Genomic DNA, 57,337 nt, shown 5'->3' on the forward strand with positions numbered 1-57,337 from the left:
CGGGCGCGCACCTCGAAGGTCCAGGACGCCACGTCCGCGGCCAGGTGCAGGAAGCGGCGGTGACCCAGGTCGAGCAGGTGCCGGGCGACCTGGCGGACGCCGTCGGCGATGTCGAGGTTCACCGTGGCCGCGCCGGGGCCGGCCTCCGGATCGCTGTCCAGCATCACCAGGGGCAGCTGGTCGCCCCGGATCGCGCTGAGGGCGTCGGCGGCCATGGAGGAGGCGATGACGCCGTCCAGGGCCGCCTGTGCGGACGCGAACGGGTCGCGGGCCGGCCCGATGCCCTCGGGGGAGGGGTAGAGGACCACGCCGAAGCCGTGCTGCCCGGCGACCCGTGCGGCGCCCGTGTAGACCCCGGCGAAGAACTCCGTGGTGAGGGCCGGCACCACCAGCAGGACGGTGCGGGTGCGCCCCAGGCGCAGATTGCGGGCGGCCAGGTTGGGCCGGTAACCGAGGTCGTGCGCGGCGTCGCGGACCCGCTGGGCGGTGGCCTCCGAGACCCGTCCGCGCCACTTGTCGCCGAGCACCAGGGAGACGGCGGCCTGGGAGACACCGGCGGCGCGGGCGACGTCCCGGCTGGTGGGTCGGGTGCTGGCTCGGGCCACCGCGGACCGCTCCTTCGTCTGGACTGGCGAACAGCCGACATGGTACGTATGGATGCGGACGTTATACGTACAACCCCCCTGTCCGGAGCAGTCCGGCTGGTGAGTGGAGGGCTCGGCATGGCCACGGGATACCTGGAGATCCTCCGGGTGCGGCACGCCGCCCGGCTGCTCGCCGGCACGCTGGTGGGACGCCTGCCCAACGCGACCGCGGCCATCGCGATCGTGCTGTTCGTCCGCGCCGAGGGCGGCTCCTACAGCCTGGCCGGGGCGCTCGCCGCGGTCTACGGGGTCTCCAACGCCGTCGGCCAGCCCGTGCTGGGGCGGCTGGTGGACCTGAAGGGACAGCCCCGCGTCCAGCTGCCCGCCGCCGTGCTGTCCGCCCTCGCCATGGCCGTCTTCGCCTTCGCCGGCATCGGCCCGCTGCCGCTGGCCTGCGCCGCCGTGGCCGCCGCCGGCCTGTTCACGCCCCCGCTGGAGGGCGGACTGCGCGCGCTGTGGGCCACGGTGCTGCCCAAGGAGGACCACGTGCACCGGGCGTACGCCCTGGACGCCGTGGCCCAGGAGATCCTGTTCACCGTCGGGCCGCTGCTGGTGACGGTGTGCGCCGCCCTCTGGTCGGCCCAGGCCGCCCTGCTCGTGCTGAACGTCATCGGGGTGCTCGGCGCCCTGTCCGTGGTCGTCTCCCGGCCGTCCCGCGCCTGGCGCTCCGCCCCGCGCGAGGCGCACTGGCTCGGCGCGCTGCGCTCACCGGGACTCCTCGCCCTGCTGGCCGCCTTCCTGTTCGTCGGCATGGCCCTCGGCTCCATCACCGTGGCGGCCGTCTCCTACGCCGACGACCGCGGCGGCGACGTGGTGTACGGCTGGCTGATGGCGGGCCTCGGGTTCGGCGCCCTGGTCGGCGGTCTGGTGTACGGGGCGCGCGGGTGGCGGGGCGAACCGGCGCGGCGACTGCGGGTGCTGGTGGCGCTTCTGGCGGTGTGTTACCTGCCGCTGATGCTGATGCCGGGCCCGGTCGCCATGACGCTGCTCGCCGTCCTCGCCGGGGTGTTCCTCGCACCGGCCATCGCCTGTGCCTTCGTCCTGGTCGACCACCACGCGCCGCGCGGGACGGTCACCGAGGCGTTCTCCTGGCTGGTGACCACCTTCACCGTCGGCGCCTCGGCCGGAACGGGCGTGGCGGGGCCGGTCGTCGAGGCGGGCGGCGCGCTGTGGGGTTTCGCGGTGCCCGGGGTGGCGGGCGGCGTGTCCCTGCTGGTTTTGATCGCGACAGGAAGGGTAATGGCAGTTCCGGTGGGAGGGGCGGTAGTTGCGGCCCGCTCCGAAAATGATCCGAACCGTGCCCTCGAACCCCGTTTCAGTTCAGGGAAACGGGCGTAATGTTCAGTCATGGACCGCCGCATTTTCGGGCTGGAGAACGAGTACGGCGTCACGTGCACGTTCAGGGGACAGCGGCGCCTGTCTCCTGACGAGGTGGCGCGGTACCTCTTCCGCCGTGTCGTGTCATGGGGCCGAAGCAGCAACGTCTTTCTGCGCAACGGTGCCCGCCTTTATCTCGACGTGGGATCGCATCCGGAATACGCCACACCCGAATGCGACAACGTGACCGAACTGGTCACCCACGACAAGGCCGGCGAGCGCATTCTCGAAGGACTCCTGGTGGACGCCGAACGACGCCTGCACGAGGAGGGAATCGCGGGCGACGTCTACCTCTTCAAGAACAACACCGACTCCGCGGGAAACTCCTACGGGTGCCACGAGAACTATCTCGTCGCCCGGCACGGGGAGTTCTCCCGGCTCGCGGACATCCTCATCCCCTTCCTGGTGACCCGCCAACTGCTGTGCGGTGCGGGCAAGGTACTGCAGACACCGCGCGGAGCCGTGTACTGCGTCAGCCAGCGGGCCGAGCACATCTGGGAGGGCGTCTCCTCGGCGACCACCCGGTCCCGGCCGATCATCAACACCCGGGACGAGCCGCACGCCGACGCCGAGCGCTACCGCCGGCTGCACGTCATCGTGGGCGACTCCAACATGTCGGAGACGACCATGCTGCTCAAGGTCGGCGCCACCGACCTGGTGCTGCGCATGATCGAGGCGGGCACCGTCATGCGGGACCTCACGCTGGAGAACCCGATCCGGGCGATCCGCGAGGTCAGCCACGACATCACCGGCCGGCGCAAGGTGCGCCTGGCCAGCGGTCGCGAGGCGTCCGCGCTGGAGGTGCAGCGCGAGTACTACGAGAAGGCACTGGACTTCTGCGAACGCCGCGGCATGCGCACCGGCACCGTGGAGCAGGTGCTGGAGCTGTGGGGCCGCACCCTGGACGCCATCGAGGAGGAGGACCTCGACCGCATCGGCACCGAGATCGACTGGGTCATGAAGTACAAGCTCATCGAGCGGTACCGGGCCAAGCACAACATGACCATGTCGCACCCGCGGGTCGCGCAGATAGACCTCGCCTACCACGACATCCACCGCCGCCGGGGTCTCTACTACCTGCTCGAGAAGAGGGGGCAGGCCGCCCGGATCTGCAACGACCTCAAGATCTTCGAGGGCAAGTCGGTCCCGCCGCAGACCACCCGGGCACGGCTGCGCGGCGACTTCATCCGCCGGGCCCAGGAGCAGCGCCGGGACTTCACCGTCGACTGGGTCCACCTCAAGCTGAACGACCAGGCGCAGCGCACCGTGCTGTGCAAGGACCCGTTCCGTTCGGTGGACGAACGGGTGGAGAAGCTGATCGCCGGCATGTGACCGCGCCGGCGGGCCGCCCCGCCGCAGCAGGACGCGCAGGACGCCCGAGGCTCCCCGGGACCCGTTCCCGGGGAGCCTCGGGCGTTCCGGTGCGCGGTGCGTCTCTTTCGCGGGAGGCGTCGGCCGATACTCGTGGTCCACGGGGTCACAGGTCGTAGAGTGGCCGGATCGCCCCCACGCCCCCGATTCCCAGTTGGACTGATGAACCAGAACACGTACCGGCGCCTCGCGGCGCTGCTGGCCGTCCCCGCCCTGCTGTTCACCGCCGCCTGCGGCGGTGACGACGACAAGAACAGCGACTCCGCGGACGGCGTCGCCCGGATCGAGGGGAAGTTCGGCCAGAAGCCCGAGATCTCCGACCCGAAGGACACCGAGCCGACCGAGAAGACCGTGGTCGAGACGGTGTCGGCGGGCAAGGGGAAGACCGTCGAGGCGTCCGACTTCGTCCGGCTCGACTGGTCCCTCGTGAAGTGGGGCGAGGAGCAGGAGCTCGGCGGCACCTGGGCCACCGCGGCGGGCAAGAACCCCCGGCCGCAGTCCGTGGCCCAGCTGGGCAAGGAGGGCGGGCAGCTGCCCCCCAAGGTCCTGGACGCCCTGAAGGGCAAGAAGGTCGGCAGCCGCACCCTCGTGCAGGGCACCGCGGGCGACCTGATCGGGCCCGGGCTGAACCCCGCCTCCGGTGTCACCGAGAAGGACGTCCTGGTCTGGGTGGTCGACACCGTCGCCGCCGCCCCCGTCGACGCCAAGGCCGAGGCCGAGGGTGAGCAGGCGGCCGTCGAGGACGGGCTGCCCGAGGTGAAGGCGCCGTCACAGAAGGCCGCCACCATCACCGTCCCGAAGGGCGTCAAGGCCCCGAAGGAGCTCCAGGACCAGGTCCTGATCAAGGGTGACGGCAAGAAGGTCGAGGCCGGTCAGGGCCTCATCGCCCAGTACACCGGCGTCAAGTGGGAGGACGGCAAGAAGTTCGACTCCTCCTGGGACCACGGCGGCGCCACCGCCTTCCAGATCGGCACCGGCTCGGTCGTGGCCGGCTGGGACCAGGGCCTGGTCGGCAAGAACGTCGGCGACCGGGTGCTGCTGGTGATCCCGCCGTCCCTCGGCTACGGCGCCAACCCGAGCAGCGAGCTGGCGAAGAACACGCTGGTCTTCGTCGTCGACATCCTGGGCACCGTCTGACCCGCGCGTCTGTGAAACTGTCAGGGTCCGCAGGTCACGCAACAAGGAGAAATGTAGTGAGCATCGACAAGCCCGAGATCGACTTCCCGGGCGGCGAGCCCCCGGCGGACCTCGAGATCAAGGACATCTGGGAGGGCGACGGACCGGTGGCCGAGGCGGGCCAGACCGTCACCGTGCACTACGTCGGTGTCGCCTTCAGCACCGGCGAGGAGTTCGACGCCAGCTGGAACCGCGGCACCCCGTTCCGCTTCCCGCTGGGCGGCGGCCGGGTCATCAAGGGCTGGGACCAGGGCGTGCAGGGCATGAAGGTCGGCGGCCGGCGCCAGCTGACCATCCCCGCCCACCTCGCCTACGGCAACCAGAGCCCCACGCCGGCCATCAAGCCCGGCGAGACGCTGATCTTCGTGGTCGACCTGCTCGGCGTCTGACCGTCGCACCGCCGGCCGGCGCGCGGCGATCGAGATGATCGCCGTACCGTCGGTTCGTCGTACGACGTCCGGTCGGAAACCGATCGGAGCCGATCATTCGGGGTCCATGCCCGTCCGGGCATGGACCCTCGGCTTTTGCCGCGCCACCACGGAGCGGTACGGTCATCGGTCGTAAGCACCAGAGGGAGGCGAAGGGCGTCGATGGCCATTGCCAAGGCCGAGCGGCTGATGAACCTGGCGCTGTGTCTGCTCGGGACGCGCCGGCCGCTCAGCAAGCGCGAGCTGCGTGAGTCCATCGAGGCCTACCTGGAGGCGGGCTCCACCGACTCCTTCAACCGCATGTTCGAGCGCGACAAGGACGACCTGCGCGAACTCGGACTGGTCATCGAGACCGTCGAGAACCTCGACGGCGAGACCGGCTACCTCGCCCGCCGCGACAGCAACCGGCTGCCGCCCATCACCCTGGACGCCGAGGAGGCCGCGGCGCTCGGACTCGCCGCCAAGGTCTGGCAGCAGGCCCGGCTGGCCGGGGCCGCCAGCGGCGCCCTGCAGAAGCTGCGCGCCGCCGGACTCCCCGACGACGTCGACCCGCACGGCACCCACAGCGCCCTCGAACCCCGCATCCCGGTGCACGAGGCCGCCTTCGAACCGCTGATGCTGGCCTGCCGCGACCGCCGTCCGGTCGTCTTCGACTACCGCAAGGCCACCGCCGTCCAGCCCGAACAGCGACACGTCGAGCCGTGGGCGCTGGAGTGCTGGCGCGGCCACTGGTACCTGGCCGGCTGGGACCGCGACCGGGGCGCCGAACGCGTCTTCCGCCTGTCCCGGATCACCGGTAGGGTCCGCTCACGCACCGGCCGGTTCACCGCCCCCGTGCCGGACGTCGTCACCGTGCGGGAGACCGTGGCGAGCTGGGCGGGGGAGACCGCCGACCGCACGGCCCGCATCCGGCTGCGCGCCGGCGCCGGATACCCGCTGCGGGCCAGGGCCACGGCCGTGCGGGAACTCGGCGACGGCTGGGACGAGCTGGAGATCCCCTACGGGCACGGCCTGGACGCGTGGCTGGTGGAGTTCGGACCGGACGTGGTGGTCCTGGAGCCCGCGGAACTGCGGGCCGACGTGGTGGACCGGCTGCGCGCCGTCGCCAAGGGCTGAGGGGGAGCGGACAAGACGTGGCAGGCAAACCGGTCAGGCCCGTGAACGCCATCGACCAGACCCGGCGCATGCTCTCGCTGGTGACCTATCTGCGCGAGCGCCCCGGCGCCCGGGTCGAGGACGTGGCACGCGCCTTCGGCATCACCGAGGACGAACTGGTCTCCGACCTCGACGTGCTGCCCATGTGCGGCACCAGCTTCCGCGGCGGCGACCTGCTCGACATCGACACCGACGGCGAGCACATCTGGTGGCACAACCCCGCCGCCCTCGGCGCCGAGACCGCCGACCCGCTGCGCCTCGCCGCCGACGAGGCCACCGCCCTGCTGGTCGCCGCCCGCGCCGTGGCCACCCTGCCCGGCCTGCGCGAGAGCGACCGCCAGGCACTGCTGCGGGCCACCGCCAAGGTGGAGGCCGCCGCCGGCGAGGCCGCCGGGGCCAGCTCCCGGCTGTCGGTGACCTTCGAGTCCGAGGGCGGGGTGTTCGCCGACGTCGACCGCGCCATCGCCGAACGCCGTCGGCTGTGGATCCGGTACTACTCACCCGCGCGCGACGAGATCACCGAGCGCGAGATCGACCCCATCCGCCTGGTCAGCGTCGGCCACACCTACGTCGAGGCGTGGTGCCGCCGCTCCGAGGCGCGCCGCACCTTCCGGCTGGACCGGGTGGCCGAGATCAGGATCCTCGACGAGCCGTCGGCGCCCCCCGAGATCGAACTGCGGGACCTGTCCGAAGGACTGGTGCAGCCCGCCGCCGAGGACCCCGAGGTCGTCGTCGAGGTCGGACCGGGCGGACGCTGGGTCGCCGAGTACTACCCGCACGACAGCGCGGAGGAGCTCCCCGACGGCGGGCTGCGCATCACCCTGCGCACCCCCGACCCGGCCTCGCTGAGACGCCTGGCCCTGCGGCTCGGGCGCGACGGCCGCATCGTCGAGCCGCGCGGCCTCGCGGACAGTGCCCGGCAGGCCGCCCGGGAGGCGCTGGCGGCCTACGACGGGGTCGAGGCGGCCGGATGAGCGGGGCCCGCGCACGGCACGGGGCGCGGGACGGACAGGACGACAGGCAGGAGCGAGTGCTTTGAGCGAGTCGGCGACGTCTGGTGTGCGGGGGATGACGGTGGCGTCCGCGTTCGCCGGGATGAGAAGCGTGGCCCCGGTCGTGTTCCGGGCGGGCTGCCCGGACTGCCGGGGGCGGTTCGAACTCGCCGCGAGCGCGCTGCGTCTCGTGGTCGGCGCGAGCAGCCGCACCACCTTCTACTCGTTCACCTGCCCCGAGTGCGCGGCGGCGGTCCGCAAGCCGGCCGGGGAGCGCATCGTGGAACTGCTCACCGGCGGCGGCGTCAGCACCCTGCGGCTGCACTCCACCGTGTAGGTCCCCGGCCCGCCCGGCGCGGGCGCGGGGCGGGAGCCCGCCGCCCGCCGCGACGGTCTAGGCTCACCCCATGGTCTGGCCGATGTTCGCTGTTGCCGTGGGTTTCGTGGGTCTCGTCGTGCTCGGCGTGCTGGCCGTCCGGGTGTTCGTCGAGGCGGAACGCCTCGGCCGCCAGGTCACGGACTCCGCGCACCGCATCAGCCGCGCGGCCGAGGACCTGGAGCGGTCGGCCGCCGGCGCGGCCCGGTCCGCCGAAGCCCTCTGAGCGTCCACGCCGGGGCCGGCCGGGAGCCCTCACCCTGTCGGGTCCGTGGCACCGGCAGGTACGCTGCTGCTCGCGGCCGGAGAACGAGGCCCGGCCGCGGAAGGGGAGTACGCACGGGGATTGCCTCGCGTTCACCCCTGAGCGTTACGATCGCTGTCACGTACCATCGTCCGGATGTGTGTCCGGTCGGACAGCACCCCCGCAGCCTCGGTGAGAAGGTAAAGACTTATGTTCGGTGGCAAGATCGGCGCTCCCGAGATCATTCTCATCCTCGTCGTCGTCATCCTGTTGTTCGGCGCGAAGAAGCTGCCGGACATGGCGCGGTCGCTCGGCAAGTCGGCCCGCATCCTCAAGAGCGAGGCGAAGGCGATGAAGGAGGACAAGTCCTCCACCCCCGCCGACCCGCCGGCTCCCGGTGAGGAGTCCGCCGCACAGCGCACCATCCAGGCCGCACCCGGCGACGTGACCAGCTCCCGCCCGGTGGCGGAGCCCACGGACACGACCAAGCGCTGACGCAGGGCCGGTGGACTCCGGCCCGCTGCACGAGATGGGGAACGTGGGTTGCTGAAGTCTGCCCGCAAACAGGAGAAGGATCCGGAAGGGCGGATGCCCCTCGCGGAGCACCTGCGTGAGCTCCGCAACCGGCTCGCGAAGGCGCTGCTGGCCATCGTCCTGGTGACGGTCGTCGCGGCCTTCTTCTACACCGACATCATCAACTTCTTCACCAACCCGGTCCTCAGGTCGGTCGGCTGCGGCCGGTCCTTCGAGGAACTGGCGCGCACCACGCAGGACAAGGCGCACCCCTGCGCCATGATCACGATCAACGGCCTGCTCACGCCCTTCACGCTCGCGCTGAAGGTCTCGCTGATGGCCGGCATCGTGTTCGCCGCGCCGGTCTGGCTGTACCAGCTGTGGGCCTTCGTCGCCCCCGGCCTGCACCGGAGCGAGAAGAAGTACGCCTACGCGTTCGTCGCCACCGGCTTCCCGCTGTTCCTCGGCGGCGCCTACTTCGCGTACCGGGTGCTGCCCACCACCGCCGAGGTGCTCATCGGCTTCACGCCCAGCGACGTCGACAACCTGCTGCCGCTGGACGACCTGCTCAACCTCGTGACGCGCATGGTGATCGTCTTCGGGCTCTCCTTCGAGCTGCCGCTGCTGCTGATCATGCTCAACTTCACCGGGGTGCTGACCGGCAAGCGGATGCTCGGCTGGTGGCGGGGCATGATCATGGGCATCACGGTCTTCTCCGCCATCGCCACCCCCAGCACGGACCCGCTGACGATGATCGCGCTCGCCGGTCCCATCTGGCTCCTGTACTTCACCGCCGTCGCCGTGGCGCTGCTCAACGACCGGCGCAGGCGCCGCATCGAGGCCCTGGGACCCGCCGACGACGAAGCGTCCGAGCTGGACCTGACGCCCGAGGCCGTCGATCCGGCGGAACCCGTGGCGGCCCTCCCGGAGCAGACCTCCAAGGACCGGGTGAACGGTTACGACGACGTGACCTGAGACACCGGGACCACCTCGTAGGGTCGCTCCGTGACCAGCGAGATCACCCTCTTCGTCAACCCCACCGCAGGCCGCGGCCGGGGCGCCCGGGCGGCGCTCCCGGCCGCGGCCGCGCTGCGGGACGCCGGGTACACGGTGCGCACGCTCGTCGGCGATGACGCCGCGGACGCGCTCGTGCGGGCGCGGGCCGCCGTCGCGGAGGGCACCGGCGCGCTGGTCGCCGTGGGCGGCGACGGCATGGTGCACCTGGCGCTGCAGGCCGTCGCGGGCACCGGCACCCCCCTCGGCCTGATCCCGGCCGGCACCGGTAACGACTTCGCCCGTGCCCTCGGGCTCCCGCTGCGGGACCCCGCGGCGGCGGGCCGCACGGCCGCCGACGCCCTCACCCGCGGCCGGACGCGCGCACTCGACCTCGGACGGGCCGGCGACCGCTGGTTCGCCAACGTCCTGGCCTCGGGCTTCGACTCCCGGGTCAACGACCGCGGCAACCGGATGCGGCTGCCCGTGGGCCGGTTCAGATACGACCTGGCGATGCTCGCCGAGCTGGCCGCGCTGCGCCCGATCCCGTACCGGATCACCGTCGACGGCGGCGAGGTGCGGGAGGTCGAGGCGACGCTGGTGGCCGTCGGCAACGGGCCCTCCTACGGCGGCGGCATGAGGGTCTGTCACGGTGCGGACCTCGGTGACGGGCTGCTGGACGTCACCGTGGTGGGCGCGTGCACGCGCACCACCCTGCTGCGGGTGTTCCCGACGGTGTACCGGGGGACGCACCTCGGCCATCCGGTGGTGAGCGTCCTGCGGGCGACGCGCGTGGAGCTGGCGGCCGACGGCGTGACCGGCTACGCGGACGGCGAACCGGTGGGGCCGCTGCCCCTGACGGTGCGCTGCGTGCCCGCCGCCGTGCGTGTCCTGACCCCCTGAGCCGGGCCCGGTTCCCCGAGCCGGTCCGGGACCCCGCTCGCGCCGCGTGCGGTCCGGATAATGATCGTCCTGTTGTCGGTGCGGCCCGGTAGGCTCGAAAGCACGATGACAGAGGACCTCTCACCGGCCGAGCGGTACGCGGCAGCGCGCAGGCGCGCTGCCGAGCAGGCCACCGCGCTCGCCTCCTTCCGCGAGATGTACGACTTCGGCCTCGACCCGTTCCAGATCGAGGCCTGCCAGGCGCTCGAGGCGGGCAAGGGCGTGCTGGTGGCGGCGCCCACCGGCTCGGGCAAGACGATCGTCGGCGAGTTCGCCGTCCACCTCGCCCTGCAACAGGGCAAGAAGTGCTTCTACACGACGCCGATCAAGGCACTGTCGAACCAGAAGTACGCCGATCTCTGCCGGCGGTACGGCAGTGACAAGGTGGGCCTGCTCACCGGCGACAACAGCGTCAACTCCGACGCCCCGGTGGTCGTGATGACCACCGAGGTGCTGCGGAACATGCTGTACGCGGGCTCGCAGACCCTCCTGGGCCTGGGGTACGTGGTCATGGACGAGGTGCACTACCTCTCCGACCGCTTCCGCGGCGCCGTGTGGGAGGAAGTGATCATCCACCTCCCCGAGTCGGTGACCCTGGTCTCCCTCTCGGCGACGGTGTCGAACGCCGAGGAGTTCGGCGACTGGCTCGACACCGTGCGCGGCGACACCGAGGTGATCGTCTCCGAGCACCGGCCGGTGCCGCTGTTCCAGCACGTGCTCGCCGGGCGGCGGATCTACGACCTGTTCGAGGAGGGCGAGGGCCGCAAGAAGGCCGTCAACCCCGACCTGACGCGCATGGCCCGGCTGGAGGCGAGCCGTCCCCCGTGGGGCGACCGCCGCCGCGGGCGGGGGAACCTGCGCGAGGCCGACCGCGAGCGGGAGCGCAGACAGCGGTCGCGCGTGTGGACGCCGAGCCGGCCGGAGGTCATCGAACGGCTCGACGCCGAGGGCCTGCTGCCCGCCATCACGTTCATCTTCAGCCGGGCCGGCTGCGAGTCCGCGGTCCAGCAGTGCCTGTACGCGGGGCTGCGGCTCAACGACGACGAGGCGCGCGCCCGGGTGCGCGCCCTGGTCGAGGAACGCACCGCCTCCATCCCGGCCGAGGACCTGCACGTCCTGGGGTACTACGAGTGGCTCGAGGGCCTGGAGCGCGGCATCGCGGCCCATCACGCGGGCATGCTGCCGACGTTCAAGGAGGTCGTCGAGGAGCTGTTCGTCCGGGGGCTGGTCAAGGCCGTGTTCGCCACCGAGACCCTCGCGCTCGGCATCAACATGCCCGCCCGCTCGGTGGTGCTGGAGAAGCTGGTCAAGTGGAACGGTGAGCAGCACGCCGACATCACCCCCGGTGAGTACACCCAGCTGACCGGCCGGGCCGGCCGGCGCGGCATCGACGTCGAGGGTCACGCGGTCGTCCTGTGGCAGCGCGGCATGAACCCCGAGCACCTGGCGGGGCTGGCCGGCACCCGCACCTATCCGCTGCGCTCCAGCTTCAAGCCGTCGTACAACATGGCGGTCAACCTGGTCGAGCAGTTCGGGCGGCACCGCTCGCGGGAACTGCTGGAGACCTCGTTCGCCCAGTTCCAGGCGGACAAGTCGGTCGTCGGCATCTCCCGCCAGGTGCAGCGCAACGAGGAGGGCCTGGAAGGCTACAAGGCCTCCATGACGTGCCACCTCGGTGACTTCGAGGAGTACGCGCGGCTGCGCCGCGAGCTGAAGGACCGCGAGACGGAGCTGGCCCGGCAGGGCGCGGTGCAGCGCCGTGCGGAGGCCGCCGTCGCGCTGGAGAAGCTGAAGCCGGGCGACGTCATCCACGTGCCGACGGGCAAGTACGCGGGCCTGGCGCTGGTGCTGGACCCGGGGCTGCCCGCGGGCCGGTCCAACGGCCACCGGGGCTTCGACCACCACGACGGCCCGCGCCCGCTGGTGCTGACCGCCGAGCGGCAGGTCAAGCGGCTGGCGTCGATCGACTTCCCGGTGCCCGTCGAGGCGCTGGAGCGGATGCGGATCCCGAAGTCGTTCAACCCGCGTTCGCCGCAGTCCCGTCGGGACCTCGCCTCGGCGCTGCGTAGCAAGGCCGGGCACATCGCGCCCGAACGGCACCGCAAGCGGCGCTCGCAGGCGGCCGACGACCGGGAGATCGCCCGGCTGCGCAAGGAGATCCGGGCGCATCCCTGCCACGGCTGCGACGACCGGGAGGACCACGCCCGCTGGGCCGAGCGCTACCACCGGCTGCTGCGGGACACCTCGCAGCTGGAGCGGCGGATCGAGGGCCGGACGAACACCATCGCCCGCACCTTCGACCGCATCGTGGCGCTGCTGACCGAGATGGACTACCTGCGCGGCGACGAGGTCACCGAGCACGGCAGGCGGCTCGCCCGGCTCTACGGCGAACTCGACCTGCTGGCCAGCGAATGCCTGCGCGAAGGCGTCTGGGAGGGGCTGGCCCCGGCCGAACTCGCCGCCTGCGTCTCCGCGCTGGTCTTCGAGGCACGGGCCGCCGACGACGCGATGGCGCCGAAGCTGCCGTCCGGCAAGGCCAAGGCGGCCCTCGGCGACATGGTCCGGATCTGGGGCCGGCTGGACGCCCTGGAGGAGGACTTCCGGATCTCCCAGACGGAGGGCGTGGGCCAGCGCGAGCCGGACCTCGGCTTCGCCTGGGCCGCGTACATGTGGGCCTCCGGCAAGGGGCTCGACGAGGTGCTGCGCGAGGCGGAGATGCCGGCCGGCGACTTCGTGCGCTGGTGCAAGCAGGTCATCGACGTGCTCGGGCAGATCTCCGCCGCTGCCCCCGCCGTCGAGGGCTCCACGGTCGCGAAGAACGCCCGCAAGGCGGTGGACGGACTGCTGCGCGGGGTGGTGGCCTACTCCTCCGTCGGCTGAGCCCCCGCCCTCTCGGCACCCTCCGGAGCCCGGCGCGCCCCGTGCGCGCCGGGCTTCTGCATCCGGTGCGCCCCCTCGGCGGGCGTCGGACGCCGCTTCCGCGGGCAGGACTCGGCCGGACGCCGATCCGTCCGGGCCCCGGCGGGACACGGCACCGGTCCTCGTCCCGGCCGTTCTTCACTCGTGACGGTGAGTGAGATTCGCACGCCCGTACGCCGTTACGGTGAGCGTTCGAGTCGATGCGCGGTGTGTAAATGGATCCGAGCGTACCGCTGCACCGGGGGTCATTTCCGGCAGATGCTGAATATGACTCGGCGATGATCCGCTCGGACTAAGCTCGCCCGCAGCGCACCCAGTTGGGATGACATCGTGCGCCCCTTCCTCTTTGTGCGGAATGCCCGCAGTGACCGCACGGTCCGTTCCCCGCAGTGCACCCCGACCACCAGCCGATTCCTTCCAGAGGGCCCACATGGTGAGTGTCCAATCCCCGCCCGGACGACGTGAGTTGCCGTACGCGCGCGTCCTGCTGATCCCGGCGATACTGATGGCCGCGGCGACCGGAGCCGCCGTCGCCCTGGTGACGGAACCGGCCCGGTTCGCCGTCGCCGTCTGCGGCGCCGTCGCCACCGCGCTGGTGATCGCCTCCGCGGCGGAGGCGACCCGCCGCGGCCGCGCCCTGCGCACCGCCCGGGCCGAGTACGAGCGTCACCGTGCGTATCTGGAGGCGCGCATCGCCGCCCACGACACGGAGACACTGCACTTCGCGCAGGAGGTGACCCCCGGAGCGCTGGAGTACCTGCACCGCGGCAACACCCCCCACGAGGTGATCCGCGACCTGCCCAAGCTGAACCCGGCCTGGCGCGACCTGCCCGAGTACCAGATCAAGCTGCTGCGCATCATGCTGCGGATCATCGACGACGAGGAAGCCCTGCGCGACTCCTCCGCGCGCTCCTTCGTCAGCATCGCCCGCCGCGTGCAGGCCATCGTCCACCAGCAGGCCAAGGAACTGCGGGAGATGGAGGAGGACCACGGCCGCAACCCCGAGGTCTTCGACGACCTGCTGCGCATCGACCACGGCACCGCCCTGATCGGCCGCCTCGCCGACTCCATCTCCGTCCTCGGCGGGGGCCGGCCCGGACGCCAGTGGCCGCAGCCGGTCGCGCTCTACAGCGTGCTGCGCGGCGCCATGTCCCGCATCCTCGAGTACCGCCGCATCGACCTGAAGTCGATCGCCAAGGTCAACGTCAAGGGCATCTCGGTCGAGCCCGTCATCCACGCCGCCGCCGAACTCCTCGACAACGCCACCCGCTACTCGCCGCCCCAGACCAAGGTGCACGTCACCGCCGTCGAGGTGCAGACCGGTGTCGCCATCGAGATCGAGGACTCCGGGGTCAGCCTCGACGAGCAGGCCCGCGCCCGCATCGAGGGCATGCTGGACCGCGCCCAGCGCGGCGTCGACCTCCAGGACCTCGGCGAGAGCCCGCGCCTGGGCATCGCCGTCGTCGGCCGGCTCTGCGCCGCCTACAACATGCAGGTGTCGCTGCGGGCCTCCGCCTACGGAGGCGTCCGCGCCGTCCTCGTCGTCCCCAGCGACATGCTCACCGACCAGCCCGGCGTCGGCCTCGCCCACGGCATCGGGGCGACCGCCGTCCCCATGCAGGTCGACGCGCTCCCCGGCCCCGAGCGGGCCCCCAAGAAGCGCCGGCCCACCAGCCCGCGCATCCCGGCCACGGTCTCTATGGAGGACGAGGTCCCCGAGGTCACCGAGTGGACCGCCGGCGGCCTCCCGCAGCGCCGCAGCCGGGTCAAGACCTCCCTGACCCAGCGGTACGCCGAGCAGGCAGCCGCGCAGCGCGCCGAGCGGGAGGCCGCAGCGCGCGGCGAGACCACCCCCTGGACCCCCCCGCCCGCGCCCGAGCCGGAGCCGAAGGACGACCGCGAACCCGGCCTGTGGGTCGACGCGTTCTGGGACGGCCTGAAGAAGGACCTCGAACCGGGTGTCCACCCCACCGACTTCACCCGCAACCCGACCGCCTACCTGCATCTCATCAACGACCCGGCCCGAACCGAGGCCGACGACGAGGGGAACCTCAAGTGATCCAGCAGCGAGCCAACTTCGACTGGATGCTCAAGGAGCTCGCCGACGGTGTACCCGGCGTGGAGATGATCGTCGTCCTGTCGGCCGACGGTCTGCGCATCGCCCGCTACGGCGGCGAGCCGGACGCCGCCGACCGGGTGGCCGCCGCCTGCGCGGGCGTGCAGAGCCTGGCCGGCGCGGTCGCCCAGGAACTGCCGCGCAGCGACGGCGAGATGAAGATGGTGGTCATCGAGATCAACGGCGGCTACTTCTACCTGATGGCCGCCGGCGCCAACGCCTACCTCGCGGTCCTGTCCGACATGACGTGCGAACCGGGCCGGATGGGCGGCATGATGCGCGACCTCGTCGTCCGCATCGGCGCCCACCTCACGAGCCCGCCCCGACGGAACGGGCAGGCCGTATGACTCCTCCGCAACGCCAGAGGCGCAGCCCCCAGGAGAACGCCCCTCCCCGCCCCCCGGCCACCGGCAAGGACGGCGAGGGCGGCAACCCGGAACGGCTGTACGTGGTCGCCGGCGCGGACGGCGGCCGGGCGGACCTCGACCTCGTCACCCTCATCGTGGCGCGCGCCGAGGACCCCCCGCCGTCGGCCACCCCCGAGCAGGCGGCCGTGCTCCGGCTCTGCTCCGCACCCCTGTCCGTGGCCGAACTGTCGGCCTACCTCAGCCTGCCGTTCAGCGTCGTGACGGTGCTGCTCACCGAGATGCTGACGGCGGAACTGGTCCACGCGCGCGCCCCGATCGTGCGTCAGGCGCTCCCGGACCGTTCCCTTCTCGAAGCGGTGATGCATGGACTTCAACGGCTCTGACACCGTCCCCGGCCCTCGCACCGAGGACCAGTTGCCGCTCACGGCCCAGGCCGCGGCCAAGATCGTGATCGTCGGGGGATTCGGGGTCGGCAAGACGACCATGGTCGGTTCGGTCAGCGAGATCCGCCCGCTGACCACCGAGGAGACCATGACCCAGGCCGGGATCGGGGTCGACGACAACTTCGGCTCGGCGAGCAAGACGGCCACCACCGTGGCCATGGACTTCGGCCGCATCAAGATCACCGACCAGCTGGTGCTCTACCTGTTCGGCACCCCGGGACAGGAGCGCTTCTGGTTCCTGTGGAACGGACTGTTCGAGGGGGCGCTCGGCGCGGTCGTACTCGTCGACACCCGCCGGCTCGAAGTGAGCTTCGACGTGATGGGGCGGCTGGAGGAACGCGGGGTCCCCTTCGTCGTCGCCGTCAACTCCTTCCCCGACGCGCCCCGTTACCCGCTGGCGGACCTGCGCACCGCGCTCGACCTCTCCGAGGACGTCCCGATCATGGAGTGCGACGTGCGGCGGCGGGCCTCCAGCCGCGACGTGCTGATGACCCTCATGCGGTTCCTGCACTCGCTCGCCATGACCGGCTCGCTCACCTGACCCCGGCCCGCCACCCCCGACCCCTCGCGTTTCCCCAGTTTGCGGAGCGACCACAGTGACGCCTGAATCCCACGCCCCGACCACCCCGGACACCTCCCGGACCGGCCCGCCCCCCGGCTGCCCGGCACACGGCCTCGGCCCCGGGGGGCTGCGCCGGCTGCACGAGTCGGACGACCTGAGAAAGCTCTACGAGGAGCTGCGGGCCGAGCACGGCCCGGTGGCCCCCGCCCTGCTCCACGACGACGTGCCGGTGTGGGTGGTCCTCGGCCACGCCGAGAGCCTGCACATGGTGCGCACCCCGGCCCAGTTCAGCCGGGACAGCCGCATCTGGTCGCCGCTGCGCGAAGGGCTGGTCAAGCCCGACCACCCGCTCATGCCGCACATCGCCTGGCAGCCGATGTGCTCGCACGCCGAGGGCGACGAGCACAAGCGGCTGCGCGGCGCGCTCGACAGCGCCATGGCGACCATCGACTTCCGCACGCTGCGCCGCCAGATCAACCGCTACACCCAGCGCCTGGTCAACGGCTTCTGCGAGGAGGGCGAGGCCGAACTCGTCGGCCAGTACGCCGAGCACCTGCCGATGGCCGTCATGTGCCAGATCCTCGGCATGCCCGACGAGTACAACGACCGCATCGTCGAGGCCGCCCGCGACATGCTCAAGGGCACCGAGACGGCGATCGCCAGCAACGCCTACATCATGGACGCCCTGGCGCGGCTGACCGCCCGCCGCCGGGCCGACCCGCAGGACGACTTCGCCAGCCACCTCGTCACCCACCCGGCCGGGCTCACCGACGACGAGGTCAGGGAGCACCTGCGGGTGGTGCTCATCGCGGCCTACGAGACCACCGCCAACCTCCTCGCCAACGTGCTGCTCACCGTGCTGACGGACCCGCGCTTCCGCGCCCAGCTCAACGGCGGACAGATGACCGTGCCCGAGGCGGTGGAGCAACTGCTCTGGGACGAACCGCCGTTCAGTACCGTCTTCGCCTACTTCGCCAAGCAGGAGACCGAGCTGGGCGGCCAGCGCATCCGGCGCGGCGACGGCCTGCTGTTCGCCCCCGCCCCGGCCAACGTGGACCCCAGGGTGCGCCCCGACCCGACGGCAGGCATGCAGGGCAACCGCTCCCACGTGGCGTTCGGCGGCGGGCCGCACGAGTGCCCGGGCCAGGACATCGGCCGCGCCATCGCCGAGATCGGCGTCGACGCGCTGCTGATGCGGCTGCCGGACGTCGAACTCGACATGAGCGTCGACGAGTTGGAGTACACCGAGTCCATCGCGTCGCGGCACCTGGTGGCGCTGCCGGTGCGGTTCCTGCCGCGCGCGCCGCAGGACGTCAACCAGCGGCCGAACCACGACCAGGAGCCGCAGCGCCGCCCGTCCGCCTGGCACATCGGCGCCCCCGAACCGGAACCGGCCGTCGTGCCCCCGGCATCGTCCACCCCGGCCGAGCCGCTCGCCGGCACCCCGGCGCCGCCGCCTCCCGAGCCGCCGCGGCCGGGCGGGGACCCGGCCCGCCCGCAGGGCGCCTGGCAGCGCTTCCTGAACTGGTGGCGGGGCTACTGACCGGCGGCCCACTCCTCGGGTGAGTCCCAGGCCGCGAGCGTCCGGCCACTGCGGAAGCGGTGTTCCACACCCGTCACCGGATCGGTGAACTCCAGTGCCCGCGCCAGCAGTTGCAGCGGTCGCCGGAAGTCGCCGGCCGGGACGGGCGCGGTCACCTCCGGATACAGCGGGTCGCCGAGCAGGGGGACGCCGAGGGCGCTCATGTGGACCCGCAGCTGATGGGTCTGCCCGGTGCGGGGCACCAGCCGGTACCGGCCGAGGCCGTCCGCCCGGTGGCCGATGAGCTCGACGCGGGTCTCCGCGTTCGGCTCGCCCTCGACCTCCCGGGCGGCGAGGACACCGCGCTCCTTCAGGATCCGGCTGCGCACGGTCCGGGGGAGCGCCAGCCCGGGGTCGTGCGGGGCGACGGCCTCGTACTCCTTGTGCACCAGCCGGTCGCGGAACAGGGTCTGGTAGGCGCCGCGCACCTCCGGCCGCACGGTGAACAGCACCAGGCCCGCGGTGAGCCGGTCGAGCCGGTGCGCGGCGCCGAGTTCCGGGATGCCGAGGTCGCGGCGGAGGCGGGCCAGCGCCGTCTCGGCGACGTGGCTGCCGCGCGGGGTGGTGGCCAGGAAGTGCGGCTTGTCGGCGACGACGATGTTCTCGTCGCGGTGCACGACCTCCACCGCGAACGGCACCGGGACCTCGGCGGGCAGGTCCCGGTGGAACCACAGGTGCGTCCCGGCCGCGTACGGGGTGTCCGGGGGGACCGGCCGCCCGTCCGCGCCGACGATCCGTTCAGCGGCGAACAGGGCGTCGACGGCCTCGGGGCCGGCCGCCAGCCGCTCGGCCAGGTGGTCGCGCACCGTGGCCCACGATCCGCCGGCGGGCAGCCGGACCCGTACGGGGTCCACGCCGTCGCGCTGCGGCAGGGGAGGGGGCGGGGTCCGGCGTCTGCGTCTCACGGCGGCAAGCGTACGAGGACCGGCCCGGCACGTGCCGTCGGCCGCCCGCGCGCGGGGCCCGGGGACGCCACCGGGAGACCCGTCTGGGGAGGCCGGTCATACCGCGTGGGCCACCTCGTCGTCGGGGAGGCCGACGGGCCGCGTGGGCCACCGGGTCGTCGTGGTGGGGGATCAGGCCAGGGCGCTGCTCGCGGCGACATGACGGGGGCGGATCAGGCCGGGGGCAGGGGCGCCGCCCCGTCCTCCTGGCGGGCGGATCAGGCCCGGGTGCCGTCCCCGTCCTCGTGGCGGGCGGATCAGGCCCCGGTGCCGTCCCCGTCGTCGTGGCGGGCGGCCCGCTTCACCCGGGCCTCGACCTCGTTGCGCGGGGTGCCCTCGGTGCGGGCGAACTCGCTCACCGCCAGCTGCGCGTCGCGGGCCAGGTCGCGCCAGGCCCTCCAGGCGGTCTCCCAGGCGTTGGTCTGCTCGCCGCTCCACGGGGACCGGGTCGGCGGGCCGAAGGACTCCTGCAGGTGCCGCACGCGCACGTGGGCCTCGTCCGCCGCGCGCTGCTTGGCCACGAGCTCGTCGAAGGTGTGTGCCACGCGCCCGGATCCTGGGCCGACGGCCGCGCTCCGGGGTTCCGCCACGCCGCCCGGACCGGAGGGCGCGGCGGGACTTCACCCGACCAGGCTCGACCGGGGGCCGGCGCCTTCGGCCGGCCCGGCGGTCAGGCGGACGCCGGTGCCGGCTCCTGCTCCGCCTCGATCCGCGCGTTCCACTCCGGCTTCGACGCCTGCCAGCCGTCCTCGTTGTGGCCGCGGCGCCAGTACCCGGAGATCGACAGGTCCTCGCGGGCGATGGCACGCTCCACCCGCAGCAGGTGCCGCAGTTCCTTCACGAAGTGCGCCTCGCCGTGCACGAACGCGTGCACCCGGCCCTCTGGGAACTCCAGCCCGCGCACGGCCTCCACCAGGGCCTCGCCGACGGGACGGTCCCCCCGGTGCAGCCAGACCACCTCGACATCGGAGTCGATCTTCTGCTCCTCCTGCGGGCCGGCGACCTCCACGAACGCGTGCGCCCGCGCCCCGGCCGGCAGGGCCTCCAGGGCCCGCGCGATGGCCGGCAGCGCGCTCTCGTCGCCGGCCAGCAGGTGCCAGTCGGCCGTCGGGTCAGGGGCGTAGGCGCCGCCCGGCCCGACGAAGTGCACCGTCTCGCCCGGCCGGGCGCGCAGCGCCCACGGGCCGGCCAGCCCCTGGTCGCCGTGGACCACGAAGTCCAGGGTCAGCTCGCGCTGGACGGCGTCCCAGTACCGCACGGTGTACGTCCGGGTCACGGGCCACTGCTCGCGGGGGAACTCCGCCCGGATCCGCTCCACGTCGAAGGGCTCCGGGTAGGTCACGCCCTCGGCGGGGAACAGCACCTTCACGTAGTGGTCGGTGCAGGTGTCGGCGGCGAAGTCGGCCAGGCCGTCACCACCCAGGACCACGCGCTGCATGCCCGGGGTCAGACGCTCGGTGCGGACGACCTGCGCGGTGTGCGTCCTGCGCTGCCGACGGACCGGTCGCTCTGCCATGGGGCCTCCCTGCCGCTGGTTAGGTATACCTAAGTTAACACTTTTCACCGGCGGAGGGCCCGGGAATCCGGGCCGCACGGCGAGCCGTCCGGCCCGGACGCCACCCGGTTGCCGCCCGTCGCGTCGCGGGAGCCCCAGGAAGGCGTCAGCGCGAGAGCGTCGTCAGCAGCCGCTCCAGCGATCCGCCCAGTCCCCAGCGGTCCGCCAGCGCCCGGAGCCCGTCGGGGTCGCGCGGGGTGCGCGGCACCTCGGTGCCGACGTCCGGGAGCGGCACGTCGTCCGCGACCCGGACGACCTTCGGCGCGACCGCCAGGTACGGCCGCGCCTCGTCCAGGCGCTTGCGCTGCGACGGCGTGAGCTTCGCCTTCCGGTCGTCCACGGCCGCGAGGATCCCGGCCAGGTCGCCGAACTCCGTGAGCAGCTTGGCGGCCGTCTTCTCCCCGATGCCGGGCACGCCCGGGAGGCCGTCGCTCGGGTCGCCGCGCAGCAGCGCCAGATCCGCGTACCCCCGGCCGTCCACGCCATACTTCTCCCGCAGCGCGGCCTCGTCGGTGATCTGCAGGGTGCCGACCCCCTTGACCGGGTACAGCACCCGCACCCCGCGCGCGTCGTCCACCAGCTGGTAGAGGTCCCGGTCGCCGGTGACGATGTCCACCGGCCCCCGGGCCCGGGCGGTGAACGTGCCGATGACGTCGTCCGCCTCGTACCCGGCGACGCCGACGCGGGCGATGCCCACCGCGTCCAGGACCTCCTCGATCACCGGGACCTGCGGGGAGAGGGTGTCCGGCACCTCCTCCTCGTCCGGGCCCGTCTCCCGCTCCTCGGCCACCCGGTGCGCCTTGTAGGAGGGGATCAGGTCCACCCGCCACTGCGGGCGCCAGTCCGCGTCCATGCAGGCCACCAGGTGGTCGGGCCGGTGGTCCTTCACGAGGCGGTCGATGAAGTCCAGCAGGCCCCGCACGGCGTTCACCGGGGTGCCGTCCGGGGCGCGGACGGACTCCGGGACGCCGAAGTAGGCGCGGAAGTACAGGGAGGCGGTGTCGAGGAGCATCAGTCGTCCGGTCACGGACGGCATCATGCCGCACCCCGCCGACAGTGCCCCGGCGGCGACGCGGACGGAGCGGTCGCGCACCACGCAACGCGTTGCGCCGAGCGCGGACCCTGTGAAGCGCGCCACGAATGCGTTTCGCCCCGGTGAATCCGGGGAGGCGCGGGCCCGGAGCGATGCCGGTACCGGATTCAACTGTTTCGCAGGGTTGATTCCGTTCCGCGTGTCGCTCCCTTCCATGCCGTCGAGAGCTAGAGGTACGCGTGTCATCCAGGCTAGAGGCCGAGCACCTGTACAAGGTGTTCGGCAGACGACCTGACCAGGCGGTCGAGAGGCTGCGCCAGAACAAGGCCGACCGGGAGGAACTGCGCTCCGAGGGCGTCACGGCCGCCGTGGTCGACGCCTCCTTCACCGTCGAGCCGGGCGAGATCTTCGTCGTGATGGGCCTGTCCGGCTCCGGGAAGTCCACCCTGCTGCGCATGCTCAACGGACTGCTGGAGCCGACCGCCGGCCACGTGCGCTTCGACGGACAGGACCTCACGGCCCTGTCCGACCGGGAGCTGCGCCAGGTCCGCGCCCGGAAGATCAGCATGGTCTTCCAGCACTTCGCGCTCTTCCCGCACCGCAGCGTCCGTGAGAACGCCGCGTACGGCCTGGAAGTGCAGGGCGTGCCCCGCGCCGAGCGCGAACGCCGCGCCGACGAGGCGCTCGCCCTGTGTGGCCTGGCCGGCTGGGAGAAGTCCTGGCCCGACGAACTGTCCGGCGGCATGCAGCAGCGCGTCGGTCTGGCGCGCGCCCTGGCCACCGACGCCGACCTGCTGCTGATGGACGAGTCCTTCAGCGCGCTCGACCCGCTGATCCGCCGCGACATGCAGGACCAGCTGATCGAGCTGCAGAAGAAGCTGAAGAAGACGATCGTCTTCATCACCCACGACCTCAACGAGGCCATGCGCCTGGGCGACCGCATCGCCGTCATGCGGGACGGGCGCATCGTGCAGATCGGCACCGCGCAGGACATCCTGATCCGGCCGGCCAACGACTACGTGGCCTCCTTCACCCAGGACGTCGACCGCTCGCGCGTGCTCACCGCCGGCGCGGTGATGGAGCGCGACACCCGCGGCGACGAGGCCGACTGCGGCTGCGAGACCGCCACCCCGCAGACCCCGTTCAACGAGCTGTGCGCGATCAGCGCCCGCGTCCCCCACGCGGTGGCCGTCCTCGACGGCGACCGGGACCTGGTGGGCGTCGTGCCCCGCCAGCGCCTGATCGGCTTCCTCGGGGACGAGGCCGCCGACCCGGGCGTCTGCGACACCCCGCGCGACAAGGGCGGCAAGGTGATGGCCCGTGCCTAGGATTCCGCTCGGCGACTGGGTCAACTCGACCGTCGACTGGCTGCTGGACAACGTCACCTGGCTGTTCGACTTCTTCAAGGCCGTCTTCACCGGCGCCTACGACGGTGTCAACGCCGTCCTCCAGGCCCCGCACCCGCTGATCCTCTGCGGCATCTTCGCGGTGATCGCGTTCTGGCTGCGCGGCACCTTCGCCGGCCTCCTCACCTTCGTCGGCTTCGCCTTCCTCGACTCCATGGAGTTGTGGGAGGACTCGATGGTGACGCTGGCCCTGGTCGTCGTCGCCACCGTGATCGCGCTGGTCGTCGCGGTGCCCGTGGGCATCTGGGCGGCCCGCTCGGACCGGGTCAGCGCCGCGGTGCGGCCGGTCCTGGACTTCATGCAGACGCTGCCCGCGATGATCTACCTCATCCCGGCCATCCTGTTCTTCGGAACGGGCTCCGCACCCGGCATCGTCGCCACCCTGATCTTCGCGCTCGCCCCCGGCGTGCGCATGACCGAGCTGGGCATCCGGCAGGTCGACAAGGAACTCGTCGAGGCCGCCGAGGCCTTCGGCACCTCGCCCCGCAACACCCTGCTGCGCGTCCAGCTCCCGCTGGCCCTGCCCACGGTGATGGCGGGTGTCAACCAGGTCATCATGCTGGGCCTGTCCATGGCCGCCATCGCGGGCATGGTCGGTACCGGCGGCCTCGGCGGTGCCGTCATCGAGGCCATCGGCCAGCTCAACATCGGCCTCGGTGCCGAGTCGGGCCTCGCCATCGTGATCCTGGCGATCTACCTGGACCGCATGACCAGCGCGCTGGGCACCCAGGTCTCCCCGCTCGGCCGCCGGGCCGCCGCCCGCAGCCGGGCCACCGCCCAGGGCGCTCTGCGGATCTGGTCCTACCGTCCGCGTCCGCAGGTCGCGGTGGTCGGTGTCGTGGTCCTGGCCCTGGTGGCCGGCGGCATGAGCATCTTCGGGGGCAGCGGCGGCACCGCCCCGGCCGCCGACGCCAAGGAGGTCGGCGCCGGCAAGAAGATCAGCATCGGCTACATCCCCTGGGACGAGGGCGTCGCGTCCACGTTCCTGTGGAAGGAGATCCTCGAACGGCGCGGCTTCGAGGTCGAGGCCAAGCAGTTCGAGGCGGGTCCGCTGTACACCTCGCTCGCCCAGGGCACCATGGACTTCCAGACCGACGCCTGGCTGCCCACCACGCACGAGGCGTACTGGAAGAAGTACGGCGACCGCATGGAGGACCTCGGCACCTGGTACGAGGAGACCTCGCTGGAGCTGGCCGTCCCCGCGTACATGGACGGCATCGACTCCCTGGAGGACCTCAAGGGCGAGGCCGGCACCTTCGGCGGCAAGGTCACCGGCATCGAGTCCAGCGCCGGCATGATGGGCCTGCTCAAGGACAAGGTCCTCAAGGACTACGGCCTCGACAAGGAGTACGAGGTCGTCGACAGCTCCACGCCGGCGATGCTGGCCGAGCTGAAGCGCGCCTACAGCAAGAAGGAGCCCGTCCTCGTCACCCTCTGGTCCCCGCACTGGGCCTACAGCGACTACGACCTGAAGAAGCTCGAGGACCCCAAGGGCAGCTGGGGCAAGGGCGACGGCGTGCACACGGTGGCCCGCAAGGGCTTCGCCGACGACCACCCGGTGGTCGGGCAGTGGCTGCGCGACTTCTCCATGTCGGAGGAGGAGCTCACCGGCCTGGAGGCCGAGATCAACAAGGCCGGCAAGGGGCAGCAGCAGGAGGCCGTCCGGACCTGGCTGAAGGCCAACCCGGACATCGTCGACAAGCTGGCCCCGGTCTCCTCCGGCTCCGGCGACACCCCGGCCGAGGCGAAGCGGACGCTGGACGTGGCGTGGTTCCCCTGGGAGGAGGACGTCGCCATCACCTACCTGTGGAAGAACGTCCTCGAACGGCGCGGCTACAAGCTGAACCTCCAGCAGATGGACGTCGGCCCGGTCTACACCGGCCTCGCCTCCGGGGACCTCGACCTCAACTTCGACGCCTGGCTGCCGCACTCGCAGAAGAACTTCTACGAGCCGAACAAGGACAAGCTCACCGACCTCGGGACGTGGTACGAACCGGTCTCCCTGGAACTCTCCGTCCCGTCCTACGTCAAGGACGTGAAGTCGCTCGCCGACCTCAAGGGCAAGTCCGACCTGTTCGGCGGGCGGATCATCGGCATCGAGCCGGGCACCGGGCAGATGGACATCCTCAAGAACAAGGTCCTGCCCGCCTACGGCCTCGACAAGGAGTACAAGGTCGTCGACGGCTCCTCGCCCGCGATGCTGGCCGAGCTCAAGCGGGCCTACGCCAAGAAGAAGCCCGTCGCCGTCACCCTCTGGTCGCCGCACTGGTCCTACAGCGAGTACGAGCTGACCAAGCTGAAGGACCCGAAGCAGGCCTGGGGCCCGAGCAACACCATCCACACCATCGCGAGCAAGAAGTTCCCCGAGCAGTACCCCCAGCTCACGAAGTGGATCAAGGGCTTCACGATGAGTGAGGACGAGCTCGGCACCCTGGAGAAGGAGATCAAGGACCGGGGCCAGGGCAACGAGGAGGCGGCCGTCGCCGCCTGGCTCGAGGACCACCCGGACATCGTGGGCCGGATGACCCCCGGCTGACCTCCGCACCGACCGCTCCCCCCGGGGGGCGGGCCCGCACCGTGCCCCCCCGGGGCGCGGCGGGGCCCGCCCCCGACGCGTTCCCCGGCCCCCGCACGCGCTGCCCCGCCCCTCCCGCGGGGTCCTGCGGGGACCAGGCTGCCCGGACCGCCGCACAGCCGGACCACCGGCGCGGCCGCACGGAACGATTCCGGACGACCACGGACCGCGAGGCCCTCCCCGGACCTCCCCGTGACCTTCCGCCGCGGACAGGGAAGAATGGCGGGAACACCCCGTCGCACCCGCGCGGGGAACGCCGGCGGCCCGCCGATCCGCCGGCGCGATCCGTCGGGCCGGGCCCGGCCGCACGTGACGGTGACGTGGCAGGCGCGTGGATCGTTCTGCCGACCATGCGTAGGGTGCAGACACCTCGGCAGACGGGGTGCGCCGGAACCGCCGGAGCACCGGGCACGGGACGACGGCGAAGGAGGGAGCCGGAGCGATGGGCGACCACAAGGAACAGCCCCTGCGGGTGGGCGCCGCCGTGCGCCGCCGACGCCGCGCCCTGGACCTGACGCTCGCCGTCGTGGCGGAGCGCAGCGGCCTGTCCGTGCCGTTCCTCAGCCAGATCGAGAACGAGCGGGCGCGCCCCAGCCAGAGTTCCCTGGAGAAGGTCGCCGACGCCCTGCGCACCACGGCGGTGGAACTCCTCGCCGCCGCCGACCCCGCGTGCAGCGTCGACGTCGTCCGTGCCGAGGACACCGGCCCGCCCCTCGTGCCGAGGACCCGGTCCCTGGTGCGCGGCCACCACCAGATGCACGCCTCCGAGTTCACCGGCGACCACGACGCCGGACGTGAACTGCAGTTCCGCAACGACCAGTTGATGTACGTGGCGGACGGCGCCGTGGAGATCGAGGCGGAGGGCCGCGCCTACCGCCTCGGCCGCGGCGACACCCTGTACCTGACGGGGGGCGTCCGGCACCGCTGGCGGGCCACCGTCGCGGAGACCCGGCTCGTCGTCGTCGCCGTCGCCGAGCACATCGAGGCCCTCCACGACAGGCAGCAGCGCCCATGAGCACCCCCCGGATCGTCTCCCTCGTCCCGTCCCTCACCGAAGCGGTGGCACACTCCCTCCCCGGCGCCCTGGTGGGGGCCACCGACTGGTGCACCCATCCGGCGCCGCTGGACGTGGAACGGATCGGCGGCACCAAGAACCCCGCGGTGGAGCGCATCGTCGCCCTCGCGCCCGACCTGATCGTCGCCAACGAGGAGGAGAACCGCGAGCCGGACCTGTCCGCCCTGCGTGCCGCGGGCCTCGAGGTCCTGGTCACCGAGGTACGGACGCTGCCGCAGGCCGTCGCGGAACTGGACCGGGTGCTCACGGCCTGCGGACTGACCACGCGCCCGCGCTGGCTGGACGAGGCCGAGGCGGCCTGGAACGCCGTCCCCGCGCCCGAGCGCCGCCGCACGGCGGTGGTCCCGATCTGGCGGCGGCCCTGGATGGTCCTCGGCCGTGACACCTTCGCGGGCGACCTGCTCTCCCGCCTCGGCTACGACCACGTCCACGCCGCCCACCCGGAGCGCTATCCGCGCGTCCCGCTGGACGAGCTGCGCGCGGCGGCCCCGGACGTCGTGGTGCTGCCCGACGAGCCGTACCGCTTCTCCGCCGAGGACGGGCCCGACGCCTTCCCGGGCCTGCCCTGCGCGCCGGTCAGCGGCCGGCACCTCACCTGGTACGGGCCCTCCCTCGCCGAGGCACCCGCCGTCCTCACCGCCGCACTGCGGGCGGCGGCGCCGGGCTGACCGGCGGCACGGGCCGGGGGCCGGTGCCTGCCGTGCGCCGCCCGCCCCGCCGCCGGAGCCGTCCACCGGCGGCGGCATAAGCTGGGCTTATGAGCCCGACGGACGACGCCCACCCCACCGGTCCCGCCGCACACGCGCCGGGCGCGCTGGCCCACCGGGTGCCCGACCTGGGGGCGTTGCAGCTCCTGCTGGCCGTGGCCCGGCTGGGCAGCCTCGGCGGGGCGGCCCGCGAACTGGGCATCACCCAGCCCGCGGCCAGCAGCCGGATCCGCTCGATGGAACGGCAGCTCGGCGTGGCCCTGGTGGACCGCTCACCGCGCGGGTCCCGCCTCACGGACGCCGGTGCCCTGGTCACCGACTGGGCGCGACCCATCGTGGAGGCCGCCGAGGCCTTCGACGCGGGGGCGCAGGCGCTGCGCGACCGGCGCGATTCCCGCCTGCGCGTCGCGGCCAGCATGACCATCGCCGAGTACCTGCTGCCGGGCTGGCTGCTGGCGCTGCGCGCGGAACGGCCGGACACGGCGGTGTCCCTGCTCGCGGGCAACTCGGCGGCGGTCGCCGAACGGCTGCTCTCGGGGGACGCGGACGTGGGCTTCGTGGAGGGACTCACGGTGCCGTCGGGGCTGGAGTCGGCGGTCGTCGCCCACGACCGGCTGATCGTGGTGAGCGCCCCGTCCCATCCATGGGCCCGCCGCCGCGCCCCGCTGGCCGCGGCGGAACTGGCGACGACCCCGCTCATCCTCCGCGAGGAGGGCTCGGGGACCCGGCAGGTCCTGGAGGCCGCCCTGGGCGGCCTGGCCCGCCCGCTGATCGAACTGTCCTCGACGACCGCGGTGAAGGCCGCCGCGGTGAGCGGCGCCGGCCCTGCGGTGCTCAGCGAACTGGCCGTGGGGGACGAGCTGGCCCTGCGCCGGCTGATCCGGGTGCCGGTGAACGGCATGGCCCTGGCCCGGGACCTCCGCGCCGTCTGGCCCACGGGCCACCGCCCCACCGGTCCGGCCCGGGACCTGCTCGCCCTGACGAGGGCGTGAGCGGGGCGGCAGTCGCGGCGGCCCGGCCGGATCCCGTGGCCCCGTGACGTTCGCTCACCGATGGCCGGGGCGGGGGGCTCGCATCTCCGGTCGTGACGTTCGCTCACCGATGGCCGGGGCGGGGGGCTCGCATCTCCGGTCGTGACGTTCGCTCACCGACCGCCGAGGCGGGGCGTCCACATCTCCGGTCGTCGTTCGCTCACCCGACGGCCGAGGCGGGGCACCCGCATCCCCGGCTGTGACGTCCGCTCACCGACCGCCGGGGCGGGGCGGCCGTATCCCCGTCCCCGAGCGGCGGGCCCGCGCGGGGTTCACGTCGGGACGCCCTCCGCGGCCGCCCGCGTCAGCCCGCGCAGCACCCGCAGGTCCTCACCCATCTCCGGATGCCACTGCACGCCCAGGACCCACGCGGGGCCGGGCAGTTCGACCGCCTCCACGGTGCCGTCCGCCGCGTGGGCCGACGGGACCAGGCCCCGGCCGAGGCGGTCCACCGCCTGGTGGTGGAAGGACGGGACGGAGCTCGGTTCCGGCACCAGCCCGGCGTAGCGGGTGCCCGGCACGGGGGTCACCGGGTGGCGGCCGAAGGCGCCCGGTGCGCCCGCGTGTCCGTCGACGTGCTGGACCAGGGTGCCGCCGAGGGCGACGTTCAGCAGCTGCATGCCCCGGCAGATGCCCAGCAGCGGGGTCCGCCGGTCCAGGGCGGCCCGGATCAGCGCGAGTTCCCAGGCGTCCCGGGCCCGGGCGGGCGGCCCGGTGCGCGGGTCCGGCTCGGCCCCGTAGTGGACCGGCTCGACGTCCGGGCCGCCCGCGATCACCAGCCCGTCGACGCGGGAGACGGCCGCCGCCGCCCGCTCGGGCGCGTCCGGCGGGAGCATCGCCACGAGCCCGCCCGCCCGCTGGACCACCAGCGGGTACCCGGCCGGCAGCAGGGCGGCGTCGAGCTGCCACGCGCCCCAGCGCACCCCCGGCTCCGCGTACGTGCTGATGCCGATCAGCGGCGCCTCCGCCATGCTGCGTCCTTCCGTCCCGGTGCCGGCCCGGCCCGGGCCGGGCCGCTCGGTGTCCGTCCGTCCGGTACCACTCTGCCTCTGCCGCCGCCGGTGCCGCGAACTCCTCCTCCTCCGGTCTCCCGGAGGACACCCGGGTGCGGTGACGGAAGCACAGGGCCGGGCCATGGAGCGGGGCGGGGCAGACGATACGGGGTGGGGCAGACGCCGTGGCACGGGGCAGACGCCGTGGCGCGGGGCAGACGCTGTGGCACGGCGTAGGCAATGGAGCGGATCCAGACCTTTGTGGGTCCGTGCCGTCGAGGCGCGGACGCCGGGAGCGCAAGCCGGCCCCCTGCGTCAGCCGAGGTGAGCACCGTGTCGCGGGGCGCCGCGCCCCTCGTGTCCCCTCAGCACACAGGCCCCCGCACGGGTCCCGCAGGCCCCCTCACGCCAGGAAGCCCCGCAGCAGCGCGGCCGTCCCCGCGCAGTGCTCGCGCATCACTTCGCGCGCCCCGTCTGCGTCCCCCGCCAGCACCGCCTCGACCAGCGCGATGTGCTGCGCCTGCGAGTGCTCCAGGTTGCGCACCAGCAGCGGGATGCAGTCCAGCAGGTCGTTCACCGTGGCCCGCACGGCCGCGTACTGCGCCGTCAGCGTCGGCGAACCGGACAGGTCCGCCAGCGTCAGGTGGAACAGCGTGTCCAGGCGCCGGTACGCGGACAGCGGCGCCTCCCGCGTGCCGGCCAGGGCCTCGCGCAGCCGCGCCGCCCGCTCCCCGGTCAGCCCGTGCGCCGCGCACAGTCCCGCCGCCCCCACCTCCAGCACCTCGCGGAAGCGCAGCACGTCCTCGATGTCCACCCCGGCGATCCGCCGCCGCAGTTCCCCCGCGCCGGTGTCGGTCGGCCGGGGCAGCACGAACGTGCCGCCGTAGCGGCCCCGCCGGGACTCCACCAGGCCCTGGTCCTGGAGCACCTTCAGCACCTCGCGCAACGTCACCCGGCTGATGCCCAGCCGCTCCGCCAGCTCCCGCTCCGCCGGCAGCCGTTCCCCGCCCGCCACCAGGCCCAGGCGCACCACCTGCAGGATCTGCTCCAGCGCCTCCTCGAAGCCGTTGCCCGCGCGCACCGGCCGCAGCACCGGCGCCAGGCGGTCACCGACCGTTCCGGCCGACTCCTCCCGCATGCCGTCGCGCCCCCTACCCAAGCAATGGTTCCGGGCCATACCTTATTGGCTCCCGGCCCGCCGAAGCAGCCGAAGGAGCTCCCCCGTGGCAGACCGCACCCCACCCCTCGACGTCGAGGAGCTGCGCGCCCTCGTCGCGAGCGGTGAGATCGACACCGTCGTCCTGGCCTTTCCCGACATGCAGGGGCGGCTCCAGGGCAAGCGGTTCGCCGCCCGCTTCTTCCTCGACGAGGTGCTCCGGCACGGCACCGAGGGCTGCAACTACCTGCTCGCCGTCGACGCCGACATGAACACCGTCGACGGCTACGCCATGTCCTCCTGGGAGACCGGATACGGCGACTTCGCCATGTTCCCCGACCTGGACACCCTGCGCCGCCTGCCCTGGAACGCGGGCACCGCCCTGGCCGTCGCCGACCTGGCCTGGGCCGACGGCAGCCCGGTCGTCGCCGCCCCCCGGCAGATCCTGCGCCGCCAGCTCGACCGCCTCGCCGCGCTCGGCCACACCGCCCGGGTCGGCACCGAGCTGGAGTTCATCGTCTTCCGCGACACCTACGAACAGGCCTGGGACGCGGGCTACCGGGGGCTCACCCCGGCCAACCGGTACAACGTCGACTACTCGGTGCTCGGCACCGGCCGCATCGAACCCCTGCTGCGCCGCATCCGCAACGAGATGGCCGGGGCCGGACTCGTCGTCGAGTCCGCCAAGGGCGAGTGCAACCCCGGCCAGCACGAGATCGCCTTCCGCTACGACGAGGCCCTGGTCACCTGCGACCAGCACGCCGTCTACAAGACCGGGGCCAAGGAGATCGCCGCCCAGGAGGGCGTGTCGATCACCTTCATGGCCAAGTACAACGAGCGCGAGGGCAATTCCTGCCACATCCACCTCTCCCTCGCCGACGCCGACGGGCGCAGCGTGATGCCCGCCTCCGCCGAGGACCCCGAGGCCATGTCGGACGTCATGCGCCACTTCCTGGCGGGCCAACTGGTCGCCCTGCGCGAGTTCTCCCTCCTCTTCGCCCCGCACATCAACTCCTACAAGCGGTTCCAGCGGGGCTCCTTCGCCCCCACCGCCGTGGCCTGGGGGCGCGACAACCGCACCTGCGCGCTGCGGGTGGTCGGCCACGGCCCGTCCCTGCGCTTCGAGAACCGCCTCCCCGGCGGAGACGTCAACCCCCACCTCGCCGTGGCGGGCATGGTCGCCGCCGGACTGCACGGCATCGAACAGCGGCTGGAACTGCCCGAACCCTGCACCGGCAACGCCTACACCGCCGACCACGAACGCGTCCCCACCACCCTGCGCGAGGCCGCCGAACTGTGGGAGACCAGCGCCCTCGCCAAGGCCGCCTTCGGCGACGACGTCGTCGCCCACTACCTGAACATGGCCCGCGTCGAGGTGGACGCCTTCGACGCCGCGGTCACCGACTGGGAACTGCGCCGCTCCTTCGAACGCATGTGAGGCCGACCGTGTCCCACGACTCCACCGAGCTCCAGGTCGCCAATCCCGCCACCGAGGAGGTGATCGCCACCGTCGAAGCCGTCGGCCCCGCCGGTGTGGACGCCGCCGTGCGGCGCGCCGCGCGCGCCCAGACCGCCTGGGCCGCCCTCCCGCCCGGCGACCGGGCCCGGCTGCTGCGCCGGTTCGCCGCCACCGTCGACGCGCACGTCGAGGAACTGGCCCGGCTGGAGGTCCGCGAGGCCGGACACACCCTCGGCAACGCCCGCTGGGAGGCGGCCAACGTCCGCGACCTGCTCGACTACGCGGCCGGGGGAGTGGAGCGCCTGACAGGCCGTCAGATCCCGGTCGCCGGCGGCGTCGACGTCACCTTCCCCGAACCCCTCGGCGTCGTCGGCGTCATCGCCCCGTGGAACTTCCCCCTGCCCGTCGCGGCCTGGGGGACCGCCCCCGCGCTCGCCGCCGGCAACGCGGTCCTCCTCAAACCCGCCGAGGCCACCCCCCTCACCGCACTGCGGCTGGCCGGCCTCGCCCTGGAGGCGGGATTTCCCGAGGACCTCCTCCAGGTGCTGCCCGGACACGGTCCCGTCACCGGCAACGCCCTCGTGGAGCACCCCGGCGTCGCCAAGATCGTCTTCACCGGCTCGACCGACGTCGGCCGACGGGTGTGGGCCAGGGGAGCGGACCACCTCAAGCGCGTCACCCTCGAACTCGGCGGCAAGAGCCCCAACCTCGTCTTCGCCGACGCCGACCTGGAGGCCGCCGCGGCAGCCGCCCCCCTGTCCTTCCTCGACAACGCCGGACAGGACTGCTGCGCCCGCTCCCGCATCCTCGTCCAGCGCTCCGTGCACGACCGGTTCCTGGACCTCCTCGCCCCGCACATCGCGGCGGTCCGGGTGGGTGATCCGGCCGACGAGAGCGTGGACATGGGTCCGCTCATCTCGCGCGCCCAGCTGGACCGCGTCCGCGGGTACGCCCCCGACGACCTCGACGGCATCCGCGGGAAGGCCCCCGACGGCCCCGGCCACTGGTTCCCGCCCACCGTGCTCACCGGCGTCGCACCGGACGCACGGGTGGCCGTCGAGGAGGTCTTCGGCCCCGTGGCCGTCGTCCTGCCCTTCGACGACGAGGACGACGCCGTCCGCCTGGCCAACGCCACCGACTACGGGCTCGCCGGCTCGATCTGGACCCGCGACGTCGGCCGCGCCCTGCGCGTCTCCCGTGCCGTCCGCGCCGGCAACCTGTCCGTCAACTCCCACTCCAGCGTCCGCTACTGGACCCCCTTCGGCGGGTTCAAGCAGTCCGGCGTCGGGCGCGAACTGGGCCCGGACGCGCTGGCCGCCTTCACCGAGACCAAGAACGTCTTCATCAGCACGGAGGCCTGAGCGCACATGAGCGAAGAAGTCATCTGCCGCCGCCTCGTCGGCCGCACCGCCGTCGTCACCGGCGCCGGCAGCGGCATCGGCCGGGCCGCCGCCCGCCGGCTCGCCTCCGAGGGCGCGCACGTGGTCTGCGCCGACGTGGACGAGGCGCGCGGCAGGGCGGCCGCCGAGGAGACCGGCGGACTCCACGTCACCGTGGACGTCACCGACCCCGACCAGGTCGACGCCCTGTTCCGGACGGCCTACGACACCTACGGCAGCGTCGACGTGGCCTTCAACAACGCCGGCATCTCGCCACCGGACGACGACTCCATCCTGGAGACCGGCCTGGACGCCTGGAAGCGGGTCCAGGAGGTCAACCTCACCTCCGTCTACCTGTGCTGCAAGGCGGTCATCCCCCACATGCGCCGCCAGGGCCGGGGCTCCATCATCAACACCGCCTCCTTCGTGGCCCGGATGGGCGCGGCCACCAGCCAGATCTCCTACACCGCGTCCAAGGGCGGCGTGCTCGCCCTGTCCCGCGAACTCGGCGTGCAGTTCGCCCGCGAGGGCATCCGCGTCAACGCCCTGTGCCCCGGCCCCGTCAACACCCCGCTGCTGCGGGAGCTGTTCGCCGCGGACCCGGAACGCGCCGCCCGCCGCCTGGTGCACATCCCGCCGGGCCGGTTCGCCGAGGCCGAGGAGATCGCCGCCGCCGTCGCCTTCCTCGCCAGCGACGACTCCTCCTTCGTCAACGCCACCGACTTCCTGGTGGACGGCGGGATCTCGGGCGCGTACGTCACCCCGCTGTAGCGGGGCGCCCACGTCACCCCGCTGTAGCGGGCGTACGTCACACCCGCCGGGGTCCGGTCGTCACCGTCCCGCCGACCGCCCTACAGTGCCGGAATGAGCCTGACGCCCCCACCCGGCTGGTACCCCGACCCGCACACCCCGCACCTGGAACGCTGGTGGGACGGCACCGCCTGGACCGACCACCGGCGCACCCCCGGGGCGTCCGGGACGCCCGGGGCATCCGGTCCTCAGGCGGCACCGGGCGCCTTCGGACCGGCGGGCACGTTCGGGCCCGCGGGCACGTTCGGGCCCGCGGGCACGTTCGGGCCCGCGGGGAGCACCGGCGGCCCGGTGCCGCCGTCGCCCCCGGGCGTTCCCGGCGCGGAAGGCGCCCACGGCGCTCACGGCGCTCACGGTGTGCCCGGTACGTCCGGCGGTCCGGTGGGAGCGGGCGGCGCGGCCGCTCATGGCGGCGCGGGCGGGCCGGCCGGGACGTCCGGCCCGGGGCACCCGGTCGGGACGGGTGCTCCCGGCGGGCCCTCCGGGGGACCCGGCGGGCGGGGCCGCGCCAAGGCGGTCGCCGTCGTCACGGCAGCCGCCGTGCTCGTCACGGCGATCGTCACCGGAGTGGTGCTGCTGCGCGAGGACGACGGCCGGACCGAGGTCCGCACCGGGCCCACCGCCCCCACCGCCGCCACCCCGCCGAGCGGGCCCCCGCCGTCGGCGTCCCCCTCCGGCCCGGAGCCGTCCGCGGACGCCCCGGCCGTCGTCGAGGACCAGCTCAACGGCATCACGTTCCCGCTGCTCGACGGCTGGGTCCGCCCCCAGCACATCGCCCAGGACGACGTCGTCATGACCACCGACGGCACCTACGACTGCCCCGGCGAGGGCAGCGTCTGCCGCCACGGCCTCGTCATCTCCCGCACCGTGACCGGCAACGACGAGACCTCCCCCGAACGGCTCGCCAAGGACGACATCTCCGAGGCGGCCGACAACGCCTACGACCGCGACCTGATCGGCAACCGCCCCTACGGCGGCATCACGTCCCGCAGCACGGTGAAGTCCGGCCCCGTCGCGGTCGCGGGCCGCGCGGGCTACCTCGTGCGCTGGCGCGTGAAGACGGCCGAGGGCCCGGGCGGGTACGTGCAGTCGATGGTCTTCCCCTCCGGCGTCGGCACGGAGTCCCCGGTCCTCGTCCGGTACGTCATCGACGCGGGCGAGGACGCGCCGCCCCTGACGGACATGGACCGCATCACCCGCGGCATCCGCTCGACCGGCGGCAGCGGGTCCGGCGGCGGGGTGGGCAGCAGCATCGGCCCCGCGGACTGACCCGCGTCCCCCACCCGGCCCGACGGGATCGGGCGCTGCCGCCGTCCCTCGGGCGGTGGCGCGTCCCGGCGTCCGGGCCCGTCGTCCCTCGGGCGGTGGCGCGTCCCGGCGTCCGGGCCCGGGCGGTCAACCGCCCCGCCCTCACAGGAACGTCCGGCCCTCGCCCCGGTACGTCGGCACGGTGTCCGTCACGGTGTCGCCCTCGACCAGGTGCAGCGCGTCGAACCGCTCGCACAGCTCGCCCGCCTTGGCGTGCCGGAACCACACCGTGTCCCCGATCAGCAGATCGTCGGCCGGCGACCCCAGCAGCGGCGTCTGCACCTCGCCGGCGCCCTCCTGGGGGTCGTAGCGCAGCCCCGCCGGCAGATGCGGCACCGGCAGCCGGTCGGGGCCGGGCACGCCCGACGCCGGGTAGCCCCCGCCCAGCACGGTCACCGCACCGACCCCGGGCCGGCGCACGACGGGCAGCCCGAACAGCGCCGCCGGACGGCCGGTGAACGACGTGTAGTGGTCGAACAGCCGCGGCACGAACAGCCCCGACCCGGCCGCGACCTCGGTGACCGCGTCCTCGGCGGCCGTGTGCTGCACGCTGCCCGTGCCACCGCCGTTGACGAACTCCAGGTCCGGGACGACCTCCCGGACCGCCCGCACCACCGCCGCGCGCCGCTCGGCCAGCTCCCGCCGGGCCGCGGACTGCATCAGCCGTACCGCCCGGGACCGCAGCGGCCTGCCCGCCACCGCGTCACCGACCCCGGCGACATGTCCCTCGTACGCCATCAGGCCCACCACCCGGAACCCGGGGCGCCGCGCGACCGCCCGCGCCACCTCGGCGACCTCCGCGGGGGAGTGCAGCGGGGAACGCCGGGCGCCGACCCGCACCCGGCCGCCGAACAGCCGCAGCGACGTGTCGAGTTCCAGGCAGACCCGCACCACCTCGCTCCCGCCGGCGCGCGCCGCGTCGACGAGGTCCAGCTGGGCCGGGTCGTCCACCATCACGGTGACCGCCGAGGCCAGTTTCGGGTCGGCGGTCAGCTCGGCGTAACCGGCCCGGTCCGCCGAGGGGTAGGCGAGCAGCACGTCGTCGAAACCGGACCGGGCCAGCCACAGGGACTCGGCCAGGGTGAACGACATGACGCCCGCGAAACCCTCCCGGGCCAGCACCCGTTCGAGCAGGGCACGACAGCGCACCGACTTGGAGGCCACCCGGACCGGCTTGCCGCCCGCCCGGCGCACCAGGTCGTCGGCGTTGGCGTCGAAGGCGTCCAGGTCCACGATCGCCAGCGGGGCGTCGAGGTGGGCGGTGGCCCGGTCGTAACGGGCCCGGTCGGAGGCGCGCGCAGTCATGAACGCAGCCTGCCAGACAGGATTACCGCAGGGTAGGGGGACGTTCCGGGCAGATGCCGCGGCTGCGCGGACTGGTTCCCGCCCGACCCGGATCACGCCGTAGAGTGACGCGCACGCCCGGACGGAGGACACCGGGCCCGGGCCGCGCCGGGATGACACCTCACCCGTGCGGGTATCTCTGCCCGGGACGGCTCCGTGGCGGGTCCGGCAGCCGGACACCGGCCCGCGACGAGGACGCGAGCACGAGGAATCAGGGGGGTGCATGAGCACGGAAGCACCGCGCGCCTCCCACCCCCAGCGCCCCACGACCCCGCCGCCCGCTCCGGCGGCGCCCCCGCGCCCGTCCCACCCCCCTCGAACCGAGGAGGGCCGTACCGCACCCGGCGCGTCCGGTGACGCGGCACGGCCCGGCACCGGTGGCCGCGGCCTGACCTCGGGCGGCGCCGGCGCCTTCGCCCCCCGTCGCCCCGCCGGCCCCCCGGCCCGCCCGGCCGCCGCTCCGCCGGCCTCCGGCCCCGCGGACCGTCCGGCCCCCGGCGCGACCGCCCCCGCCCCGGCCGCGGCGACGGCCGGCTCCCCGGACGACCCGTCCGCCGGCGGCTCCTCCGCCCCCCGCACCCCCGGTGCACGGCCGACCGCCCCGGTGCCCGGCGGCACCGACACCGCCACGGATACCGCCTTCGCGGCGGACACACGCACCGGCTCCCGCACCCCGCACCCCGGCCCCGCAGCGCCGCCCGGCGGCGGTGTCCCCGCCGCACCGCCCCCGCCGCGCGCCTCCGCCCGCTTCCCGGACACTCCGCCGACCGTCGGCGGCGGTCTCCGCACCCCCGCGCCCCCCGCCCCCGGGCCGGACAGCGACGACGGCACCCGCCGGGCCGCCCGGGCCCCGTCCGCCGTCCCGCCCCAGCCGTCCCACCGCCCGGCGGAACCCGCCCACCGCCCGGCGCGACCTGCCCCCCGCCCGGCGGAACCCGCCCACCCCCCGGCGCAACCTGACGATCGCTCGGCGGAACCCGCCCACCGTCCAGCCGAACCCGCCCACCGCCCGGCGCCACCTGCCCACCGCCCGGCAGAACCTGCCCAGCGCCCGCAGCGGCCCGCCGACCGTGTGGGGGAGCGGCCCACCGGCTCCCGCCCCGGCGCCCCGGCCGAGACGCCCTCGGAGACGACCACCCGCCTGCGCCCCGTCCCCACCGGACCGCCCGCACCCGCCCCCCGGCCCGCAGGTCCCGGCACGCCTCGCACCGAGGGCCGCACGGACGCACCCCACCGCGCCCCCGGCCACCCGGACCCCCGCCCCGCCGGGCCGGACCGCACGTCGTACGGCTTCCCGGACCCGGCCCGGTCCTGGAGCGCCCCGACGCCCCCCGGCACCCCGCCCGCCGAACGGCCGGTCGTGTCGTTCGGGCAGCCGGAGGGCTACGACGGGCAGGCACGGCCCCGGCTCCTCGGACGACGGCCCCGGCCGCAGGTCGTGGCCGCCGCCGTCTGCCTCGTTCTCGGCGTCGGACTCATCGGCGGTGCCGCCACGGGCAGTTGGCTCACCGACGCCTCCGCCGACACCGACCGGGACGGCGGGTTCGCCTCCGCCGCCTCCCTCTGGCACAGCGTCCCGGTCGACGAACTGTTCCCGCCCACCCTCGAAGGCGAGGGAGCGGGCCCCGGCGACGCCGACCGCACCTGGACCCGGATCGCGGTGGCCCCCGACAGCGGCTGCAAAGGCGCCTTCGACCCGCTGCTGAGCAAGGTCCTCGGCCCCGTCGGCTGCGAACGCCTGCTGCGGGCCACCTACACCGACGCCACCCAGAGCCATGTCACCACGGTCGGGCTGCTGTTCACCACGGCCGACCCCGCGGGCATGACGTCCCTCGCCGCACGCTTCGACCAGGAGGACCTCGACCGCCGCGCCGACCTGATGCCCCTGCCGTACCCGGCGAAGGGCACCGCGGCCGAGGACTTCGGCGCCCGGCAGCGGGCGGCCTGGACGGTCTCCGTGCTCACCGACGCCCCCGTCGTCGTCTACGCCGTCTCCGGCTGGGCCGACGGCCGCACCGTCGCCGAACCGCAGTCCGCCGAGCAGGCCATGGAGTCCGGCGCCACCGGCGCGGTCGCCCAGGCCGGCCTCGGCCACGAGGCGAAGGGCCTCGCCGACCGCGTCGAACGCGGTCTGCGGGGGCACGTCCGCACGGCCACGGAGCGACCGTCATGAACCCGTTCACCGTTCCCCGGCGGAGCACCGCCGCCCTCGCCGTCCTGCTGACCACCGCCCTCACCCTGCTGACGGCCGCCCCGGCGCAGGCCGACGGCATCCGCGCCCGGCAGTGGGGCCTGGACGCGATGAACACCCAGCAGGCGTGGCAGACCACCAAGGGCGCCGGCGTCACCGTCGCCGTGCTGGACACCGGCGTGGACGCCGACCACCCCGACCTGGCCGGCAACGTCGCCCCCGGCAAGGACCTCGTCGGCTTCGGCGCCCGCCGCGGCGACCGCGCCTGGGCACGTCACGGCACCGCCATGGCCGGCATCATCGCCGGGCACGGCCACGGCCCCGGCAACACCGAGGGCGTCATGGGCATCGCGCCCGAGGCCCGCATCCTCCCCGTCCGCGTCATCCTGGAGGACGGCGACCCGTCCCGGTCCAAGGCCCGCAGCACCCGCGGCAGCGCCCTCGCCGAGGGCATCCGCTGGGCCGCCGACCGCGGGGCCGACGTCATCAACCTCTCCCTCGGCGACGACTCCGCCTCCGCGCACGCCGACTCCGGCGAGGACGAGGCCATCCAGTACGCCCTGCGCAAGGGCGTCGCCGTGGTCGCCTCGGCGGGCAACGGCGGGGAGAAGGGCGACCGGGTCTCCTACCCCGCCGCCTACCCCGGCGTGATCACCGCCACCGCCGTCGACCGCTACGGCACCCGCGCCGCCTTCTCCACCCGCCGCTGGTACGCCACGGTCAGCGCCCCCGGCGTCGACGTGATCATCGCCGACCCCGACCGCAAGTACTACGAGGGCTGGGGCACCAGCGCCGCCGCCGCCTTCGTCTCCGGCGCCGTCGCCCTGCTGCGCTCCGCCCACCCCGACCTGACCCCGGCTCAGCTCAAGACCCTCCTCGCGGACACCGCCCGCGACGCACCCTCCGGTGGCCGCGACGACTCCCGGGGCTTCGGCTTCGTCGACCCGGCCGCCGCGCTGCGGGCGGCGGAACGCCTCACACCGGAGGGGCTGAAGCCGGCGTCCCACGGTGAGCGGTACTTCGGCTCCGGCCCGGACGGCGCCGCCTCCGACGGGGGCGCCACCGCATGGGCGGCCCCCCTGGCCGGCGGCACGGGCGCGGTCCTCCTGGTGACCGCCGTCGTCCTCTGGCGCGGCCGCCGCCCGGACCCCGACGCCCGCATCCACTGAGCCGACCGGGGCATCCACGGAGCCGACCCGGACACCCAGGGAGCCGACCTGGCCACCCCGACCGGGCGGGTCCCCACCTGGCGGCGGGCCCGATCTGGCGGGGCCCCGGCCCACCGGTCGGCCGGCCCTCCGGCTTCCCGTCCGGCCCGACTGGACCCGGTCCCCGGGCCTCCTGGCCTCCCGGCCCCCGGCCCTCCCGTTCCCCGCCCCTCCCGGCCCTTGGACGTCAGAACGCCCAGCCGGTCCGCGCACACCGCCCGCGCACACCGCCGGGCTGACCGCCCCCTCGCTCCGCCCGCCCGCCCGGCCGGCGGCGGCTCACCGGCCGTCGGACGCGCGCCCGGCCTCGGCGCCCGCGGCCTTCTCCCGCCCGCCCGTCACAGTGTTCCGCAGGGCCGTCACCGCCGTGCGCGCCGCGGCCTCCACCCGGGCGACGCCCTCCGCCCTCGACGCGTTGCCGTCGGACAGCACCGCCAGCAGCACCTCGCGTCCCCCCGAGGTGACACGGCCGATGCTGTGCACCACCCACAGACCGGTCGCGTCCCGCGGCATCCAGCCGTTCTTCACCGCCCACGCGGATCCGTCCGCCACCACCGGCACCCCCCACGCCTGCTCGGGGACCACCTCCGCCATCAATCGGCGTGCACCGGCCCGCGCCTCCTCGTCCAGCAGGCCCCGTCCCGCCTCGCCGTCCCGCCCGAGCAACTCCCGCAGCAGGACCAGCCGGTCCGCCGCCGTCGTCCGGGTCAGCCCCCAGTACCCGTGGGCGCCGCCCACCGTCTCGGTGAGCCCCAGACGGGCGTTGGCCGCGTCCAGCCCGGCCGCCGAGCCGATCGCCCGCCACAGGGCCGACGCCGCCTCGTTGTCGCTGCGCCCGATCATCGCCGCCGCCCGGGCCCACTCGATGGCGGTGAGTCCACGTCCGGTGTCCCGCGCCCGCAGCAGCAGGGCCGCCAGGATGTCGGCCTTCACCACGCTCGCGGTGACGAACACCCCGTCCCCGGAGCACACGGCGTCCCCGGTCACCGGGTCCAGGGCGGCGACCGACACCCGCGCCGGACCCACCGCGTCCCGCCCGGCACCCACACCACCCGACGGGCCCTCGGTCACCCTCGGGGCAACCACCGACCGGGCGGCGTCCCCCGCCGCCGCCCGCTCCACCGCGCTCACAGCCCGCCCCGGTCGTCCGTCACGTCCGTCACGCTTCCCACCTGTCACCGGTTCCACCCGCACCACCGCACGGCACCGTGGCGCCGTGGCATCGTGGCGCCGTCGCGAGGGCCCGCCGGACCGCGCCGCCCGCCTCGGAGCCCGTCCCGCGCGGCCGATAAGGTCGGTGACCGTGGCGAACAAGAACATTCCCGACCCCGGCTACCGCGACGACGACGGCTCCGCCGACCCCCGGCTGAGCGCGGCACTCGCTGCCTGGGCCGAGGACCGCGAGGCCGTCGGCCCCGTCCTTCAGGCCCTCAAGGGCACCCGCCTGCTGGTGCCCGTCGTGGCCCTCCTCGGGGAGGTCGAGGAGGACGAGAACGGGCTGCGCCGCGAGAAGACCAGTGACATGGCGGTCCCCACCCTGAAGGCCGGGAACCGCACCGCGCTGCCCGCCTTCACCTCCACCGACTCGCTCGCCCTGTGGGACCCGGAGGCCCGCCCCGTCGCCGTCCCGCTGCACCAGGCGCTCCAGGCCGCCGCCCACGAGAAGGCCGACACCGTCGTCCTCGACGTGGCCGGGCCGGTGCCGTTCGAACTGACCGGCCACGCGCTGCTCGCGCTCGCCGAAGGGCGCACCACGACCGACCCGCTCGCCGACCCCGCCGTCACCGAGGCCGTCCGCGCGGCCGTCGCCGCCGAGCCCGCCGTCCTGCGCGCCCACCTCGGTCCCGGACAGGCGGACGGCACCCTCGCCCTCGTCCTCGACCCGGCCGCCTCCGTCGCCGAGGCCGCGCGTGAAGTGGCGCAGCGGCTCGCGGCGGACGAGACACTCAGGGCCCGCCTGGTGCGCGGCCTCGACCTGGCCGTGCTGCCGGCCGGGGCGACGCCGCCGGGCGAGCCCCTGTACGTCCGGGCCTGAGACGGGTCCGGACGGGCCCGACCCGAGACGGGCCCGGACCCGAGACGGGTCCCGGGGCCCGGGCAGGACCGGGCGGCGGACACGGGCCACGGGACACGGAGACGTATCGCGCAGGCCAGGGTCCCGGAATCGCGCGAACGCGCGCCGGAGCTCCCGCATCCGGGTACGGAAGCGGAAGCGGGAGCGGCGGACTGGAATCCGGCAGGACGGGTCCGGGCGGGTCCGGACAGCTCAGGACAGCTCCGGACCGCCCTGGACCGGACCGGACGGATCCAGGAGGAGCCGACCGGGTGGATGCGGCGGAAACCCGTAGCGGTGGAATGCCGTACCGACGGCCGGGGCCGGGGCCCCGGCGGCACGACCGGTGGCGGGAGGGTCAGCTGTAGAGCGGTCCCGTGTACTTCTCGCCCGGCCCCTTGCCCGGCTCGTCCGGCACGAGCGAGGCCTCGCGGAACGCCAGCTGCAGGGACTTCAGCCCGTCGCGCAGCGGGGCCGCGTGGAAGGAGCTGATCTCCGTGGTGGACGCGTCCAGCAGCCCGGCCAGGGCGTGGACCAGCTTGCGGGCCTCGTCCAGGTCCTTGTGCCGGTCGCCCTCCTCGGTCAGCCCCAGCTTCACGGCGGCGGCGCTCATCAGGTTCACGGCGACCGTCACGATCACCTCGACCGCCGGGACCTCGGCGATGTCGCGGGCCATGGCGTCGAAGTCCGGGTTGCCGTCCGGGCCGTCCGTGCTGTCCGGGCCGTCCGTGCTGTCCGGGCCGGCGGGGGTCTCGGGGGTGTCCGAGGCGGGGGTCTCACTCATGCCCTCACGATAGGCGCTGCCCCGGGACCGCCCGACGGCAGGAGCCGCTGCGGGAACCGGGGCAGTAGCCGGGGGCACGGTGGTTAGCACCAGGTTCCGGGAGCTGCTAGCCTTGTGTAACGACCGGTCGGACCCGTATGCCTCCAGGTGCACGAGCCCGGCCCACAAGTGGAGGCTTCGAACTCCCACCTTCCGCCCTCAGGGCGGCGGGTCACCGGTCAGGCGGTGCCGCTCCACGGCGAACCGCCCGAGAGTGCGCCCCGCGATCTCCGCGGCGGTGTTCCGGTAGTTCGAGGAACCCCGCCTGTGATCGTCCGGGGCATTTTTGTTGCTTCGGCGCGGTTAGGTCTTACGAGAACACAGACGTTACGCGGCTGTCCGCCAGACCGCCGTGTGGTGCTACCGAGGAGGATCCATCAGCGCCGAGCCCCGCATCAACGACCGGATTCGCGTTCCCGAGGTGCGACTTGTCGGTCCCAGTGGCGAGCAGGTGGGCATCGTCCCCCTGGCCAAGGCACTGGAGCTTGCGCAGGAGTACGACCTGGACCTGGTCGAGGTCGCGGCGAACGCCCGTCCGCCCGTGTGCAAGCTCATGGACTACGGGAAGTTCAAGTACGAGTCGGCCATGAAGGCCCGTGAGGCGCGCAAGAACCAGGCGCACACGGTCATCAAGGAGATGAAGCTCCGGCCGAAGATCGACCCGCACGACTACGACACCAAGAAGGGTCACGTCGTCCGGTTCCTCAAGCAGGGCGACAAGGTCAAGATCACGATCATGTTCCGTGGTCGCGAGCAGTCCCGGCCGGAACTCGGCTACCGGCTGCTGCAGCGTCTCGCGGAGGACGTGGCCGACCTCGGGTTCGTGGAGTCGAACCCGAAGCAGGACGGCCGCAACATGATCATGGTTCTCGGTCCGCACAAGAAGAAGACCGAGGCGATGGCCGAGGCCCGCCAGGCGCAGGAAGCCCGCAAGGCAGACGCGAAGGCCAACCCCGGCAAGTCGCAGAACGCCGCGGAGAACGAGGCCGCCCAGGCGGCCGAGGAGCCTGCCGAGGCGTGACTCCCCGGGGCGCGAGCCCCAGGAAGCAACCGAAACAAGAACGACGCTCCACCGTGCCCGGTTTTCGTGACCGGGCATCGGAGCGCCACCGACGAGGAGAGAACGGCGCTATGCCGAAGAACAAGTCGCACAGCGGTGCCAGCAAGCGCTTCAAGGTCACCGGCTCCGGCAAGGTGCTCCGCGAGCGCGCCGGCAAGCGCCACCTGCTCGAGCACAAGTCGTCCCGTGTGACGCGTCGCCTCACCGGCAACGCCGAGATGGCCCCGGGCGACGCCAAGAAGATCAAGAAGCTTCTCGGCAAGTGACGCGTCGGCGCCCCCGCAGGCGCCGTCCGACAGTCAGGACCGGGACCCAATCGATTTCGGGCCGTGTGAGCGACGACCACGGCCCCGCTACAAGGAGTTAACAAGTGGCACGCGTCAAGCGGGCAGTCAACGCCCACAAGAAGCGCCGGGCGATCCTCGAGCAGGCCTCCGGCTACCGCGGTCAGCGTTCGCGCCTGTACCGCAAGGCCAAGGAGCAGGTCACCCACTCGCTGGTCTACAACTACAACGACCGCAAGAAGCGCAAGGGTGACTTCCGCCAGCTGTGGATCCAGCGCATCAACGCCGCTGCCCGCGCCAACGGCATCACGTACAACCGCTTCATCCAGGGTCTGAAGGCCGCGAACATCGAGGTCGACCGCAAGATCCTGGCCGAGCTGGCCGTGAACGACGCGACGGCGTTCGCCGCTCTCGTCGAGGTCGCGCAGAAGGCCCTGCCCGCGGACGTGAACGCGCCCAAGGCCGCGTGACGCCGCGCCGGCCCTGAGCCGACGTGACCGCAGGACCCGCAGGCCGTACCGGCTTGCGGGTCCTGCTGTTGCACGACGCGGCCCGTTCCGGCAGCCCCGCCGCGCGCCCCGCCGGCAGCCGGCTCCGCGGAACCCGGCCCCCGGCCCCGCCCGGGGGTCGGGCCCGCACGACCCGCTCCCGGCGGACCTCCCGGGCCGGCCCCCCGCGCCCGCCTTCGGGCCGGACCGCCCCGCGGGGCCGACCGCGCCCCGCCCCCGCCTCGACCGCGCCCCGGTGTCGTGCCGGGGGCCGGGGGCCACGCGTGCGCGAGCGGGCCGCATAACCCGCGACCGAGACTCCACGAAGGTGACGAACGATGCCCTCCGTCAGCCCCGAGCTGATCTCCCCCCGCTCCTCCCGGGTCCTGGCCGCCCGGCGGCTGGCCAAACGGAACGTCCGGGGCAAGGAGCGGCTGTTTCTCGCCGAGGGCCCCCAGGCCGTACGGGAGGCCGCCGGACACCGCGCCGCGGACACCGCCGCCACCCTGGTCGAACTGTTCGCCACCCCCGAGGCCGCCGACCGCTACGCCGACATCATCGGCGCCGCCCGTGACGCCGGCGCCCGCGTCCACCTCGCCGCCGAGCAGGTCGTCGCCGACATCTCCACCACCGTCACCCCGCAGGGCCTGGTCGGCGTCTGCCGCTTCCTCGACACCCCCTTCGAGGAGATCCTCGCCGCGCGCCCCCGGCTCGTCGCCGTCCTCGCCCACGTGCGCGACCCCGGCAACGCCGGCACCGTCCTGCGCAGCGCGGACGCCGCCGGGGCCGAGGCCGTCGTCCTCACCGACGCCTCCGTCGACGTCTACAACCCCAAGGCCGTCCGCGCCTCCGTCGGCTCGCTGTTCCACCTGCCCGTCGCCGTCGGCGTGCCCGTCGAGCAGGCCGTGGGCGGGCTGCGGGCCGCCGGGATCCGGGTGCTCGCCGCCGACGGCGCCGGGGACCGCGACATCGACGACGAGCTCGACCGCGGCACCATGGGCGGCCCCACCGCCTGGGTCTTCGGCAACGAGGCGTGGGGGCTCCCCGAGGAGACCCGTGCCCTCACCGACGCCGCCGTCCGCGTCCCGATCCACGGAAAGGCCGAGAGTCTGAACCTCGCCACCGCCGCCGCCGTATGTCTCTATGCGTCGGCGCGTGCGCAGCGTGCCGCCGGAGGGTGCCGTTCCGTCACCGGGAACCAGTAGGGTGACCGGACTCGGAGAGCCCCTGAGCAAGTCGAGAGGCGGGGTACGGGGATGAGCGTCGGCACGGGCAGCGCACCGGGGGCACGACAGGTGGCGCGTCCGCCCGCCCCCCGGCCCGGTGGACTCCACGACCTCGGCATCGATCCCGACCAGCTGCCCGACGGACTCGTCGTCGCCGACGAACACGGACGGGTGATCTGCTTCAACCGGGCCGCCGTCCGCATCGCCGCCCTCCCCGCCGAACAGGCCCTCGGCCGGCGCATCGAGAGCGCGCTGCCCTTACAGGACCTCGAGGGCCGCCACTGGTGGCAGCTCACCGACCCGTACGGCGGCCTCGCCATCCGCAACGGCCAGCCCGAACGCAACCTGCTGCTGCCCGGCGGCCGGGAGGTCCTGGTCGCCGCCCGCTACGTCCGCACCCGGCCCACCGGACCGCTGCGCCGCCTCGTCGTGACCCTGCGCGACACCGAGGCCCGCCGCCGCACCGAGCGCAGCCACGCCGAGCTGATCGCCACCGTCGCCCACGAACTCCGCTCCCCGCTCACCTCCGTCAAGGGCTTCACCGCCACCCTGCTCAGGAAGTGGGAGCGGTTCACCGACGACCAGAAGCGGCTCATGCTGGAGACCGTCGACGCGGACGCCGACCGGGTCACCCGGCTCATCGCCGAACTGCTCGACATATCGCGCATCGACTCCGGCCGCCTGGAGGTGCGCCGCCAGCCCGTCGACATCGGCGCCGCCGTCGGCCGCCACATCCAGGCGTACGTGGCCGCAGGGCAGAGCGCCGACCGGTTCCTGCTGCGCGTCCAGCACCCGCTGCCCGACCTGTGGGCGGACCCGGACAAGATCGACCAGGTGCTGAGCAACCTGCTGGAAAATGCCGTGCGCCACGGCGAGGGAACCGTCACCATCGACATCACGCCCGCGCCGTCCCCGAGGGAACCGGAGGACGGCGAGCACGCGGCCACGTCGGTCACCGTGAGCGACGAGGGCCCCGGTATCCCGGAGGACTCCATGAACCGCGTCTTCACCCGCTTCTGGCGGGGCAGCAAACGCGGCGGCACCGGGCTCGGGCTGTACATCGTCAAGGGCATCGTCGAGGCCCACGGCGGCTCCATCACGGTCGGGCGGGCCCGCGCCGGCGGTGCCCAGTTCCGATTTACGTTGCCCGTGGGGGCCCCGGCCTTCGCCCGCGACCTGCCACGCGGCGCGCGGTAGTCGCGCAGGCGGGCCCGGGACCCCACGGGCGCATTCGTTCCTCCCCGCCCCGTTAGACTCGACCCTTGGCACCTTTGTGTCCCCGGGCCAGGACGTGTCGTGCACGAGCGGTGTCGGGGACCATCAGCCCCGGGGGCACCTCCCAGTGGCAACTGGGGGACAAATCGGAAGTACGGGAAGAGATGTCGGCACCGAATAAGTCGTACGACCCTGTCGAGGTCGAGGCGTTGAAACCGGAAGAGATCGAGCGCATGCGGGACGAGGCGCTCGCCGCCTTCGCCGCCGCGGACTCCCTGGACGCGCTCCACGAGGCCAAGGTCGCCCACACCGGCCCCGCCTCCCCGCTGGCCCTCGCCAACCGCGAGATCGGCGCCCTGCCCCCGCACGCCAAGGCCGAGGCCGGCAAGCGGGTGGGCCAGGCGCGCGGTGCCGTGAACAAGGGCCTCGCCGCCCGCCAGGCCGAGCTGGAGGCGGAGCGGGACGCCCGCGTGCTGGTCGAGGAGTCCGTGGACGTCACGCTGCCCCACGACCGGACGGCCCCGGGTGCCCGGCACCCGCTGACCACCCTGTCGGAGCGCATCGAGGACATCTTCACGGCCATGGGCTACGAGGTCGCCGAGGGCCCGCAGGTCGAGGCCGAGTGGTTCAACTTCGACGCCCTCAACATCGGCCCCGACCACCCCGCCCGCGGCGAGCACGACACCTTCTTCGTGCAGGGACCGCAGGGCGGCACCGAGTCCGGGGTCGTGCTGCGCACCCACACCTCGCCGGTGCAGATCCGCTCCCTGCTCGACCGCGAGCTGCCGGTGTACGTGATCTGCCCCGGCCGCGTCTACCGCACCGACGAACTGGACGCGACCCACACGCCCGTCTTCCACCAGGTGGAGCTGCTCGCCGTCGACGAGGGCCTCACCATGGCCGACCTCAAGGGCACGCTGGACCACATGGTGCAGTCCCTGTTCGGCGAGGGCATGAAGACCCGGCTGCGGCCGAACTTCTTCCCCTTCACCGAGCCGAGCGCCGAGATGGACATGCTCTGCTACGTCTGCAAGGGCGCGTCCGTCGGCAACCCCGACCGGCCCTGCCGCACCTGCTCCAGCGAGGGCTGGATCGAGCTGGGCGGCTGCGGCATGGTCAACCCGCGGGTGCTCACCGCCTGCGGCGTCGACCCGGAGAAGTACAGCGGCTTCGCCTTCGGGTTCGGCATCGAGCGGATGCTGATGTTCCGCCACAACGTCGAGGACATGCGAGACATGGTCGAGGGTGACGTCCGGTTCACCCGGCCGTTCGGGATGGAGATCTGATGCGGGTCCCGCTTTCCTGGCTGCGGGAGTACGTCGACCTGCCGGCCACCGAGACCGGCCGTGACGTACAGGCCAAGCTGATCGCCGCGGGCCTCGAGGTCGAGACCGTCGAGCACCTCGGCGCCGACCTCAAGGGCCCCCTCGTCGTCGGTCAGGTGCTGACCATCGAGGAGCTGGAGGGCTTCAAGAAGCCGATCCGCTTCTGCACCGTCGACGTCGGAACGGCCAACGGCACCGGTGAGCCGCAGGAGATCGTCTGCGGCGCCCGCAACTTCGCCGTCGGCGACAAGGTCGTCGTGGTCCTCCCCGGCGCCGTGCTGCCCGGCGGCTTCGCGATCTCCGCCCGCAAGACCTACGGCAAGGTCTCGCACGGCATGATCTGCTCCAGCGACGAGCTCGGCATGGGCGACGACGGCAGCAAGGGCATCATCGTGCTGCCGCCGGAGACGGAGGTCGGCAAGGACGCCATCGAGCTGCTCGAACTGGTCGACGAGGTCCTCGACATCGCCGTCACCCCGGACCGCGGCTACTGCCTGTCGCTGCGCGGCGTGGCCCGTGAGACGGCCACCGCCTACGGGCTGCCGCTGCGCGACCCGGCGCTGCTCGACGTGCCCGGCCCGAACGCCTTCGGCCACCCGGTCAAGGTCTCCGACCCGGCCGGCTGCGACCGCTTCACCGCCCGCACCGTGACCGGCCTGAGCCCCGAGGCGCGCTCCCCGATCTGGCTCCAGCGCCGCCTGCAGAAGGTCGGCATGCGCCCGATCTCGCTGGCCGTCGACATCACCAACTACGTGATGATGGAGCTGGGCCAGCCGCTGCACGCCTACGACCGCGCCCAGGTCCAGGGCACCATCGGGGTGCGCCGCGCCGAGCCGGGCGAGAAGCTCACCACCCTCGACGGCGTCGAGCGCACCCTCGACGCCGAGGACCTGGTCATCACCGACGACCGGGGGCCGATCGGCCTCGCCGGTGTCATGGGCGGCGCCGACACGGAGATCGCCGACGTCAACGGCGGCGCCGCCGGGTCGACCGACGTGGTCATCGAGGCCGCGCACTTCGACGCGGTGTCCGTCGCCCGCACCGCCCGGCGCCACCGGCTGTCCTCCGAGGCGTCCCGGCGCTTCGAGCGCGGCGTCGACCCGCAGGCCGCCGCCGCTGCCGCGCAGCGCACCGTCGACCTGCTGGTCCTGCTGGCCGGCGGCACCGCCGAGGCCGGCGTCACCGAGGTCGTCGCGCCCAGCGCGCCGCACACCATCACCCTCCCGGCCGACCACCCGGACAAGGTGGCGGGCGTCGCCTACGGGCGGGAGACGGTCGTCCGGCGGCTGCAGCAGGTCGGGTGCGACGTCTACGGCCAGGACGAGCTGATCGTGACCGTGCCGTCCTGGCGGCCCGACCTCACCGACCCCAACGACCTGGCCGAAGAGGTCATCCGGCTGGAGGGCTACGAGAACCTGCCCGCCACCCTGCCCCGTCCGCCCGCCGGCCGCGGCCTGAGCCCCCGCCAGCGCCTGCACCGGCGCGTCGGCCGGGCCCTGGCCGGCGCCGGGTACGTGGAGGCGCCCAACTACCCCTTCGTCAGCGAGCAGGTCTTCGACCAGCTGGGCCTGGCGGCCGACGACCCCGCCCGCCGGGTGGTGCGGCTGACCAACCCGCTCAACGACGAGGAGCCCGCCCTGCGGACGTCGCTGCTGCCGGGCCTGCTCGGCGCGCTGCGGCGCAACGACGGCCGCGGCACGCACGACCTGGCGCTGTTCGAGACCGGCCTGGTCTTCCACCCGCGGCCCGAGCAGCGGACCGCCGGCCGGCTGCCCGTGGACCGCCGACCCACCGACGAGGAACTCGCCGGACTCGACGCCGCACTGCCCGAGCAGCCGCGGCACGTCGCGGTCGTCCTCGCCGGTGCCCGTGAGCGGGACGGCTGGTGGGGCAAGGGCCGCCCGGCCGACTGGGCGGACGCCATCGAGGCCGCCCGGACCGTCGCCCGCGAGGCGGGGGCCGAGCTGATCATCCGCAAGGGCCAGTACGGGCCCTGGCACCCCGGCCGCTGCGCCGAGCTCGCGGTGGTCGTCGACGGCGCCGAGCGGGTCGTGGGCCACGCCGGTGAGCTGCACCCCGGTGTGCTCAAGACCCTGGGCCTGCCCGAGCGCACCTGCGCCGCGGAGCTGGACCTGGACGCCGTGGAACGGGCCGGCGAGGGCATCCCGCAGGCACCTGCCATCTCCACGTTCCCGGTCGCCACGCAGGACGTCGCGCTCGTCGTCGACGCGTTCGTGCCGGCCGCCGACGTGGAGGCCGCGCTGCGGGAGGGAGCCGGTGAACTGCTGGAGTCCATCCGCCTGTTCGACGTCTACGAGAACGCCGAGCAGCTGGGCGAGGGCCGCAAGTCCCTGGCCTACGCCCTGCGGTTCCGCGCGGCCGACCGGACGCTGACCGTCGACGAGGCGTCGGCGGCCAGGGAGACGGCCGTCGCGCTGGCGGGCGAGCGCACCGGCGCGGTCCTGCGCGCCTGACCGCGCGAGCGCAGAGCGCACACAGCGCGCAGGGGGCGCACGTCACCTCGGGATCCACCCCGGGGTGGCGTGCGCCCCCTGCCCTTCCCGCTCCTGTCCCTGCCGGTCACCTCACTCATTCGGGTGACGATTGCGGGTGATACGTCCGGATGCGGTGCAGCGGCGACAGAATCGGACCGGCCTCACGGGGCCGGTCCGCGCTGTCAGGGGCCTATCTTGGGGGGCCGGCTGCATGATCCGCTTCAAGGCTGGGGTCCCCCGACGGGGCCGGCCCCCGACCGTCTCACGGGCAGCCACCCCCTCGCCCCGCCTCCGTCTTCCCCGCCGGCCCACCCCGTTCGGCAACCCCGACCGGCCCCGGGGCAGCCGGCTGCGCGCGGTCGGCGTCCCCACGGCCTGGGCCGCCGCCGCACTGACCTACCGGCTGACCTGCCCGCTCGTCCGCGACGACCGGCCCGGCTCCCGGCTCGTCAACAGCGCCGTCCTGTGCGCGCTCGGCACCGGCATGATCCTGCACGTCCGCCACAGCCTGCTGCGGGAACTGCGCCAAGCCCGCCGGGAGACCCGGGCCGCGCACGGCATCCCACTGCGCCCGCCCCCGCCCCACGTCGACGGACTCGCCGTCGCGGCGATCCAGCTGTCCGCCGACACGTCGGCCCGCATCGGCGGCGACCTCTACGAGGTGGTCGCCACCGACCACGGCGTGCGCGCCGTCATCGGCGACGTGCGCGGCCACGGCCCGGACGCCGCCCAGGCCGCCGCGGCGGTCCTCGGCTGCTTCCGCGAGGCGGCGCACGACGAGAGCGAACTGGCCGGCGTACTGCGCCGGCTGGAGCGGGTCATGACCCGCCGGGCCCGAGTCCGCCGGGACACCACCCGCACCGGCGCCGCCGCCCCTCACGACCCCGCCACCCCCAGCACGCCGGACCACGGGGACGCGGCCGACGAGGACTTCGTCACCGTGCTCCTGCTGGAGATCCTCCCGGACGGCGCCACCCGCGCCCTGAACTGCGGACACCCCTGGCCCCACCTGCTCAGCGGCACGGGCGCCGAACCCCTCGCCACCGCCGACCCGCTGCCACCGCTCGGCCCGTTCCCCCTGCCGCCCGACCTGCCCGCCACCCCCTGCGCGCCGCTGCTGCCCGGAACCACCGTCGTGCTGCACACCGACGGAGCCGAGGACGCCCGGGACGCCGACGGCCGCTTCTTCCCACTGGCCCGCATCCTCGACGAAGCCGCCCGCGCCACCCCGCACACCCCGCGGGCCGTGCTGCACACGGTCCTCGCCGCACTGCTGCGGCACACCGACGCGCCTCCCCAGGACGACGTGGCCCTGCTCGTCCTCACCAACGAACGCCCCCCACCACCCGCCGTCGCCGGCCGCGCGCGCGAGCCGGCCACGCCCCGCCTCACCGTGGGCCCCCGCCCGCCGCCCCCGGAGCCGTCCGTGTCCCGGACCCGCCCCGGGCCGTGAGCGGCCCGGCGCCGCGCCGCCGAGCGCGGCCCCGGGCAGCCGTGCGCCGTCCGCCCCGCCACGACATGTCGGGCAGGCAGCTGGGCGGACGGCGCGGAGCGGGCCGTCGCACTGTACGAGGGGGAGCCGACGGCCCGGCCGGCCTCTTTCGAGGCACCTCAGTCAAGCGAAGGGAAACTCTCCGCGACAGCGCGCACACGCTGCGGATGCGCGCACTCGGTTCACACCCCGTGTGAACCGATTACCGCTACTCTGTCCGGCACTGAGCCACCGGGGGGCCGACATGCAGCCCAACACCTTGCTCGACGCGATCCTGGACGAGGCGGGCATCTCCCACGCGGGACTCGCCGCCCGCGTCAACCAGGCGGGCCGGGCGCGCGGACTGACCCTGCGGTACGAACACACCGCCGTGGCCCGCTGGTTGAAGGGCCAGCGCCCCCGCGGTCAGGTGCCCGACGTGATCTGTGAAGTGCTCGCCCGCCGGCTCCGGCGCCCCGTCACCCTCGACGACATCGGCCTTGGCGTCCCCGGCGAACCGTCCGCCCCGCACACCGGCTCCCTGTCCGGGTTCGTGGAGCGCGCCACCGCCCTGTGGCGGTCCGACCAGCAGCAGCGCCCCCACCTGATGGGCGCCCCCGCCGTCACCGGCACACCGGCGGTCATGCCCGTCTGGGAGTGGGAGAACCCGCCCGAGGACGTGGACGTCTCCCGCGGCGGACGACACCGCGTCACGGCGGGCGACCTGTCCATGCTGCGCGCCGCCCGCGCGCACTACGAGCAGCTGTACCGCAAGGCCGGGGGAGTGGCGACCCGCGCCCGCATCGTCGGCTTCCTCAACGCCGAGGCCGCGCCGCTGCTGCGCGGCAGCTACACCGACTCCACCGGCCGCCAACTGCACCGCGCCACCGGTGGACTGGTCGCCATCGCCGGCATCTGCGCCTACGACTCCGACGCCCACGGTCTCGCCCAGCGCTACTTCCACCAGGCGCTCCGGCTCGCCAAGGCCAGCGGGGACCGAGGACTCGGCGCTTACGTCATCGCCCTGCTCGTCAACCAGTCGCTGTTCATGCGGGAGTTCCGCCAGGCCGTCGCCTTCGCGGAGGCCGCGCTGCGCACCGCCGGGACCCACATCACGCCCGCGCTCGCCTCCGACCTGTACGCGATGCAGGCCAAGGCGTACGCCCACCTCGGCGACGGCACGGCCGCGCTGGCCTGCATCCGGCGCGCCGAACAGGCCGCCGAACGCATCCGGCGGGGCCACGAACCCGACGAGACCGGCTACGTCCAACCCGGCCTGGTCAACGTCCAGGTGGCGGAGGCCCTGCTCAGCCTCGGCGAGCTGGCGGCGGCCGGGGAGCACGCGGCGGCGGCCGTCGACACCCCCGCGCACGACCGGGGCCGCGTGCACCGGCTGGCCATCCTGAGCACCATCGAGCTGCGGCAGGGCAACGCCGACCGGGCGGTGGCCATCGCGGTGCAGATGGCCGAACAGGCGCGGGGCATGGAGTCGCAGCGCCTGCGCGACCGTCTGCGCGCGGTCCGCGACCACCTCGTGCGCAGCGGCGGCGCGGGCACGGACGAGGCGGCCGAACTCATCGACGGGGCGCTGCGCGTGCCGCTGTAGTCCGGCGGCCGGGGTGGCCGAAGGCCCCGACGGGACGCACGGCGGACGGCGGACGAGGGCCGCACTCCGTAGCCCGCGCCGCCGTTGTCCCTGCCGTTGTCCCTGCCGTTGTCCCTGCCGCTGCCGCTGCCGCTGCCGCTGCCGCTGCCGCTGCCGCTGCCGCTGCCGCTGCCGCTGCCGCTGCCGCGGGCCTCTGATCCGCCACGGGGGATCCGGCGCGCCCCGGCGACCGTGCGCCCCCGCACGTGCTTCCGCCGCGCGGTCGGCTGCTCCCGGGGCGGCCGATTGTGCGCCTGCCTGTAGGGCCGTTTCTGCTGCGATATTGCCCCTTACTCATCGGAAGGCGGCAAACCCGTGCAGTGGACGAAGCAGTACGAACAAACTGTGTATGCCAACCGCTGGTTCCAGGTGAACCTCGCGGACGTCGAGCTCCCGGACGGCCGTCGCCTCGACCACTTCCTCATACGACTGAGGCCCGTCGCCGTCGCCACCGTCGTCAACGAGGCCAACGAGGTCCTCCTGCTCTGGCGCCACCGCTTCATCACCGACAGCTGGGGGTGGGAACTGCCCGCGGGCGTCGTGGAGGACGGCGAGGACGTGGCCGGGGCCGCCGCCCGGGAGCTGGAGGAGGAGACGGGCTGGCGGCCCGGCCCGCTGCACCACCTGCTGACCGTGGAACCGTCCAACGGCCTCACCGACGCCCGGCATCACGTCTACTGGTCGGATGAGGGCGAGTACGTCGGCCATCCCGTCGACGCCTTCGAGTCGGACCGCCGCGAGTGGGTCCCCCTCAAACTGGTCCCCGACCTGGTGGGGAGCGGCGAGGTGCCGGGCGGCTCGATGGCCGCGGCGTTACTCCTGCTGCACCACTTACGCCTCGGCCAGGACACGCGGCCGGGTCCCTGACTCGGTCCCTGGTGTGGTTCCCGACGCGGCCCCCGACCCGGTCCCTGACCCGGCCCTTGACCGGTCTCCGGCCGATACCGCGCCGGCCCAGGCCCGGAACCAGCGGCACTGCCGGAACCCCCGGAACCGTGGGAACCGCCGGAACCGCCAGGGGCCCGGCACCGGGTGCTCCGGTGCCGGGCCCCCGGCGGTGAGGAACGGGCTCGCGGTCTCAGCCGTAGGTGTAGAACCCCGACCCGGTCTTCCGGCCCAGCCGTCCCGCGTCGACCATCCGCTGGAGCAGCGGGGGAGCGGCGTACAGGGGCTCCTTGTACTCCTCGTACATGGAGTAGGCGACCGAGGCCACGGTGTCCAGGCCGATCAGGTCGGACAGCTTCAGCGGCCCCATCGGGTGGGCGCAGCCCATCTCCATGCCGTTGTCGATGTCCTCGCGGCTGGCGATGCCCGACTCGAACATCCGGATCGCGGAGAGCAGGTAGGGGATCAGCAGCGCGTTCACCACGAAACCGGAGCGGTCCTGGGCGCGGATGGCGTGCTTGCCCAGCACCTTCTCGGTGAAGACCTGGGCGCGGCTGAGGGTGCCCTCGGAGGTGGTGAGCGCGGGGATCAGCTCGACCAGCTTCTGCACCGGCGCCGGGTTGAAGAAGTGGATGCCGATGACGTGGTCGGGGCGGGCGGTGGCCACCGCCAGCTTCACCAGCGGGATGGAGGAGGTGTTGGAGGCCAGGATCGCGTCCTGGCGGGTCACCACCTGGTCGAGCACCTGGAAGATCTCGGTCTTCACCTGCTCGTTCTCCACCACGGCCTCGATCACCAGGTCCCGGTCGGCGAACTCGCCGAGGTCCGTGGTGAAGGTCAGCCGGGCCTGCGTGGCCTCCAGCTCCTCCGCGGTGATCTTCCCGCGCTCGGCCGCCTTGGTCAGCGAGTTGAACAGCCGGGTACGGCCGATCTCCAGGGCCTCGCCGGTCGTCTCGGCCACCATGACGTCCAGGCCGGCCCGGGCGCACACCTCGGCGATTCCCGCGCCCATCTGGCCGCAGCCCACCACTCCGACGCGTTCGATGTCGGTCACATCGTCCCTTTCGCTGATTTTGGGCGACTCATCCGTTATGGCGGTGGCAGGTTGCCGGGTCCCGGAGCCTGCTCCGTTCGTGCACGTTACTCCGAGGTATCGATGATCGATCGTCGGGGTCGGGCATCCTGGGGCACGAAACCGTCCACGACCGGCGGTTCCGCCGGAATCTCGGGGTGTGGAAATGCGACAAGTGTCACGCAGGACGTTCGCGGCGGCCGCGCTCTCCGCGCTGGCGACGCTGCCGGCGGCGTCGGCGGCGCACGGACGGCAGCAGCCGCTGCCGTCCGCCGGACCGCAACGCGGCGGCGCCGCCGCGGGCGAGATGCGCGGGGTCTGGGTGGCGAGCGTGGGCAACCGCGACTGGCCGTCGGCGCCGGGGCTGAGCGTCACGCGGCAGCGGGCGGAACTGATCGCCCACCTGGACACCGCCGTCCGCCGACGGCTCAACACGGTGATCCTCCAGGTCCGGCCCACCGCCGACGCCCTGTGGCCCTCACCCCACGAGCCCTGGTCGCAGTACCTGACCGGCACCCAGGGGCGGGACCCCGGCTGGGACCCGCTGGGGACCGCCGTCGAGGAGGCCCACGCCCGGGGACTGCAGCTGCACGCCTGGTTCAACCCCTACCGGGTCGCCCTGCACGCCGACCCCGGCCGCCTGGTGGCCTCCCACCCCGCCCGCCGCAACCCGGGCTGGGTCGTGCCGTACGCCGGGCGGTTGTACTACAACCCCGGGCTGCCCGAGGTCCGCGCCTTCGTGCGGGAGGCCATGCTCGACGCCGTGCGCCGCTACCCGGTGGACGCCGTCCACTTCGACGACTACTTCTACCCGTATCCGGTCGCCGGCCAGACCTTCGACGACACCGCCGCCTACCGCGCGCACGGCGGCGGCTTCTCCGACCGGGCCGCCTGGCGGCGGGACAACATCGACCGGCTGGT

At 73.8% G+C, this 57,337-nt stretch carries 52 protein-coding genes and 1 pseudogene (2 of these 53 only partly in view); 42 read left to right on the plus strand and 11 right to left on the minus strand.

Annotated features, from left to right (window positions below; genetic code table 11):
- Positions 1 to 605: the 5' portion of a LacI family DNA-binding transcriptional regulator gene (locus AB0F01_RS11645; protein ID WP_362092972.1), read on the minus strand. The gene continues 406 nt to the left of window position 1, outside the view; only the first 605 of its 1,011 coding nucleotides appear in the window; its start codon is at positions 603 to 605; its stop codon lies off the left edge, out of view.
- A 117-nt stretch (positions 606 to 722) separates the two neighbouring features.
- Between AB0F01_RS11645 and AB0F01_RS11650 the strand changes: the two genes are divergently transcribed.
- The 17 genes from AB0F01_RS11650 to AB0F01_RS11730 all read left to right on the plus strand — a co-directional run bounded on the left by AB0F01_RS11650 (position 723) and on the right by AB0F01_RS11730 (position 18,162).
- Positions 723 to 1,982 carry an MFS transporter gene (locus AB0F01_RS11650; RefSeq protein ID WP_362092975.1) on the plus strand — a complete coding sequence of 420 codons (1,260 nt, stop codon included), beginning with the start codon at positions 723 to 725 and terminating at the stop codon, positions 1,980 to 1,982.
- Positions 1,983 to 1,991: 9 nt separating this feature from the next.
- Positions 1,992 to 3,353: a Pup--protein ligase gene (pafA, locus tag AB0F01_RS11655; RefSeq protein WP_362092978.1), complete on the plus strand. Its 1,362-nt coding sequence runs from the start codon at positions 1,992 to 1,994 to the stop codon at positions 3,351 to 3,353.
- Positions 3,354 to 3,554: 201 nt separating this feature from the next.
- Positions 3,555 to 4,529: an FKBP-type peptidyl-prolyl cis-trans isomerase gene (locus AB0F01_RS11660; protein ID WP_362092981.1), complete on the plus strand. Its 975-nt coding sequence runs from the start codon at positions 3,555 to 3,557 to the stop codon at positions 4,527 to 4,529.
- A 56-nt stretch (positions 4,530 to 4,585) separates the two neighbouring features.
- Positions 4,586 to 4,957, plus strand: a complete 372-nt coding sequence (locus AB0F01_RS11665) for an FKBP-type peptidyl-prolyl cis-trans isomerase (protein WP_094055282.1) — start codon at positions 4,586 to 4,588, stop codon at positions 4,955 to 4,957.
- Between the two features lie 201 nt (positions 4,958 to 5,158).
- Positions 5,159 to 6,112 carry a WYL domain-containing protein gene (locus AB0F01_RS11670; protein ID WP_362092984.1) on the plus strand — a complete coding sequence of 318 codons (954 nt, stop codon included), beginning with the start codon at positions 5,159 to 5,161 and terminating at the stop codon, positions 6,110 to 6,112.
- Positions 6,113 to 6,129: 17 nt separating this feature from the next.
- On the plus strand, positions 6,130 to 7,125 hold the full coding sequence (locus tag AB0F01_RS11675; RefSeq protein ID WP_362092987.1) for a WYL domain-containing protein: 996 nt from the start codon (positions 6,130 to 6,132) through the stop codon (positions 7,123 to 7,125).
- Between the two features lie 61 nt (positions 7,126 to 7,186).
- Positions 7,187 to 7,480, plus strand: coding sequence for a hypothetical protein (locus AB0F01_RS11680; RefSeq protein WP_362092989.1), 294 nt, complete (start codon positions 7,187 to 7,189; stop codon positions 7,478 to 7,480).
- A gap of 70 nt (positions 7,481 to 7,550) precedes the next feature.
- Entirely contained in the window at positions 7,551 to 7,745 is a 195-nt protein-coding gene (locus AB0F01_RS11685) for a hypothetical protein (protein WP_362092992.1), read from the plus strand.
- A gap of 228 nt (positions 7,746 to 7,973) precedes the next feature.
- Positions 7,974 to 8,258 carry a Sec-independent protein translocase subunit TatA gene (gene tatA / locus AB0F01_RS11690; protein WP_362092995.1) on the plus strand — a complete coding sequence of 95 codons (285 nt, stop codon included), beginning with the start codon at positions 7,974 to 7,976 and terminating at the stop codon, positions 8,256 to 8,258.
- Positions 8,259 to 8,306: 48 nt separating this feature from the next.
- A complete protein-coding gene (tatC, locus tag AB0F01_RS11695) occupies positions 8,307 to 9,251 on the plus strand; it encodes a twin-arginine translocase subunit TatC (protein ID WP_362092998.1) in 945 nt (314 codons plus the stop codon).
- A gap of 30 nt (positions 9,252 to 9,281) precedes the next feature.
- Positions 9,282 to 10,172, plus strand: a complete 891-nt coding sequence (locus AB0F01_RS11700; protein ID WP_362093001.1) for a diacylglycerol kinase — start codon at positions 9,282 to 9,284, stop codon at positions 10,170 to 10,172.
- Between the two features lie 60 nt (positions 10,173 to 10,232).
- On the plus strand, positions 10,233 to 13,091 hold the full coding sequence (locus AB0F01_RS11705; protein WP_362093004.1) for a DEAD/DEAH box helicase: 2,859 nt from the start codon (positions 10,233 to 10,235) through the stop codon (positions 13,089 to 13,091).
- A gap of 469 nt (positions 13,092 to 13,560) precedes the next feature.
- Positions 13,561 to 15,189 carry an ATP-binding protein gene (locus AB0F01_RS11710; RefSeq protein ID WP_362093007.1) on the plus strand — a complete coding sequence of 543 codons (1,629 nt, stop codon included), beginning with the start codon at positions 13,561 to 13,563 and terminating at the stop codon, positions 15,187 to 15,189.
- Positions 15,186 to 15,593 carry a roadblock/LC7 domain-containing protein gene (locus AB0F01_RS11715; RefSeq protein WP_362093009.1) on the plus strand — a complete coding sequence of 136 codons (408 nt, stop codon included), beginning with the start codon at positions 15,186 to 15,188 and terminating at the stop codon, positions 15,591 to 15,593. The genes AB0F01_RS11710 and AB0F01_RS11715 overlap by 4 nt, the downstream gene beginning before the upstream one ends.
- Positions 15,590 to 15,997 (plus strand): DUF742 domain-containing protein, encoded by a 408-nt coding sequence (locus tag AB0F01_RS11720; protein WP_362093012.1) that lies wholly within the window; start codon positions 15,590 to 15,592, stop codon positions 15,995 to 15,997. Before AB0F01_RS11715 ends, AB0F01_RS11720 begins: the two co-directional genes overlap by 4 nt.
- Positions 15,978 to 16,598, plus strand: a complete 621-nt coding sequence (locus AB0F01_RS11725; protein ID WP_362093015.1) for an ATP/GTP-binding protein — start codon at positions 15,978 to 15,980, stop codon at positions 16,596 to 16,598. Before AB0F01_RS11720 ends, AB0F01_RS11725 begins: the two co-directional genes overlap by 20 nt.
- A 55-nt stretch (positions 16,599 to 16,653) precedes the next feature.
- Entirely contained in the window at positions 16,654 to 18,162 is a 1,509-nt protein-coding gene (locus tag AB0F01_RS11730) for a cytochrome P450 (protein WP_362093018.1), read from the plus strand.
- Here the strand turns inward: AB0F01_RS11730 and AB0F01_RS11735 are convergent.
- From AB0F01_RS11735 to AB0F01_RS11750, 4 genes are all read right to left on the minus strand, one after another.
- Positions 18,156 to 19,106: an RluA family pseudouridine synthase gene (locus AB0F01_RS11735; protein WP_362093021.1), complete on the minus strand. Its 951-nt coding sequence runs from the start codon at positions 19,104 to 19,106 to the stop codon at positions 18,156 to 18,158. The two genes, AB0F01_RS11730 and AB0F01_RS11735, sit on opposite strands and share 7 nt — an antisense overlap.
- A gap of 296 nt (positions 19,107 to 19,402) precedes the next feature.
- Positions 19,403 to 19,690: a hypothetical protein gene (locus AB0F01_RS11740; RefSeq protein ID WP_362093024.1), complete on the minus strand. Its 288-nt coding sequence runs from the start codon at positions 19,688 to 19,690 to the stop codon at positions 19,403 to 19,405.
- 125 nt (positions 19,691 to 19,815) lie between these two features.
- Positions 19,816 to 20,661, minus strand: coding sequence for a siderophore-interacting protein (locus AB0F01_RS11745; protein WP_362093027.1), 846 nt, complete (start codon positions 20,659 to 20,661; stop codon positions 19,816 to 19,818).
- A gap of 145 nt (positions 20,662 to 20,806) precedes the next feature.
- Positions 20,807 to 21,736: a 5'-3' exonuclease gene (locus AB0F01_RS11750; protein ID WP_362093563.1), complete on the minus strand. Its 930-nt coding sequence runs from the start codon at positions 21,734 to 21,736 to the stop codon at positions 20,807 to 20,809.
- A 236-nt stretch (positions 21,737 to 21,972) separates the two neighbouring features.
- On the opposite strand from AB0F01_RS11750, the gene AB0F01_RS11755 reads away from it, so the two are divergent.
- From AB0F01_RS11755 to AB0F01_RS11775, 5 genes are all read left to right on the plus strand, one after another.
- Entirely contained in the window at positions 21,973 to 23,061 is a 1,089-nt protein-coding gene (locus AB0F01_RS11755) for a betaine/proline/choline family ABC transporter ATP-binding protein (protein WP_362093030.1), read from the plus strand.
- A complete protein-coding gene (locus AB0F01_RS11760) occupies positions 23,054 to 25,675 on the plus strand; it encodes an ABC transporter permease/substrate binding protein (protein ID WP_362093033.1) in 2,622 nt (873 codons plus the stop codon). The genes AB0F01_RS11755 and AB0F01_RS11760 overlap by 8 nt, the downstream gene beginning before the upstream one ends.
- 481 nt (positions 25,676 to 26,156) lie before the next feature.
- The gene (locus AB0F01_RS11765) at positions 26,157 to 26,729 is read left to right on the plus strand and encodes an XRE family transcriptional regulator (protein ID WP_362093036.1); all 573 of its coding nucleotides are present in this window, start codon (positions 26,157 to 26,159) and stop codon (positions 26,727 to 26,729) included.
- Positions 26,726 to 27,457 (plus strand): helical backbone metal receptor, encoded by a 732-nt coding sequence (locus AB0F01_RS11770; protein WP_362093039.1) that lies wholly within the window; start codon positions 26,726 to 26,728, stop codon positions 27,455 to 27,457. The genes AB0F01_RS11765 and AB0F01_RS11770 overlap by 4 nt, the downstream gene beginning before the upstream one ends.
- A gap of 89 nt (positions 27,458 to 27,546) precedes the next feature.
- The gene (locus AB0F01_RS11775) at positions 27,547 to 28,488 is read left to right on the plus strand and encodes a LysR family transcriptional regulator (RefSeq protein ID WP_362093042.1); all 942 of its coding nucleotides are present in this window, start codon (positions 27,547 to 27,549) and stop codon (positions 28,486 to 28,488) included.
- A gap of 311 nt (positions 28,489 to 28,799) precedes the next feature.
- Here AB0F01_RS11775 and AB0F01_RS11780 read toward each other — a convergent pair whose 3' ends face one another.
- Entirely contained in the window at positions 28,800 to 29,498 is a 699-nt protein-coding gene (locus tag AB0F01_RS11780) for a gamma-glutamyl-gamma-aminobutyrate hydrolase family protein (RefSeq protein WP_362093045.1), read from the minus strand.
- A gap of 424 nt (positions 29,499 to 29,922) precedes the next feature.
- Positions 29,923 to 30,657, minus strand: a complete 735-nt coding sequence (locus AB0F01_RS11785; protein WP_362093048.1) for an FCD domain-containing protein — start codon at positions 30,655 to 30,657, stop codon at positions 29,923 to 29,925.
- Between the two features lie 85 nt (positions 30,658 to 30,742).
- Between AB0F01_RS11785 and AB0F01_RS11790 the strand changes: the two genes are divergently transcribed.
- The 5 genes and pseudogenes from AB0F01_RS11790 (at position 30,743) to AB0F01_RS11810 (ending at position 35,592) form a co-directional block, all read left to right on the plus strand.
- A complete protein-coding gene (locus tag AB0F01_RS11790) occupies positions 30,743 to 32,113 on the plus strand; it encodes a glutamine synthetase family protein (RefSeq protein ID WP_362093051.1) in 1,371 nt (456 codons plus the stop codon).
- Positions 32,114 to 32,121: 8 nt separating this feature from the next.
- Positions 32,122 to 33,495 carry an aldehyde dehydrogenase family protein gene (locus AB0F01_RS11795; protein WP_362093053.1) on the plus strand — a complete coding sequence of 458 codons (1,374 nt, stop codon included), beginning with the start codon at positions 32,122 to 32,124 and terminating at the stop codon, positions 33,493 to 33,495.
- 6 nt (positions 33,496 to 33,501) lie between these two features.
- A complete protein-coding gene (locus AB0F01_RS11800; protein WP_362093056.1) occupies positions 33,502 to 34,284 on the plus strand; it encodes a 3-oxoacyl-ACP reductase in 783 nt (260 codons plus the stop codon).
- Positions 34,285 to 34,377: 93 nt separating this feature from the next.
- A pseudogene (locus tag AB0F01_RS11805) lies at positions 34,378 to 34,482 on the plus strand (DUF2510 domain-containing protein); the annotation flags it as partial.
- A 198-nt stretch (positions 34,483 to 34,680) separates the two neighbouring features.
- A complete protein-coding gene (locus tag AB0F01_RS11810) occupies positions 34,681 to 35,592 on the plus strand; it encodes a hypothetical protein (protein WP_362093565.1) in 912 nt (303 codons plus the stop codon).
- Positions 35,593 to 35,733: 141 nt separating this feature from the next.
- Here AB0F01_RS11810 and AB0F01_RS11815 read toward each other — a convergent pair whose 3' ends face one another.
- A complete protein-coding gene (locus tag AB0F01_RS11815) occupies positions 35,734 to 36,936 on the minus strand; it encodes an amino acid deaminase/aldolase (protein WP_362093059.1) in 1,203 nt (400 codons plus the stop codon).
- 1,111 nt (positions 36,937 to 38,047) lie between these two features.
- On the opposite strand from AB0F01_RS11815, the gene AB0F01_RS11820 reads away from it, so the two are divergent.
- Together AB0F01_RS11820 and mycP are read left to right on the plus strand one after the other, a co-directional pair.
- Positions 38,048 to 39,148, plus strand: coding sequence for a hypothetical protein (locus AB0F01_RS11820; protein WP_362093062.1), 1,101 nt, complete (start codon positions 38,048 to 38,050; stop codon positions 39,146 to 39,148).
- Positions 39,145 to 40,335: a type VII secretion-associated serine protease mycosin gene (gene mycP, locus AB0F01_RS11825; RefSeq protein ID WP_362093065.1), complete on the plus strand. Its 1,191-nt coding sequence runs from the start codon at positions 39,145 to 39,147 to the stop codon at positions 40,333 to 40,335. Before AB0F01_RS11820 ends, mycP begins: the two co-directional genes overlap by 4 nt.
- A gap of 318 nt (positions 40,336 to 40,653) precedes the next feature.
- Here mycP and AB0F01_RS11830 read toward each other — a convergent pair whose 3' ends face one another.
- Positions 40,654 to 41,445 (minus strand): serine hydrolase, encoded by a 792-nt coding sequence (locus AB0F01_RS11830; RefSeq protein WP_362093067.1) that lies wholly within the window; start codon positions 41,443 to 41,445, stop codon positions 40,654 to 40,656.
- Between the two features lie 232 nt (positions 41,446 to 41,677).
- Between AB0F01_RS11830 and AB0F01_RS11835 the strand changes: the two genes are divergently transcribed.
- A complete protein-coding gene (locus AB0F01_RS11835) occupies positions 41,678 to 42,409 on the plus strand; it encodes an SseB family protein (protein ID WP_362093070.1) in 732 nt (243 codons plus the stop codon).
- Positions 42,410 to 42,785: 376 nt separating this feature from the next.
- On the opposite strand, the gene AB0F01_RS11840 is transcribed toward AB0F01_RS11835, so the two are convergent.
- The gene (locus AB0F01_RS11840; RefSeq protein ID WP_362093072.1) at positions 42,786 to 43,211 is read right to left on the minus strand and encodes a DUF1844 domain-containing protein; all 426 of its coding nucleotides are present in this window, start codon (positions 43,209 to 43,211) and stop codon (positions 42,786 to 42,788) included.
- A gap of 391 nt (positions 43,212 to 43,602) precedes the next feature.
- Here AB0F01_RS11840 and infC point away from each other — a divergent pair, with 391 nt between their 5' ends.
- The 11 genes from infC to AB0F01_RS11895 all read left to right on the plus strand — a co-directional run bounded on the left by infC (position 43,603) and on the right by AB0F01_RS11895 (position 55,326).
- Complete coding sequence (gene infC, locus AB0F01_RS11845) at positions 43,603 to 44,271, plus strand: translation initiation factor IF-3 (RefSeq protein WP_362093075.1); 669 nt, start codon at positions 43,603 to 43,605, stop codon at positions 44,269 to 44,271.
- Positions 44,272 to 44,381: 110 nt separating this feature from the next.
- Entirely contained in the window at positions 44,382 to 44,576 is a 195-nt protein-coding gene (gene rpmI / locus AB0F01_RS11850) for a 50S ribosomal protein L35 (protein ID WP_015661694.1), read from the plus strand.
- Between the two features lie 104 nt (positions 44,577 to 44,680).
- Complete coding sequence (rplT, locus tag AB0F01_RS11855; protein ID WP_033531708.1) at positions 44,681 to 45,064, plus strand: 50S ribosomal protein L20; 384 nt, start codon at positions 44,681 to 44,683, stop codon at positions 45,062 to 45,064.
- Between the two features lie 356 nt (positions 45,065 to 45,420).
- Positions 45,421 to 46,287 (plus strand): RNA methyltransferase, encoded by an 867-nt coding sequence (locus tag AB0F01_RS11860; RefSeq protein ID WP_362093078.1) that lies wholly within the window; start codon positions 45,421 to 45,423, stop codon positions 46,285 to 46,287.
- Positions 46,288 to 46,338: 51 nt separating this feature from the next.
- Entirely contained in the window at positions 46,339 to 47,505 is a 1,167-nt protein-coding gene (locus tag AB0F01_RS11865) for an ATP-binding protein (RefSeq protein ID WP_362093081.1), read from the plus strand.
- Positions 47,506 to 47,687: 182 nt separating this feature from the next.
- Positions 47,688 to 48,809: a phenylalanine--tRNA ligase subunit alpha gene (gene pheS / locus AB0F01_RS11870; RefSeq protein WP_362093083.1), complete on the plus strand. Its 1,122-nt coding sequence runs from the start codon at positions 47,688 to 47,690 to the stop codon at positions 48,807 to 48,809.
- Positions 48,809 to 51,322 (plus strand): phenylalanine--tRNA ligase subunit beta, encoded by a 2,514-nt coding sequence (pheT, locus tag AB0F01_RS11875; protein WP_362093086.1) that lies wholly within the window; start codon positions 48,809 to 48,811, stop codon positions 51,320 to 51,322. Before pheS ends, pheT begins: the two co-directional genes overlap by 1 nt.
- Positions 51,323 to 51,554: 232 nt before the next feature.
- On the plus strand, positions 51,555 to 52,796 hold the full coding sequence (locus AB0F01_RS11880; protein WP_362093089.1) for a PP2C family protein-serine/threonine phosphatase: 1,242 nt from the start codon (positions 51,555 to 51,557) through the stop codon (positions 52,794 to 52,796).
- A gap of 283 nt (positions 52,797 to 53,079) precedes the next feature.
- Entirely contained in the window at positions 53,080 to 54,420 is a 1,341-nt protein-coding gene (locus tag AB0F01_RS11885; protein ID WP_362093092.1) for a transcriptional regulator, read from the plus strand.
- Positions 54,421 to 54,504: 84 nt separating this feature from the next.
- On the plus strand, positions 54,505 to 54,723 hold the full coding sequence (locus tag AB0F01_RS11890; protein WP_362093094.1) for a hypothetical protein: 219 nt from the start codon (positions 54,505 to 54,507) through the stop codon (positions 54,721 to 54,723).
- A 51-nt stretch (positions 54,724 to 54,774) separates the two neighbouring features.
- Entirely contained in the window at positions 54,775 to 55,326 is a 552-nt protein-coding gene (locus tag AB0F01_RS11895; protein WP_362093097.1) for an NUDIX hydrolase, read from the plus strand.
- 211 nt (positions 55,327 to 55,537) lie between these two features.
- Here AB0F01_RS11895 and AB0F01_RS11900 read toward each other — a convergent pair whose 3' ends face one another.
- Positions 55,538 to 56,398, minus strand: coding sequence for a 3-hydroxybutyryl-CoA dehydrogenase (locus tag AB0F01_RS11900; RefSeq protein ID WP_362093099.1), 861 nt, complete (start codon positions 56,396 to 56,398; stop codon positions 55,538 to 55,540).
- A gap of 184 nt (positions 56,399 to 56,582) precedes the next feature.
- On the opposite strand from AB0F01_RS11900, the gene AB0F01_RS11905 reads away from it, so the two are divergent.
- Positions 56,583 to 57,337 carry the 5' portion of a family 10 glycosylhydrolase gene (locus tag AB0F01_RS11905; RefSeq protein ID WP_362093100.1) on the plus strand. The gene runs 505 nt beyond the window's last position, so only the first 755 of its 1,260 coding nucleotides appear in the window; the start codon lies at positions 56,583 to 56,585; its stop codon lies beyond the right edge, outside the window.

The sequence above is a fragment of the Streptomyces sp. NPDC029526 genome, assembly GCF_040637405.1.
Lineage (GTDB): Bacteria > Actinomycetota > Actinomycetes > Streptomycetales > Streptomycetaceae > Streptomyces.

Bases quoted from the DNA above. Each gene is read 5' to 3' on its own strand.
- AB0F01_RS11650 (WP_362092975.1), top strand. From the start codon at position 723: ATGGCCACGGGATACCTGGAGATCCTCCGGGTGCGGCACGCCGCCCGG.
- pafA (WP_362092978.1), top strand. From the start codon at position 1,992: ATGGACCGCCGCATTTTCGGGCTGGAGAACGAGTACGGCGTCACGTGC.
- AB0F01_RS11660 (WP_362092981.1), top strand. From the start codon at position 3,555: ATGAACCAGAACACGTACCGGCGCCTCGCGGCGCTGCTGGCCGTCCCC.
- AB0F01_RS11670 (WP_362092984.1), top strand. From the start codon at position 5,159: ATGGCCATTGCCAAGGCCGAGCGGCTGATGAACCTGGCGCTGTGTCTG.
- AB0F01_RS11685 (WP_362092992.1), top strand. From the start codon at position 7,551: ATGGTCTGGCCGATGTTCGCTGTTGCCGTGGGTTTCGTGGGTCTCGTC.
- tatA (WP_362092995.1), top strand. From the start codon at position 7,974: ATGTTCGGTGGCAAGATCGGCGCTCCCGAGATCATTCTCATCCTCGTC.
- AB0F01_RS11705 (WP_362093004.1), top strand. From the start codon at position 10,233: ATGATCGTCCTGTTGTCGGTGCGGCCCGGTAGGCTCGAAAGCACGATG.
- AB0F01_RS11710 (WP_362093007.1), top strand. From the start codon at position 13,561: ATGGTGAGTGTCCAATCCCCGCCCGGACGACGTGAGTTGCCGTACGCG.
- AB0F01_RS11720 (WP_362093012.1), top strand. From the start codon at position 15,590: ATGACTCCTCCGCAACGCCAGAGGCGCAGCCCCCAGGAGAACGCCCCT.
- AB0F01_RS11725 (WP_362093015.1), top strand. From the start codon at position 15,978: ATGGACTTCAACGGCTCTGACACCGTCCCCGGCCCTCGCACCGAGGAC.
- AB0F01_RS11745 (WP_362093027.1), bottom strand. From the start codon at position 20,661: ATGGCAGAGCGACCGGTCCGTCGGCAGCGCAGGACGCACACCGCGCAG.
- AB0F01_RS11750 (WP_362093563.1), bottom strand. From the start codon at position 21,736: ATGCCGTCCGTGACCGGACGACTGATGCTCCTCGACACCGCCTCCCTG.
- AB0F01_RS11765 (WP_362093036.1), top strand. From the start codon at position 26,157: ATGGGCGACCACAAGGAACAGCCCCTGCGGGTGGGCGCCGCCGTGCGC.
- AB0F01_RS11770 (WP_362093039.1), top strand. From the start codon at position 26,726: ATGAGCACCCCCCGGATCGTCTCCCTCGTCCCGTCCCTCACCGAAGCG.
- AB0F01_RS11775 (WP_362093042.1), top strand. From the start codon at position 27,547: ATGAGCCCGACGGACGACGCCCACCCCACCGGTCCCGCCGCACACGCG.
- AB0F01_RS11780 (WP_362093045.1), bottom strand. From the start codon at position 29,498: ATGGCGGAGGCGCCGCTGATCGGCATCAGCACGTACGCGGAGCCGGGG.
- AB0F01_RS11785 (WP_362093048.1), bottom strand. From the start codon at position 30,657: ATGCGGGAGGAGTCGGCCGGAACGGTCGGTGACCGCCTGGCGCCGGTG.
- AB0F01_RS11800 (WP_362093056.1), top strand. From the start codon at position 33,502: ATGAGCGAAGAAGTCATCTGCCGCCGCCTCGTCGGCCGCACCGCCGTC.
- AB0F01_RS11815 (WP_362093059.1), bottom strand. From the start codon at position 36,936: ATGACTGCGCGCGCCTCCGACCGGGCCCGTTACGACCGGGCCACCGCC.
- mycP (WP_362093065.1), top strand. From the start codon at position 39,145: ATGAACCCGTTCACCGTTCCCCGGCGGAGCACCGCCGCCCTCGCCGTC.
- AB0F01_RS11840 (WP_362093072.1), bottom strand. From the start codon at position 43,211: ATGAGTGAGACCCCCGCCTCGGACACCCCCGAGACCCCCGCCGGCCCG.
- rpmI (WP_015661694.1), top strand. From the start codon at position 44,382: ATGCCGAAGAACAAGTCGCACAGCGGTGCCAGCAAGCGCTTCAAGGTC.
- AB0F01_RS11860 (WP_362093078.1), top strand. From the start codon at position 45,421: ATGCCCTCCGTCAGCCCCGAGCTGATCTCCCCCCGCTCCTCCCGGGTC.
- AB0F01_RS11865 (WP_362093081.1), top strand. From the start codon at position 46,339: ATGAGCGTCGGCACGGGCAGCGCACCGGGGGCACGACAGGTGGCGCGT.
- pheS (WP_362093083.1), top strand. From the start codon at position 47,688: ATGTCGGCACCGAATAAGTCGTACGACCCTGTCGAGGTCGAGGCGTTG.
- pheT (WP_362093086.1), top strand. From the start codon at position 48,809: ATGCGGGTCCCGCTTTCCTGGCTGCGGGAGTACGTCGACCTGCCGGCC.
- AB0F01_RS11880 (WP_362093089.1), top strand. From the start codon at position 51,555: ATGATCCGCTTCAAGGCTGGGGTCCCCCGACGGGGCCGGCCCCCGACC.
- AB0F01_RS11885 (WP_362093092.1), top strand. From the start codon at position 53,080: ATGCAGCCCAACACCTTGCTCGACGCGATCCTGGACGAGGCGGGCATC.